At 74.4% G+C, this 56621-nt stretch carries 51 protein-coding genes (1 of these 51 running past the window's edge); 19 read left to right on the forward strand and 32 right to left on the reverse strand.

All coding sequences use genetic code 11. From position 1 onward, the window contains the following. From GA0070213_RS25630 to lysS, 3 genes are all read right to left on the reverse strand, one after another. The coding region (locus GA0070213_RS25630; protein ID WP_139128723.1) for a Clp protease N-terminal domain-containing protein at window positions 1-1469 on the reverse strand (1469 nt) is incomplete at its 3' end. A gap of 508 nt (window positions 1470-1977) precedes the next feature. Further along, window positions 1978-2328 (reverse strand): histone-like nucleoid-structuring protein Lsr2, encoded by a 351-nt coding sequence (locus GA0070213_RS25635; protein ID WP_091070408.1) that lies wholly within the window; start codon window positions 2326-2328, stop codon window positions 1978-1980. A 114-nt stretch (window positions 2329-2442) separates the two neighbouring features. Further along, on the reverse strand, window positions 2443-3951 hold the full coding sequence (gene lysS, locus GA0070213_RS25640) for a lysine--tRNA ligase (protein ID WP_091070103.1): 1509 nt from the start codon (window positions 3949-3951) through the stop codon (window positions 2443-2445). A gap of 93 nt (window positions 3952-4044) precedes the next feature. On the opposite strand from lysS, the gene GA0070213_RS25645 reads away from it, so the two are divergent. Continuing rightward, on the forward strand, window positions 4045-4785 hold the full coding sequence (locus GA0070213_RS25645; RefSeq protein WP_091070106.1) for a class I SAM-dependent methyltransferase: 741 nt from the start codon (window positions 4045-4047) through the stop codon (window positions 4783-4785). A 2-nt stretch (window positions 4786-4787) separates the two neighbouring features. Here the strand turns inward: GA0070213_RS25645 and GA0070213_RS25650 are convergent, their stop codons facing one another. The 7 genes from GA0070213_RS25650 to GA0070213_RS25680 all read right to left on the reverse strand — a co-directional run bounded on the left by GA0070213_RS25650 (window position 4788) and on the right by GA0070213_RS25680 (window position 11432). Next, window positions 4788-5546: a type III pantothenate kinase gene (locus GA0070213_RS25650; protein WP_091070108.1), complete on the reverse strand. Its 759-nt coding sequence runs from the start codon at window positions 5544-5546 to the stop codon at window positions 4788-4790. 17 nt (window positions 5547-5563) lie between these two features. Continuing rightward, the gene (gene nadC / locus GA0070213_RS25655) at window positions 5564-6460 is read right to left on the reverse strand and encodes a carboxylating nicotinate-nucleotide diphosphorylase (protein WP_091070111.1); all 897 of its coding nucleotides are present in this window, start codon (window positions 6458-6460) and stop codon (window positions 5564-5566) included. Further along, window positions 6457-8145, reverse strand: coding sequence for an L-aspartate oxidase (locus tag GA0070213_RS25660; protein ID WP_091070113.1), 1689 nt, complete (start codon window positions 8143-8145; stop codon window positions 6457-6459). The genes nadC and GA0070213_RS25660 overlap by 4 nt, the downstream gene beginning before the upstream one ends. A gap of 61 nt (window positions 8146-8206) precedes the next feature. Beyond that, a complete protein-coding gene (locus GA0070213_RS25665) occupies window positions 8207-9100 on the reverse strand; it encodes a septum formation family protein (protein ID WP_091070116.1) in 894 nt (297 codons plus the stop codon). Between the two features lie 90 nt (window positions 9101-9190). Further along, window positions 9191-9619 carry an aspartate 1-decarboxylase gene (gene panD / locus GA0070213_RS25670; protein WP_091070118.1) on the reverse strand — a complete coding sequence of 143 codons (429 nt, stop codon included), beginning with the start codon at window positions 9617-9619 and terminating at the stop codon, window positions 9191-9193. Window positions 9620-9654: 35 nt separating this feature from the next. Continuing rightward, entirely contained in the window at window positions 9655-10503 is an 849-nt protein-coding gene (gene panC / locus GA0070213_RS25675; protein WP_091070120.1) for a pantoate--beta-alanine ligase, read from the reverse strand. Then, on the reverse strand, window positions 10497-11432 hold the full coding sequence (locus tag GA0070213_RS25680) for a Rossmann-like and DUF2520 domain-containing protein (protein ID WP_091070123.1): 936 nt from the start codon (window positions 11430-11432) through the stop codon (window positions 10497-10499). The genes panC and GA0070213_RS25680 overlap by 7 nt, the downstream gene beginning before the upstream one ends. 186 nt (window positions 11433-11618) lie before the next feature. Here GA0070213_RS25680 and GA0070213_RS25685 point away from each other — a divergent pair, with 186 nt between their 5' ends. Further along, window positions 11619-12698 carry an SAM-dependent methyltransferase gene (locus tag GA0070213_RS25685; protein ID WP_091070126.1) on the forward strand — a complete coding sequence of 360 codons (1080 nt, stop codon included), beginning with the start codon at window positions 11619-11621 and terminating at the stop codon, window positions 12696-12698. Then, entirely contained in the window at window positions 12695-13864 is a 1170-nt protein-coding gene (locus GA0070213_RS25690) for an NADH-quinone oxidoreductase subunit D (RefSeq protein WP_175441494.1), read from the forward strand. Before GA0070213_RS25685 ends, GA0070213_RS25690 begins: the two co-directional genes overlap by 4 nt. A gap of 41 nt (window positions 13865-13905) precedes the next feature. Here the strand turns inward: GA0070213_RS25690 and GA0070213_RS25695 are convergent, their stop codons facing one another. From GA0070213_RS25695 to GA0070213_RS25710, 4 genes are all read right to left on the reverse strand, one after another. After that, complete coding sequence (locus GA0070213_RS25695) at window positions 13906-15900, reverse strand: hypothetical protein (protein ID WP_091070130.1); 1995 nt, start codon at window positions 15898-15900, stop codon at window positions 13906-13908. 133 nt (window positions 15901-16033) lie between these two features. Next, window positions 16034-17038 (reverse strand): glycine betaine ABC transporter substrate-binding protein, encoded by a 1005-nt coding sequence (locus tag GA0070213_RS25700; RefSeq protein ID WP_091070411.1) that lies wholly within the window; start codon window positions 17036-17038, stop codon window positions 16034-16036. A gap of 201 nt (window positions 17039-17239) precedes the next feature. Further along, window positions 17240-17962, reverse strand: a complete 723-nt coding sequence (locus GA0070213_RS25705; RefSeq protein WP_091070133.1) for an ABC transporter permease — start codon at window positions 17960-17962, stop codon at window positions 17240-17242. Continuing rightward, complete coding sequence (locus GA0070213_RS25710; protein WP_091070134.1) at window positions 17959-18645, reverse strand: ABC transporter permease; 687 nt, start codon at window positions 18643-18645, stop codon at window positions 17959-17961. Before GA0070213_RS25710 ends, GA0070213_RS25705 begins: the two co-directional genes overlap by 4 nt. A gap of 2 nt (window positions 18646-18647) precedes the next feature. Here GA0070213_RS25710 and GA0070213_RS25715 point away from each other — a divergent pair, with 2 nt between their 5' ends. Continuing rightward, window positions 18648-19640 carry an ABC transporter ATP-binding protein gene (locus tag GA0070213_RS25715; protein ID WP_091070137.1) on the forward strand — a complete coding sequence of 331 codons (993 nt, stop codon included), beginning with the start codon at window positions 18648-18650 and terminating at the stop codon, window positions 19638-19640. 43 nt (window positions 19641-19683) lie between these two features. On the opposite strand, the gene GA0070213_RS25720 is transcribed toward GA0070213_RS25715, so the two are convergent. The 7 genes from GA0070213_RS25720 to folP form a co-directional block, all read right to left on the reverse strand. Then, window positions 19684-20175 carry a hypothetical protein gene (locus GA0070213_RS25720; RefSeq protein WP_091070139.1) on the reverse strand — a complete coding sequence of 164 codons (492 nt, stop codon included), beginning with the start codon at window positions 20173-20175 and terminating at the stop codon, window positions 19684-19686. Window positions 20176-20257: 82 nt separating this feature from the next. Further along, entirely contained in the window at window positions 20258-20560 is a 303-nt protein-coding gene (locus GA0070213_RS25725; RefSeq protein ID WP_091070141.1) for a hypothetical protein, read from the reverse strand. 62 nt (window positions 20561-20622) lie between these two features. Beyond that, complete coding sequence (locus tag GA0070213_RS25730; RefSeq protein ID WP_091070143.1) at window positions 20623-21858, reverse strand: ABC transporter permease; 1236 nt, start codon at window positions 21856-21858, stop codon at window positions 20623-20625. A 118-nt stretch (window positions 21859-21976) separates the two neighbouring features. Next, window positions 21977-22465: a DUF3180 domain-containing protein gene (locus GA0070213_RS25735; RefSeq protein WP_175441506.1), complete on the reverse strand. Its 489-nt coding sequence runs from the start codon at window positions 22463-22465 to the stop codon at window positions 21977-21979. 38 nt (window positions 22466-22503) lie between these two features. Beyond that, a complete protein-coding gene (gene folK, locus GA0070213_RS25740) occupies window positions 22504-23031 on the reverse strand; it encodes a 2-amino-4-hydroxy-6-hydroxymethyldihydropteridine diphosphokinase (RefSeq protein ID WP_091070148.1) in 528 nt (175 codons plus the stop codon). Then, window positions 23028-23387, reverse strand: coding sequence for a dihydroneopterin aldolase (gene folB / locus GA0070213_RS25745; RefSeq protein ID WP_091070150.1), 360 nt, complete (start codon window positions 23385-23387; stop codon window positions 23028-23030). The genes folK and folB overlap by 4 nt, the downstream gene beginning before the upstream one ends. Next, window positions 23384-24271, reverse strand: a complete 888-nt coding sequence (folP, locus tag GA0070213_RS25750) for a dihydropteroate synthase (RefSeq protein ID WP_175441495.1) — start codon at window positions 24269-24271, stop codon at window positions 23384-23386. The genes folB and folP overlap by 4 nt, the downstream gene beginning before the upstream one ends. 359 nt (window positions 24272-24630) lie before the next feature. Here folP and GA0070213_RS25755 point away from each other — a divergent pair, with 359 nt between their 5' ends. The 7 genes from GA0070213_RS25755 to GA0070213_RS25785 are packed head-to-tail and all read left to right on the forward strand — an operon-like array spanning window position 24631 to window position 33013. Continuing rightward, window positions 24631-24945, forward strand: coding sequence for a hypothetical protein (locus GA0070213_RS25755; RefSeq protein ID WP_091070155.1), 315 nt, complete (start codon window positions 24631-24633; stop codon window positions 24943-24945). Window positions 24946-24959: 14 nt separating this feature from the next. Continuing rightward, the gene (locus tag GA0070213_RS25760) at window positions 24960-25322 is read left to right on the forward strand and encodes a hypothetical protein (RefSeq protein ID WP_089157613.1); all 363 of its coding nucleotides are present in this window, start codon (window positions 24960-24962) and stop codon (window positions 25320-25322) included. Between the two features lie 49 nt (window positions 25323-25371). Then, window positions 25372-28734 (forward strand): ATP-binding protein, encoded by a 3363-nt coding sequence (locus GA0070213_RS25765; RefSeq protein ID WP_091070157.1) that lies wholly within the window; start codon window positions 25372-25374, stop codon window positions 28732-28734. A gap of 1 nt (window position 28735) precedes the next feature. Continuing rightward, the gene (locus GA0070213_RS25770) at window positions 28736-30676 is read left to right on the forward strand and encodes a hypothetical protein (RefSeq protein ID WP_091070160.1); all 1941 of its coding nucleotides are present in this window, start codon (window positions 28736-28738) and stop codon (window positions 30674-30676) included. 3 nt (window positions 30677-30679) lie between these two features. Then, window positions 30680-31231 carry a hypothetical protein gene (locus GA0070213_RS25775; protein WP_091070162.1) on the forward strand — a complete coding sequence of 184 codons (552 nt, stop codon included), beginning with the start codon at window positions 30680-30682 and terminating at the stop codon, window positions 31229-31231. Continuing rightward, complete coding sequence (locus GA0070213_RS25780; RefSeq protein WP_091070165.1) at window positions 31228-32403, forward strand: M23 family metallopeptidase; 1176 nt, start codon at window positions 31228-31230, stop codon at window positions 32401-32403. Before GA0070213_RS25775 ends, GA0070213_RS25780 begins: the two co-directional genes overlap by 4 nt. A gap of 10 nt (window positions 32404-32413) precedes the next feature. Then, entirely contained in the window at window positions 32414-33013 is a 600-nt protein-coding gene (locus tag GA0070213_RS25785; protein ID WP_091070167.1) for a hypothetical protein, read from the forward strand. A gap of 7 nt (window positions 33014-33020) precedes the next feature. On the opposite strand, the gene GA0070213_RS25790 is transcribed toward GA0070213_RS25785, so the two are convergent. Next, complete coding sequence (locus GA0070213_RS25790) at window positions 33021-33578, reverse strand: hypothetical protein (RefSeq protein ID WP_091070170.1); 558 nt, start codon at window positions 33576-33578, stop codon at window positions 33021-33023. 214 nt (window positions 33579-33792) lie between these two features. Between GA0070213_RS25790 and GA0070213_RS25795 the strand changes: the two genes are divergently transcribed. Beyond that, window positions 33793-36318, forward strand: a complete 2526-nt coding sequence (locus GA0070213_RS25795) for an FtsK/SpoIIIE domain-containing protein (RefSeq protein ID WP_175441496.1) — start codon at window positions 33793-33795, stop codon at window positions 36316-36318. Continuing rightward, a complete protein-coding gene (locus tag GA0070213_RS25800) occupies window positions 36318-37019 on the forward strand; it encodes a hypothetical protein (RefSeq protein WP_091070175.1) in 702 nt (233 codons plus the stop codon). Before GA0070213_RS25795 ends, GA0070213_RS25800 begins: the two co-directional genes overlap by 1 nt. A 65-nt stretch (window positions 37020-37084) precedes the next feature. On the opposite strand, the gene folE is transcribed toward GA0070213_RS25800, so the two are convergent. The 4 genes from folE to GA0070213_RS31690 all read right to left on the reverse strand — a co-directional run bounded on the left by folE (window position 37085) and on the right by GA0070213_RS31690 (window position 40983). Further along, window positions 37085-37702, reverse strand: a complete 618-nt coding sequence (gene folE, locus GA0070213_RS25805; protein WP_091070177.1) for a GTP cyclohydrolase I FolE — start codon at window positions 37700-37702, stop codon at window positions 37085-37087. Between the two features lie 83 nt (window positions 37703-37785). Beyond that, on the reverse strand, window positions 37786-39792 hold the full coding sequence (gene ftsH, locus GA0070213_RS25810) for an ATP-dependent zinc metalloprotease FtsH (protein WP_091070180.1): 2007 nt from the start codon (window positions 39790-39792) through the stop codon (window positions 37786-37788). A gap of 378 nt (window positions 39793-40170) precedes the next feature. Next, window positions 40171-40746, reverse strand: a complete 576-nt coding sequence (gene hpt / locus GA0070213_RS25815) for a hypoxanthine phosphoribosyltransferase (RefSeq protein ID WP_091070183.1) — start codon at window positions 40744-40746, stop codon at window positions 40171-40173. A 99-nt stretch (window positions 40747-40845) separates the two neighbouring features. Next, window positions 40846-40983 carry a hypothetical protein gene (locus tag GA0070213_RS31690; RefSeq protein ID WP_172967895.1) on the reverse strand — a complete coding sequence of 46 codons (138 nt, stop codon included), beginning with the start codon at window positions 40981-40983 and terminating at the stop codon, window positions 40846-40848. A gap of 150 nt (window positions 40984-41133) precedes the next feature. Between GA0070213_RS31690 and GA0070213_RS25820 the strand changes: the two genes are divergently transcribed. Beyond that, complete coding sequence (locus GA0070213_RS25820) at window positions 41134-42117, forward strand: GlxA family transcriptional regulator (RefSeq protein WP_091070185.1); 984 nt, start codon at window positions 41134-41136, stop codon at window positions 42115-42117. A gap of 27 nt (window positions 42118-42144) precedes the next feature. Here GA0070213_RS25820 and tilS read toward each other — a convergent pair whose 3' ends face one another. The 3 genes from tilS to dacB form a co-directional block, all read right to left on the reverse strand. Further along, window positions 42145-43110, reverse strand: coding sequence for a tRNA lysidine(34) synthetase TilS (tilS, locus tag GA0070213_RS25825; protein ID WP_091070188.1), 966 nt, complete (start codon window positions 43108-43110; stop codon window positions 42145-42147). A gap of 79 nt (window positions 43111-43189) precedes the next feature. Further along, the gene (locus GA0070213_RS25830; protein WP_091070416.1) at window positions 43190-44257 is read right to left on the reverse strand and encodes a zinc-dependent metalloprotease; all 1068 of its coding nucleotides are present in this window, start codon (window positions 44255-44257) and stop codon (window positions 43190-43192) included. A 69-nt stretch (window positions 44258-44326) separates the two neighbouring features. Then, window positions 44327-45817, reverse strand: coding sequence for a D-alanyl-D-alanine carboxypeptidase/D-alanyl-D-alanine endopeptidase (gene dacB / locus GA0070213_RS25835; RefSeq protein ID WP_425412863.1), 1491 nt, complete (start codon window positions 45815-45817; stop codon window positions 44327-44329). A gap of 362 nt (window positions 45818-46179) precedes the next feature. Between dacB and GA0070213_RS25840 the strand changes: the two genes are divergently transcribed. Beyond that, window positions 46180-46686 carry an inorganic diphosphatase gene (locus tag GA0070213_RS25840; protein ID WP_091070192.1) on the forward strand — a complete coding sequence of 169 codons (507 nt, stop codon included), beginning with the start codon at window positions 46180-46182 and terminating at the stop codon, window positions 46684-46686. Between the two features lie 52 nt (window positions 46687-46738). Here GA0070213_RS25840 and eccD read toward each other — a convergent pair whose 3' ends face one another. After that, a complete protein-coding gene (gene eccD / locus GA0070213_RS25845; RefSeq protein WP_091070194.1) occupies window positions 46739-48121 on the reverse strand; it encodes a type VII secretion integral membrane protein EccD in 1383 nt (460 codons plus the stop codon). A gap of 101 nt (window positions 48122-48222) precedes the next feature. Between eccD and eccCa the strand changes: the two genes are divergently transcribed. From eccCa to GA0070213_RS25865, 4 genes are all read left to right on the forward strand, one after another. Then, window positions 48223-52179, forward strand: coding sequence for a type VII secretion protein EccCa (gene eccCa, locus GA0070213_RS25850; protein ID WP_091070197.1), 3957 nt, complete (start codon window positions 48223-48225; stop codon window positions 52177-52179). A gap of 88 nt (window positions 52180-52267) precedes the next feature. Beyond that, the gene (gene mycP, locus GA0070213_RS25855) at window positions 52268-53560 is read left to right on the forward strand and encodes a type VII secretion-associated serine protease mycosin (protein WP_175441497.1); all 1293 of its coding nucleotides are present in this window, start codon (window positions 52268-52270) and stop codon (window positions 53558-53560) included. Window positions 53561-53599: 39 nt separating this feature from the next. Next, window positions 53600-54394, forward strand: coding sequence for a phosphatase PAP2 family protein (locus tag GA0070213_RS25860; protein WP_091070201.1), 795 nt, complete (start codon window positions 53600-53602; stop codon window positions 54392-54394). A 30-nt stretch (window positions 54395-54424) separates the two neighbouring features. Beyond that, window positions 54425-55150 (forward strand): phosphatase PAP2 family protein, encoded by a 726-nt coding sequence (locus tag GA0070213_RS25865; RefSeq protein ID WP_091070203.1) that lies wholly within the window; start codon window positions 54425-54427, stop codon window positions 55148-55150. A 32-nt stretch (window positions 55151-55182) separates the two neighbouring features. Here the strand turns inward: GA0070213_RS25865 and GA0070213_RS25870 are convergent, their stop codons facing one another. Both GA0070213_RS25870 and GA0070213_RS25875 read right to left on the reverse strand, forming a co-directional pair. After that, a complete protein-coding gene (locus GA0070213_RS25870) occupies window positions 55183-56361 on the reverse strand; it encodes a MarP family serine protease (protein ID WP_091070205.1) in 1179 nt (392 codons plus the stop codon). Window positions 56362-56437: 76 nt separating this feature from the next. Next, window positions 56438-56621 carry the 3' end of an NUDIX hydrolase gene (locus GA0070213_RS25875; RefSeq protein ID WP_091070208.1) on the reverse strand. The gene runs 506 nt beyond the window's last position, so the window shows 184 of its 690 coding nt (coding positions 507-690); its start codon lies off the right edge, out of view; it ends in the stop codon at window positions 56438-56440.

Genomic DNA, 56621 nt, shown 5'->3' on the forward strand with positions numbered 1-56621 from the left:
CCGGTCCAGTTACCGAGCACCTCGGCGATCTGCTCGTCGTCGACCTCACTGACGACGTCCAGATCCCCGGCCTTCCACTCCTTCTCCCGCTGCGCCTTCTGACCCAGCAGCTGCTTCTCCTTGTCACGCAACTGCGCCGCCCGCTCGAAGTCCTGCGCGTCGATCGCCGACTCCTTGTCCCGACGCACCTGCGCGATGCGCTCGTCGAAGTCCCGCAGGTCCGGCGGCGCCGTCATCCGACGGATCCGCATCCGCGCACCCGCCTCGTCGATCAGATCGATCGCCTTGTCCGGCAGGAAGCGATCCGAGATGTAACGGTCGGCCAGAGTCGCGGCAGCAACGAGCGCACCGTCGGTGATCGAGACCCGGTGGTGCGCCTCGTAGCGGTCCCGCAGGCCCTTGAGAATCTGAATCGTCATGTCGAGGCTCGGCTCCTCGACGCGTACCGGCTGGAACCGCCGTTCCAGGGCCGCGTCCTTCTCGACGTATTTCCGGTATTCATCGCTCGTGGTGGCGCCGATGGTCTGCAGCTCGCCACGGGCCAGCATCGGCTTGAGGATGCTCGCCGCGTCGATCGCGCCCTCCGCCGCCCCCGCACCCACCAGGGTGTGGATCTCGTCGATGAACAGGATGATGTCGCCCCGGGTGCGGATCTCCTTGAGCACCTTCTTCAGACGCTCCTCGAAGTCACCGCGGTAGCGGGAGCCGGCGACCAGGGCACCGAGGTCGAGCGTGTAGAGCTGCTTGTCCTTCAGCGTCTCCGGCACCTCACCCTTGATGATCTTCTGGGACAGCCCCTCCACCACCGCGGTCTTACCCACGCCGGGCTCACCGATCAACACCGGGTTGTTCTTCGTACGGCGGGACAGCACCTGCATGACCCGCTCGATCTCCTTCTCGCGCCCGATGACCGGGTCGAGCTTGCCCTCGCGGGCGGCCTGGGTCAGGTTCCGGCCGAACTGGTCCAGCACCAGGCTGGTCGACGGCGCGGCCTCACCCGGCGCGGCGCCCGCGGCGGCCGGCTCCTTGCCCTGGTAGCCCGACAGCAACTGGATCACCTGCTGGCGGACCCGGTTGAGGTCGGCGCCGAGCTTGACCAGCACCTGGGCGGCCACGCCCTCGCCCTCGCGGATCAGGCCGAGCAGGATGTGCTCGGTGCCGATGTAGTTGTGGCCGAGCTGCAACGCCTCGCGCAGCGACAGCTCCAGCACCTTCTTCGCCCGCGGCGTGAACGGGATGTGCCCACTCGGCGCCTGCTGGCCCTGGCCGATGATCTCCTCGACCTGCTGACGCACACCCTCCAGGGAGATGCCGAGGCTCTCCAGGGCCTTCGCCGCCACGCCCTCGCCCTCGTGGATCAGGCCCAGCAGGATGTGCTCCGTGCCGATGTAGTTGTGGTTGAGCATCCGGGCCTCTTCTTGGGCCAGGACGACAACCCGTCGCGCTCGGTCGGTGAACCGCTCGAACATGCCCTCGTGCTCCTCACATGCCGTGCGCCTTGATGGTCAGATCTCGGCGGGGCCGGTGCGCGAACGTCCGGGACGGACGTCCGTGCCTCCTTACTCTATCGCCGCGGACCGTCTCCGCTGAGGTCGTGTGACCCCCTGGATGACCGTTCCGACGTCGTTTCTGCCAACCGTCCACGCTCAGGAGGTGTTCCGGGACCCCCGCCTGTACGCGCAGAGCGAAATTCGACCGCCGGTGGAAGGCCCGGTCGAGGGGCTCCGAGCGGGGGTTCAGGCACCCACCGCGCTTGTCCACAGCCTGTGGACGGAGTCTCCACCGCCTGTGGACAACTCCACCGGGCACCGCTTTCTTCCCTGCCGGGAGACCTGACCGCCCGGCCGGGGTGGGACCGGACATCGGGCCCGCACGGGCGGAAACCAGCGCTCGGTGACAACGCGGGCGGGAAACGACGGACGCCGGCCCGGAGTCGTCCTCCGGACCGGCGTCGGATCGCCCGTCGCCTACTCGGGGTCAGTGCCCCGCCTTCGCGTGGTACTCGTCCACGATCTCCTGCGGGATCCGGCCCCGGTCGGAGATGTCCTTGCCGGCCTTCTTGGCCCACTCGCGGATGGCCCGGTTCTGCTCGCGGTCGGCGGTCGCCCCGCCCCGGCCGCGCGCGGCCCGGCCGCCCACCACCACTCCACCGCGACCGACCTTCGTGCCGTGCGCGATGTACTGCGCGAATTCGCCGCGCAATTTCTCAGCGTTGGAGGCCGACAGGTCGATCTCGTACTGCACGCCGTCGAGCGCGAACTTGACAGTCTCGTCAGCGTCCCCGCCGTCCAGGTCATCGACCAGCTTGTGAATGATCTGCTTGGCCACGTCCCACATTCCTTTCGAGCAGGGTTGTGCTCCTGCAATACAAGAGCACAATAACCTGCCCGATGCTCGCCCCGTCAATAGGATGGCGTAACGAGGCGGCCAAGCTTTGCCCGCCTACTCGGGGCGGACCAACGGGAAGAGGATGGTTTCCCGAATTCCCAGGCCGGTCAACGCCATCAGGAGCCGGTCGATTCCCATTCCCATACCACCGGCGGGCGGCATTCCATACTCCATCGCCCGGAGAAAGTCCTCGTCGAGACGCATCGCCTCGTCGTCGCCACGCGCCGCGAGCTGCGCCTGAGCCACCAGCCGCTCGCGCTGCACGACCGGGTCGACCAGCTCGGAGTACGCCGTGCCCAGCTCGAATCCCAGCACGTAGAGGTCCCACTTCTCGGCCAGCCCCGGCTCGCTCCGGTGCGCCCGGGTCAACGGGCTGGTCTCCTCCGGGTAGTCGCGGACGAACGTGGGCGCCTGCAACGACGGCACCACCAGCTCCTCGAACAACTCCTCGGCCAGCTTGCCCGGCCCCCACTTCGGGTCCACCGAGAGGCCGACCTTGTCCGCGTACTCGACCAGGCGTGACCTTTCGGTGCGGACGGTGACCTCCTCACCGAGCGCTTCGGAAAGAACACCGAACAGCGTCACCGAGCGCCACTCGCCGCCCAGGTCGAACTCCCGGCCGTCGGCATGCGTCACCGTCGTCGAGCCGGCGACCGCGATGGCGGCCTGCTGCACGAGATTTCGGGTCAGCTCGGCCATCGTGTCGTAGTCGCCGTACGCCTCGTAGGTCTCCAGCATCGCGAACTCCGGCGAGTGCGAGGAGTCGATGCCCTCATTACGGAAGTTGCGGTTGATCTCGAAGACCCGATCGACGCCGCCCACGACCGCGCGCTTGAGAAACAGTTCCGGCGCGATTCGCAGATACAGATCGGTGTCCAGCGCATTGCTGTGGGTCACGAATGGGCGGGCCGTCGCACCGCCGTGCAGCAACTGCAGCATCGGCGTCTCGACCTCGATGAAGTCCCGCCCGTGCAGGGTGTCGCGCAGGCTGCGGACCGCCGCGGCCCGGGTGCGGACCATCTGCCGGGCCTGCGGGCGGACCACCAGGTCCACGTAGCGCTGGCGGACCCGGGACTCCTCGCTCAGCGGCTTGTGCGCCACCGGCAGCGGGCGCAGCGCCTTGGCGGTGACCGTCCACTCGTCGGCCAGCACCGACAGCTCGCCCCGCCGGCTGGTGATCACCTCGCCGGTCACGCCGACGTGGTCACCGAGGTCGACCAGGCGCTTCCAGTCGGCCAGCCGCTCCGGCCCGACCCGGTCCAGCGAGAGCATCGCCTGGAGTTCGGTGCCGTCGCCGTCGCGCAGGGTCGCGAAGCAGAGCTTCCCGGTGTTGCGGATGAAGATCACCCGACCGGTGACCGCGGCCCGGTCGCCGGTCGCGGTGTCGGTCGGCAGATCGGCGTAGCGCTCGCGGAGCTTCGCGAGCGTGCTGGTCCGCGGGAAACCGACCGGGTACGGCTCGACGCCCTCGGCGAGCATTCGGTCCCGCTTCTCCCGGCGGACCTTCATCTGCTCGGGAAGGTCGTCGGCGGGGTCGGTGGGCAGGGCGTTCTGCTCGGTCACGGCACGCTTCCTCAGGCCTGGGGAACATCGGCGGGGTCAGCCCATGAGCGTACTCAAGCGTCGTGCCGGCCGTTACGGGATAACCTGCCCGCCATGACCGACCCCACTGCGGCGCTCTCGTTCGGCGCCGCCGCCGCCGAGTACGACCGGTTCCGGCCCCGCTATCCCGAGGCGGCGCTGCGCTGGGCGCTGGACGGGCTGCCCGCCCCGGCCCGGGTGGTGGACCTCGGCGCCGGCACCGGCATCCTCACCCGCGGCCTGACCGCGCTCGGGCACCACGTCGTACCCGTCGAGCCGGATCCGGGGATGCGGGCGCAACTGGCCGCCGCCACCCCGGGCACGACGGCGCTGGCCGGCAGCGCCGAGTCGGTGCCGCTGCCGGACGGGGACGCGGACGCGGTGCTGGCGGGCCAGGCCTACCACTGGTTCGACCGGGAGCGGGCCCACGCGGAGGTGGCCCGGGTGCTGCGCCCCGGCGGGACGTTCGCGCCGGTGTGGAACGTCCGCGACGAGCGGGTCGGCTGGGTGGCGGAGCTGACCCGGATCGCCCACCTCGACCACAAGGCCGGTGACGTGGTCGACAGGTACGCCGACTTCGGTCCCGCCTTCATCCCGGTCCAGGTGGGCGAATTCGACCACGCCACCACGCTCACGCCGGGCGAGTTGGTGGCGATGCTGCACACCCGCTCCTACTGGCTGACCGCCACCCCGGCCGAGCGGGCGCGGGTCGACGGTGGGCTGGCCGACCTGTTCGCCACCCACCCGGAGCTGGCCGGCCGGGACACCGTGGAGCTGCCGTACCGCACGATCGTGCTGCGCGCGCGGCGGTACTGACATCAGGTGTTGCGGTCGTAGACCATCCGCAGGCCGATCAGGGTGATCATCGGCTCGTGGTGGGTGATGGTGCGGCACTCCCCCAGCACCAGCGAGGCCAGGCCGCCGGTGGCGATGACCGCCTTCACCTCGCCCAACTCGTCGGACATCCGCTCGACGATCCGGTCCACCTGCCCGGCGAAGCCGAAGTAGAGGCCGGACTGGAGGCACTCGACGGTGTTCTTGCCGATCACCGAGCGCGGCCGGGTGGCCTCCACCTTGCGCAACTGCGCGGCGCGGGCGGCCAGCGCGTCGAACGAGATCTCGATGCCGGGCGCGAACGCCCCGCCGAGGAACTCGCCCCGGTCGCTGATCACGTCGAAGTTGGTGGTGGTGCCGAAGTCCACCACGATCGACGGCCCGCCGTAGAGCGTGTACGCGGCCAGCGTGTTCACCACCCGGTCCGCGCCCACCTCCTTCGGGTTGTCGATGGCGAGCTGCACCCCGGTGCGGACGCCCGGCTCGACGATCACGCTCGGCAGGTCGGCGTAGTAGCGGGACAGCATGGTGCGCAGCGAGCGCAACGCGGCCGGCACGGTCGAGCAGGCCGCCACCCCGGTGATCTCCACGGCGTCACCGGCCAGCAGCCCCCGGAACATCAGGCCCAGCTCGTCCGCGGTGGAACGGGCGTCGGTCTTGATCCGCCAGGAGTGCACCAGCTTGTCGCCGTCGAAGGTCGCCAGCACGGTGTTGGTGTTTCCGATGTCGATGCAGAGCAGCACAGCGGCAGCCTAGACGGTTACTTCTGGCGCAGGTCGAGGGCGATGTCGAGGATCGGCGAGGAGTGGGTGAGCGCGCCGACGGAGAGAAAGTCGACGCCGGTGGCCCCGTACTCGGCCGCCACCGGCAGGGTCAGCCCACCCGTCGCCTCCAGCTCCGCCCGGTCACCCACCACGGCCACCACCTCGCGCAGCTGCGCCGGGGTCATGTTGTCCAGCAGCAGGAAGTCCGCCCCGGCCTCGACCGCCTCCACCGCCTCGGCCGGCGTGTCCACCTCGACCTGCACCGGCACGTCCGGGAACGCCTCCCGGACCCGCTGGAACGCCGGCGCGATCCCGCCGGCCGCCACCTTGTGGTTGTCTTTGATCATGGCGACGTCGTGCAGGCCCATCCGCTTGTTGGTGCCACCGCCGGCCCGGACCGCGTACTTCTCCAGCGCGCGCAGCCCCGGCGTGGTCTTGCGGGTGTCCAGCACCATCGCCTTCGTGCCGGCCAGCGCGTCGGCCCAGGCCCGGGTGTGGGTCGCCACCCCGGACATCCGGGAGAGCAGGTTGAGCGCCGTCCGCTCGGCGGTGAGCAGCAGCCGGGTCGGCCCGGTCACCGTGGCCAGCACGTCGCCGCGGGCCACCCGCCGACCGTCGTGGGCCGCCAGCGACACCGCGACCGTACGCCCGGCGCCGGTCACCTCACCCACCAGCTCGAACACGGCGGCGGCCACCGGCAGCCCGGCGACCACGCCGTCCTCGCGCGCCACCAGGTCGGCGGTGTCCCGCTGATCCTCCGGGACGGTCGCCACGCTCGTGACGTCGAGGAAGTCCGGGCCCAGGTCCTCGGCCAGCGCGTCGACCACGACCTGCCGGACCCGGTCCGGATCCAGGCCGGCGTCCCGCAGCGCCCGCACCGTCGACTCGATCATGAATTGCGCTCCCAACTTTCCGACAGCAGCCCGTCCGGGCCCACCTCGGCCACCAGGTGCCCCCGCCACCGGTCGTCGGCCGAGGGGAAGTCCTCCCGCCAGTGGCAGCCGCGCGTCTCCGCGCGGGCGTACGCGGCGGCGACGAGCGTCGACGCCACGGTGAGCAGGTTCGTCGCCTCCCAGTCGGCGGTACGCGGCACACCCCGCCCCTCGCCCAGGGCGGTCAGCGCCCCCGCGGTGGCGGTCAGCGTCTCCGCCGAGCGGAGCACGCCCGCCCCCCGGGTCATCGCCCGTTGCAGCTCCGGCGTGCCCGCCGCCGGCACCAGCCGGCCCTCGCCGCCCACCCAGGCGCCGGTCTCCGCCGGCCGGAACTGCTCGGGCAGCCCGGCGGCGATGTCCTCGGCGATCCGGCGGGAGAAGACCAGCCCCTCCAGCAGCGAGTTGCTGGCCAGCCGGTTCGCGCCGTGCACGCCGGTGCAGGCCACCTCGCCGCAGGCGTACAGCCCGGGAATCGAGGTGCGGCCGTGCAGGTCGGTGCGGACACCACCGGAGGCGTAGTGCGCGGCCGGCGCGACCGGGATCAGGTCGGTCGCCGGGTCCACGCCGACGGCCAGACAGGACGCCACGATGGTGGGGAACCGCCGGGCCAGGAAGTCGCCGCCCAGGTGCCGCGCGTCCAGGAAGACGTGATCCGCCCCGGTGGCGAGGAGGACCCGGTGGATGCCCTTGGCCACCACGTCCCGGGGCGCCAGCTCGGCCAGCTCGTGCTGGCCCACCATGAACCGCTTGCCGTCACCGTCGACCAGGTGGGCGCCCTCGCCCCGCAGCGCCTCCGAGACCAGCGGCTGCTGCGCCAGGCCGGCGCCCGACCCACCGGCCGGCACGATCAACGCGGTCGGGTGGAACTGGACGAACTCCAGGTCGGTGACGGCGGCGCCGGCACGCAGCGCCAGGGCCACCCCGTCGCCGGTGGAGACCGACGGGTTGGTGGTGGCCGCGAACACCTGCCCCATCCCACCCGTGGCCAGCACCACCGCGCGGCCGAGGATCGCGCCGACGCCGTCCTCGCTGCCCTCACCGAGCACGTGCAGGGTGATCCCGCAGGCCGGGCCGAGCCCACCCGGACCGTCACCCGGCGCGCGCAACAGGTCCAGCACCAGGGCGTGCTCGACGAGCCGGATCCAGGGGTCGCGGCGCACCGCCGCGTGCAACGCCCGCTGCACCTCCGCGCCGGTGGCGTCGCCGCCGGCGTGCACGATCCGGTCGGCCCGGTGCCCGCCCTCCCGGCCGAGCATCAGCGAGCCGTCCGGGTTGCGGTCGAACTCCGCCCCGATCCGCATCAGCTCGCGCAGCCGGACCGGGCCCTCCTCGACCAGCACCCGGACCGCCGCCGGGTCGCAGAGGCCGACGCCGGCCACCTCGGTGTCGTACGCGTGCGCGTCCGAGCTGTCCGCCGGGTCGAGCACCGCGGCGATGCCGCCCTGCGCCCAGCGGGTGGAGCCCTCGTCCATGTCCACCTTGGTGACGACCGTGACGTGCAGGCCGGCCTCGCGCAGGTGCAGCGCGGCGGTCAGCCCGGCGACCCCGGACCCGACGACGATCACGTCGGTGGTCTCCACCCAGCCGGGCGCGGGCGCGGCGAGCAGCCGGGGCAGCGCGGGCAGGTCGACGGTGGGTAGGTCCATGGGCACAGTCAACCCGAAGCGTCCTCGTCCCGGGCGACGGGGGCGGGACGAGTGGTTTCGGCTACCTCGTCCGGACCGGCAGGCGGGCCGGGCCGGCGGCCTTCAGCGACCCGGTCACGGTGCGGTTGCTGAGCCACAGGTAGCAGCGGACACCGCGGTCGCCGACCCCCCAGCGGCCGGCGCCGGGCGGCCGGACCACCACGTCGCTCCGGTAGCGCAGGGACCCGTCGGCGGGCACCCCGGCGAAGCGCGCGACGGCGTCGAAGCAGCCGGCGTAGAGCGGCGCCCAGTCCGCCGGCTTCTTCGGGTACGGGCGGTCCGGCGCCACCCAGACGCCGGCGAACTCGGCGTCGTGCGCCACCGCGCAGTCGACGGGCGTGAGCCTCTGCACCCGGCCGCGGTCCTGCCCGGTGCGCTGACAGCCCAGGCGCAGCGGGGACGGCGGCTTGAGCGCGTCGCGCAGGCTGCCCGTCCGGGTCACCACGACGGCCGCCACCTCGACGGTGTTCAGCTCGGTCAGGTCGCACCGGTACCAGCGGGAGCCGGCCGTCCACCCGGTGCCGGTGGGCACCGCCACGGCCAGCCGGAGCCGCCCGGCGCGCCAGTCGTCGCCCACGTAGCCCCGGGCTCGGGTGTCGCACTCGGTGAACGCGCCACGCATCTCCGGTGAGCCGAGCGCCGGCGGGGCGGCCCGGTCGACGGTGAACGCGCCGACGTGCACCGTCTCCACCCGGTGCGGCAGGTCGCAGCCGACCGGCGCGTACGCCGGCAGGCCCACGGCCGGGGTGAAGTCGGCGACCTGGCAGACACCGGCCACCGGGGTGAACGGACCGGCCGGCGGCATGGCCGCCCAGTCGTCGCCGAGGTCGCCGTCCAGCCCGCCCGTCGAGGCGCACCCGGCCACCAGCACGCCGGCGACCACGGCGGCGACGAGGCTTCGCATCGCACGGCCCATCGCGCCTCCCCCAGCCCGACGACCGTCGATTCCGACGGTGCGACCAGGGTAGCCGAAAATGACCTTCCGGTAACAGACCGCGTCGGTGGATCAGGTCAGGGCGGCGGCGAGGGGGTTCGGGGTGGGATCGCCGGCGGTGCCGGGGGCGGCGGTGCTCGGGTCGGCGGTCAGGTCGACGATGCGGTTGTCGGCGTCGACGTGCACCACGCGGGGCTGCCAGGCGCGCGCCTCGGCGTCGTCCATCTGCCCGTACGAGATGAGGATGACCAGGTCACCGGGGTGGACCAGGTGCGCGGCGGCACCGTTGATGCCGATCACGCCGCTGCCCCGCCGGCCCGGGATCACGTACGTCTCCAGCCGGGCGCCGTTGGTGATGTCCACGATCGCGACCTGCTCGCCGGGGAGCAGGTCCGCCGCGTCGAGCAGATCCTCGTCCACGGTCACCGAGCCGACGTAGTGCAGGTCGGCCTGGGTCACCGTGGCCCGGTGGATCTTCGACTTGAGCATGGTCCGGAGCATCGGGGTGCCTTTCCGCGGTTGGTTCGTGGTGGGGTTCAGGGACGCGGCGCGAGGTGGATCGCCGTGTTGTCGATCAGGCGGGTGGCGCCGACCCAGGCGGCGATCAGCAGCCGGGCCGCGCCGGCGACCGGCCCGGGCTCCAGATCGGTGTCGGTGAGCACCAGGTAGTCGAGGCGGGCGTCCGACGTACCCGGGTCGAACGCCCGGTGCGCGGCGGCCAGCACCGCCCCCGCGTCGTCGCCCCGCTCGGCCGCCGCGACACCGGCCCGCAGCGCGGCGGAGAGGCTCAGCGCGGCCCGCCGCTCCTCGGCGGACAGGTACCGGTTGCGGCTGGACAGCGCCAGCCCGTCCGGCTCGCGGACGGTCGGCACGCCGACGATCTCGGTCGGCACGTCCAGGTCGCGGACCATCCGGCGGACCAGGGTGAGCTGCTGGTAGTCCTTCTCGCCGAAGAAGGCGAGATCCGGGCGGGTGAGCTGGAGCAGCTTCATGACCACGGTGAGCACACCGTGGAAGAAGCCGGGACGGCTCAGGCCCTCCAGGTCCTCGCCGAGCGGACCCGGGTTCAGCCGCACCGTCGGCTGCCCCTGCGGGTACATCTCGTTCACCGGGGGCGCGAAGACCAGGTCCACCCCGGCCCGGCGGCAGATCTCCAGGTCGGCGTCGAGCGTGCGCGGGTAGCGGTCGAAGTCCTCGTTCGGGCCGAACTGGAGCGGGTTCACGAAGACGGTCACCAGCACGTGGTCGGCCCGCTCCCGGGCGGCCCGCAACAGCGTCTCGTGCCCGGCGTGCAGCGCCCCCATGGTCATCACCACCCCGACCGTGCCGGTCAGTCCGTCCCGGGCCGCCGCCAGCTCCTTGCGCGTGTGCACGACGTTCACCACGAGGAGGCCACCTCCATGCCGTCCAGCACCGCCAGCAGCGGCGTCGCGTCCGCCGGGCGCAGCCGGCCCGCCGCGACGGCACGGTCCGCCGTCCGTCGGGCCAACGCCAGGTAGGCGGGTACGGATTCCGGTGCGGTCGCGGCCAGCCGGTCCAGGTGCCGGCGTACGGTGCCCGCGTCGCCTCGGGAGACCGGGCCGGTCAGCGCGTCGTCGCCGAGCGCCAGGGCGTTCTCCAGGGCGGCCCGCAGCAGCGGGGCGAGCACCTTCTCCGGCCGGTCCACGCCGGCGTCGCGCAGCCGGTCGGCCGCGTCGTTGACCAGGGTCACCAGGTGGTTGGCGCCGTGTGCGAGGGCAGCGTGGTAGAGCGGCCGGTCGGCCTCGCCCACCCACTCCGGCACCCCGCCCAGGTCGGCCACCAGCCGGGCCGCGAGCGGGCGCAGCTCGGCCGGGGCGGTCACCCCGTAGGAGCTGCCGGCCAGGCGGGACAGGTCGTCCGGCGTACCGGTGAAGGTCATCGCCGGGTGCAGCGCGAGCGGCAGCGCGCCGGCCGCGGCGGCCGGGGTCAGCACGGCCAGCCCGTGCGCGCCGGAGGTGTGCGCCACCACCTGCCCGGGACGCAGCGCGCCGGTCGCGGCCAGCTCGGCGACCACACCGGCCAGGGCGTCGTCTCCGACCGCGACGATCAGCAGGTCGGTGGCGGCGCGCGCCACGGCGGACGCGGAGCGGTGCGGGGTCTGCGGCAGCAGCAGCGCCAGCCGGGCCCGCGAGGCGCCGGACGAACCGGACGCGGCGACCACCCGGTGACCGGCGGCGGCGAGGGCCGCGCCGAGCACGGCGCCGACCCGGCCGGCGCCGAGCACGCCGACGGTGAGGGTACGGGGGAAGGCGAGCGGGGCGCGGAGGGCCCGCGGGCGCAGCGGTGCGCTCATGGCAGCGATCCAGTCCTCGAAGGGGGTACCGGTCGATGGCAAGTATGCGCCCGGGTGACAGACCGGAAACAAGAAGGTGTGAAAACCTTCACCGATCGCCCGAAGCGCCCGCACCGGTGGCGCGCAGGGGCAGCTTAGGGTCGGCACGTGACCTCCGGTAACCCCTGTCTGCGCTGGCGCGACGCGATGGAGCGGGCGCTCTACGGGCCGGGCGGCTTCTTCGTCGCCGGCACCGGCCCGGCCGCGCACTTCCGCACCAGCGTGCACGCCTCACCGGCCTTCGCCGCCGCCCTGGCCCGGCAGCTCACCGCCCTGGACGAGGCGCTGGGCCGCCCGGCCCGGCTGGACGTGGTGGACGTGGGCGCCGGCCGGGGCGAGCTGCTCCGCGCGCTGCTGACGCACGCCGCTCCGGAGCTGGCCGCCCGGATCCACCCGGTCGCCGTGGAACGCGCCGCCCGCCCGGACGACCTGCCACCGGAGATCGACTGGCGCCCCGAGATCCCGGAGGGGATCACCGGCCTGCTGCTCGCCACCGAGTGGCTGGACAACGTCCCGCTGGACGTCGCCACCCACACCCCCGACGGCTGGCGCCACCTCCTGGTCGCCCCCGCCACCGGCGAGGAGACGCTCGGCCCCGCCCTCTCCCCCACCGACACCGCCTGGCTGACCACGTGGTGGCCCCACCCGCCCCACCCGGCCCCGGTGATCAACGACTTCGCGTCGGGCGCGGCCCCGGAGGACGACGCGAACTCCTTGATCGACGACGGGGGGCACGGGTGGGGCGGCCAAGGAGACAGTCGGTGGGGGCGGGTGGAGATCGGGCGGGCCCGGGACGAGGCGTGGGCCGAAGCGGTGTCGCGGATCGAGCGGGGGGTCGCGCTGGCCGTCGACTACGGGCATCTGCGGGACACCCGGCCGGTGGACGGGACGCTGAGCGGGTACCGGAACGGGCGACAGGTGCCGCCGGTCCCGGACGGGTCGTGCGACGTGACCGCGCACGTCGCCATGGACTCGGTCGCCTCCGCCGGTGAGCGGGTCACGCGGTGCGCGTACACCCTGGTGTCGCAGCGGGAGGCGTTGCGGGCGCTCGGGGCAGACGGCGGGCGACCGCCGCTGAGCCAGGCCGCCCGGGACCCGGCCGGCTACCTGCGGGCGCTGGCCGCCGCGTCGGCGGCGGCCGAGCTGACCGACCCGGCCGGCCTCGGCGGGCACTGGTGGCTGTGGCAGCCGGTCGGCGTCACCCTCGACCCGCTCGTGGCACGATGACGGGCATGACCACGGACGCCGGTGACCTCCGCGAGCTGACCGTCGGCACCGGGGCCGGCGGTGAGCAGCTCGGCACCGACATGGTGCTCAACATCGGGCCGCAGCACCCGTCCACGCACGGCGTGCTCCGGCTGCGCCTGGTGCTCGACGGGGAGCGGGTGGTCGCCGCCGAGCCGATCGTCGGCTACATGCACCGGGGCGCGGAGAAGCTCTTCGAGGTCCGCGACTACCGGCAGATCATCGTGCTGGCCAACCGGCACGACTGGCTGTCCGCGTTCTCCAACGAGCTGGGCGTGGTGCTCGCGGTCGAACGGCTGATGGGCATGGAGGTGCCGGAGCGCGCCACCTGGCTGCGGATGGCGCTGGCCGAGCTGAACCGGGTGCTCAACCACCTGATGTTCCTCGGCTCCTACCCGCTGGAGATCGGCGCGATCACGCCGATGTTCTACGCGTTCCGGGAACGGGAGACCATCCAGGCGGTGATGGAGGAGGTCTCCGGCGGCCGGATCCACTACATGTTCAACCGGGTCGGCGGTCTGAAGGAGGAGGTGCCGGCCGGCTGGACCGGCCGCGCCCGCGCCGCCATCGGCGAGGTACGCCGGCGCATGCCCGACCTGGACAACCTGATCCGGCGCAACGAGATCTTCCTGGCCCGCACCGTCGGCGTCGGTGTGCTCTCCGCCGCCGACGCCGCCGCGTTCGGCGCGTCCGGGCCGGTCGGCCGGGCCTCCGGGCTCGACCTCGACCTGCGCCGGGACGAGCCCTACCTGGCCTACGACCAGCTCGACGTGCCGGTGGTGACGAAGACCGCCGGGGACTGCCACGCCCGGTTCGAGGTGCTGCTCGACCAGGTGTACGCCTCACTCGACCTCGCCGAGCAGTGCCTGGACCGGGTGGACCGGATCGCCGGACCGGTGAACACCCGACTGCCCAAGGTCGTCAAGGCGCCCGAGGGGCACACCTACGCCTGGACCGAGAACCCGCTCGGCATCAACGGCTACTACCTGGTCTCCCGGGGCGAGAAGACGCCGTGGCGGCTCAAGCTGCGCACCGCCTCGTACGCGAACGTGCAGGCACTGTCGACGCTGCTGCCCGGGTGCCTGGTACCGGACCTGATCGCCATCCTCGGCTCGATGTTCTTCGTGGTCGGCGACATCGACAAGTGACGTCCACCGCGGCGTCGGTCCCGTTCGCAGGTCGCGCGCGGTCAGCGCCAGCGGTCGGCGTGGTCCCCGGGCGGTTGCCCGTAGGTGCCCGGCTCCGGCCGGCGCCACTCCGGCTCGGGTTGCCGCCACTGCGGCTCCGGCTGCCGCCACTCCGGCTCCGGCCGGCGCCATTCCGGCTGGCCGCTGCGCTGGGTCGGCGGTCGCCACTCGTCCGGCACCGACACCCCACCGGCCGGCAACGCCGGCGGACTCTCCGGCGACCGGCCGGCGCCGTAGGACGGCTCCGGGTCGTGCCACGGGGACGCCGAGCCGCCGTACGACGGCTCCGGGTCGTGGCGCGGCGAACCGCCGTACTCACCGGGGGCGCCCCGGATCGCGGCCCACCGGTCCTCCACGCGGTACTCGGTGCCGTCGCCGTCCGCGTGCACCGCGGCCCGCCGCTCGCCGACCCGGTACTCCCGACCCTGACCGTCGTCGCGGACCGCCGCCCAACGGCTGCCGGCCCGCAGTTCGGACCAGTCCTCGCCGCCCGGCTCGACGGATGCCACCCGGCCGGAACGCTCCACCGGCACCGCCCGGCCGTACCGCTCGTCCGGCTCCGCCCGGCCGTACCGCTCGTCCGGCTCCGCCCGGCCGTACCGCTCCACCGGCTCCGCCCGGCCGTACCGCTCCACCGGCTCCGCCCGGCCGTCCGCCTCCGCCCGGCCGTACGGCCCGGCCGGCGCCGGTGGCTCGTCCACCGGCCACGCCCGGTCGTCGCCGGCGGACCAGCCGTCGTCCGCCGCCCGCGACGGCCGGCCCCGCTCCTCCGCCACGGCCCTGCCGACACCCGACCAGGGATGTTCGCCACCGGCCCGGCCGGAGCCGTCGCCGCCCCACGAGGAACCGTTCCCGGCCCACCCGGAGCCGTCCCCGGCCCACCCCGAGCCGTCGTCGCCGGCCCGCCCGGAACCGTCGCCGGTCCACCCGCCGCCCGACCCGCCCGCCCGGGAGCCGTCGTCCCGCGAGTGGTCGTCGTGCGCACCACCGGGCCAGGACCGCTCCGCGCCGGAGGCGGCCCGGAGGCTCCCGGGCCAGCCGTCCGGGTCGGCACCGGACCGCACACGATCGTCCCGGCCGGCGTCCCGGTACTCGGCCGGTTCCGCGCCGCGCTGCCGGTCCTCCGCCTGCGGCGACCAGCGTCCGGAGAATCCGCCGTACCGGGAACCGGACGGCTCGCCGCCGCCCACGATGGTGTGCCGCGTGGTGACGTGCACGGTTTCGGTGTGGTGGACCACGCCGACCGGACGCGAAGCCGGCCGCGCCCCCGGCTCGGGGGCCCGGGCCGCCCCGTAGACGCCGGCCGAGGCGCGTCCGGCGGGCCGGGCCGGCTCGGCGGCGTGACCGGCGAAGCCGGGGTGTTCCTCGTCGTGGTCGGCCGACCGGTCGCGCCCCGCGCCCCGCGGCTCGGGGCGTGCCCGGCCCTCGGCGGCGTACCCGTCGGCGCCGGTCCGCTCGACGTCGTGCCGGCCCGCCCGCGCCGGCTCGGCCCGCTGGTCGGCGCCGTAGCGGCCGCCGGGCTCGTGCTCGGCACGGCCGGTCGGATGCGCCGGACCCGCCTCGTACGCCCCGGCCAGCGGCACCCGGGCCCGGCCGCCCGGCCGTTCCTCGGCGGGCGCGGCGGCCAGGCCCGCGGCCGCCGCGTCGAGCCGGTGGCGTACCGCGCCGGCCGCTTCCTCCGCGCGGCGCGCCTGGTCGAGGGCCTGGTTGCCGCGCTGCGCGGCGGCCACGATCTCGGCCCGCAGCTCGCGGCGGAGCTCTTCCAACTCCTCGCGCAGCTCCTCGGCGTCGGCGCCGTTCTCGGCCCGCAGCGCGATGGAGAGGCCGATCAGCACCACGGCGAGGATCGCGAGCACCGCACCGAACCGGAGCGTGCCGTTGCCGTCGGCGATCAGCAGGATGAGCGCGGCCAGAGGCGCCAGACCCACGCCGATCCAGAACAGGACGGTCAGCAGCGTCGGGGTGCGCTTGTCGGCGGGGGCGACCGAGGCGGGCATGGGAGTGCAGAGTACCGAGAGTTCCACCGGAGGGGAACGGGTCGACGCGCTCCGGTGCACGGACCGCTGAGCGTGCTGCCGCCCGGCTGGGACGCCGCCGGCCGGCCGGTGCGACCGGCCGGCGGCGGGTGGGTCAGCTCGTGGCGAGCGCGGCGTCGGAGGAGAACACCAGGCCGACGCTGGCGGAACCGGTCTTGAGCGCGTTCTTGGTCTGCGGGCCGCCCGCGTCCAGCGAGCTGAACGAGCCGGCCTTGAAGTCGTAGACCTCGACGAGGCCGGCCTGGCACTTCGGCCGCTGCGGGCACTCCGGCGGACCGGCCAGGACGGTGGCCTGACCGGAGCACTTCGCGGCCAGGTCGGAGAGGGTGGACACGCCGTACTTGTCGGCGAACGCCTTGGTGACCGCGAAGGCGTTCTGGTCCTGCGCCTGGGACGGCTGGCCGAACACCAGACCGGCCTTGTCGCCCTCGGTCTTGAGCGCCGAAACCGTCTTCTCCAGCTCGGGCGAGGAGACCGGCTGCGCGTCCTTGCCGTTGGCCTTGGTGTTGAGGAACTCGGCCATGGTCGCGGCGTACTCCGGGACGACCTGGACCTGCCCCTTCTCCAGAGCCGGCTCGTAGAGCTCACGGTTGCCGATCGTCTGCACCTTGACCTGGTAGCCGGCCGCGGTGAGGGCGATCTTGTAGAGCTCGGCGACCGTCTGGCTCTCGCTGAAGTTGCCGGCGCCGACCGTCACCTGGCCGCCCGGGCCCTTCTCGATGCCGTCGGTCACGCCGTTGGCGGCGGCGAACTCCTGCGCCGCCACCTGGGGCGTCTTGCGGTCGACGTCGACGGCCCGGTTGAGCTGGATCAGCTTGGGCGTGTCGAGCTTCGCGGAGGCCTTGTCCAACGCGGCGACCAGCTGCGGGGTGGCCGCCTTCGCGTTGATCGCGGGAAGGACGTTGTCGGTGTTCTGGAGCTTCTTGTCGTCGGTGAGGACGACCAGCTGGTCACCCGCCACCGGGGCGCAACCGGCGCCCGAGGCGCCCGCCTCGGGGGCGTCGGTGCCGGACGAGCCGGCGTCGCCGCAGCCGGTGAGAAGGCTCGCCGCGACGAGGGCGCCGAAGGCACCCGCGGCCAGCCGTGAACGTGCGCGCATCAGGTGCCCGCCTTCCGTGTCCCGGCGCGACCCCTTCGGGCCGGCCGCGTGTCCGACGGGCGATCCGAACGCCGCCCGCGACTCCACCCAACATCCTCACGGACCCCACCGACAAATTCGGAGCGAATTTCGTCATCCGATCGTCACCGGGCGGCCGCGCGGCGGTGACCGCCGTCTCAGCGCCTCCCCTGGGCGGGTGCGTCAGCCCCCCGCCGTGGCCGCGGCGGCGCGGCGGTTCGCCCGCCGCCGGGCCCGGCGCAGCGGACGCGGCGTGACCATCCGCTCCACCACCGCGAGTACGCCCTCGACCAGCATCGCCAGACCGGCCACCAGGACGCCCCCGGCGATGATCTGGCCGCCGCCGGCCGCGATGTCGAGGCCGAAGCCGGCCCGGATGATCTGGCCCAGCCCGCCGCCGTTGACGAAGGACGCAAGCGCGGCGGTGGCCACCACCTGCACGGCCGCGGTCCGGAAACCGGCCGCCAGGTAGGGCACCGCGAGCGGCAGTTCCACCCGGCGCAGCACCTGCCCGCCGGAGAGCCCCATCCCGCGCGCGGCGTCCCGGGCCTCCGGGTCGGCCTGGCGGACCCCGGTGTACGCGTTCGCCAGCAGCGGCGGCACCGCGAACACCGCGAGCGCCACCACCACGGACGCGCGGCCGAACCCGAGGAAGGTCAGCGGCAGGATGGTGAGCAGGGCCAGGGTCGGGATCGCCAGGGTGACGTTGGAGACCAGCAGCACCAGCCCGCCGCCCCGGCCGCTGTGTCCCAGCCAGAGGCCGACCGGCCAGGCCACCAGGCAACCGAGCAGCACCGCCAGGGCGGACATGCTCAGGTGCTCGCCGAGGCGGTCCAGCACCCCGCCGGGATTGGTCCAGTTCAGCGGATCGTTCAGCCAGGTCACGGCCGCCTGCACCGGGTTCATGAGATTCTCCCGCGCAGCCACGGGGTCAGCAGCCGACCGACCCCGGCCAGGATCAGGTCGAGCACCAACGCCAACAGCACGCAGAGCACGGTGCCGGTCATGATCTGCGCCTTGTAGAAGTTGTTCTGGAAACCGGCGAAGATGAGCTGCCCGAGCCCGCCCCGACCGACCACCACGCCCACCGTGACCAGCGCGACCGTCGACACCGTGGCCAGCCGTACGCCGGTGAGGATGCCGGGCAGCGCCAGCGGCAGCTCGATCCGGAACAACCGGCCCCACCGGCCGTAGCCCATGCCCTCGGCGGCCTCCCGCACCTCGGGTGGCACCTGGTTCAGGCCGGCCAGCGTGTTACGCACGATGACCAGCAGCGCGTACAGCGCCACCACGGTGAGCACGGTCGCCGCGCCGATGCCGAGGTAGGGCGCGAGGAAGGCGAACAGCGCCAGCGACGGGATGGTGTAGAGCACCCCGGTCAGCGCCAGGATGGACGCGGCCAGCGACCGGAACCAGTACGCTGCCACCGCGAGCGGCAGCGCCACCAGCGCGGCGATCACCACGGCCCGGGCGGTCAACCAGGTGTGCTCGCGCAACGCGGCGAGGATGCTGTCAGAGTTGTCCCGCACGTACTGCCAGGAGAACCACGGATTACCCGGGGCGGCCCGGTAGCTCAGGTGGAGGAACACACGTGGACGTTACCCCGGGGAGCGACACCGGTCACGGCGCCGCCTCGATCACGCTGGAGCGCATCCGCAAGCGCTACCCGGACGGCACCGAGGCGGTCCGCGAGCTGAGCCTCGAGGTCAAGGCCGGCGAGCTGGTGGTGCTGATCGGCCCGTCCGGCTGCGGCAAGTCCACCGTGCTGCGGATGATCAACCGGCTGATCGAGCCGACCGACGGGCGGATCCTGCTCGGCGACGACGACGTCACAAGGGTCGACCCGGTGACGTTGCGGCGCCGGATCGGCTACGTGATCCAGAACGTCGGCCTGTTCCCGCATCAGACCGTGGCCGCGAACGTGGCGACCGTGCCGGGGCTGCTGGGCTGGTCCCGGGACCGGACCCGGACCCGGGTCGACGAGCTGCTGGAGCTGGTCGGCCTCGACCCGGCGCAGTTCGGCAGGCGCTACCCGCACGAGCTCTCCGGCGGCCAACGGCAGCGGGTGGGTGTCGCCCGGGCGCTCGCCGCCGACCCGGTGGTGCTGCTGATGGACGAGCCGTTCTCGGCCGTCGACCCGATCGTCCGGACCCGGCTGCAGGAGGAGTTCCTCCGGCTGCAGGCCGAGGTCCGCAAGACCATCGTGCTGGTCACCCACGACCTCGACGAGGCGGTGCGGCTGGGCGACCGGATCGCGGTGCTGTCCGAGGGCGGCGTCCTGGAGCAGTACGACACCCCCGCCGCGCTGCTCGGCTCGCCCGCCTCGGCGTTCGTCCGCGAGTTCGTCGGCGCCGACCGGGGCATCCGACGGCTGGCGGTCACCCCGGTGACCCACGCCGCGCTCGACCCGATCCCGGCCGGCGACCGGGCCGGCCTGCCCACCGTGTCGCTGGGTAGCTCGGCCTACGACGCGCTGGGCGCGCTGCTCACCTCCGGCGCCGACCGGGCGGTGGTCACCGAGGACGGCCGACCGGTCGGCCTGCTCACCCGCGCCCGGGTGCTCGCCATGGGGGCGGTGGACTGATCCCGGCCCGCCCGACCTGGCCGGGCTGACGATCCGGCCGGGATCAGGCTCGGCCGCCGAGGCTGGCCAGGCCGACGATCCAGCCGGCGAAGAAGCCGTACGTGACGCCGGCGCTGGCGGCCTGGAAGGCGGCGTAGAGCGTGCCGCCCGGCCCGAGGAGCGTGGCGAGCAGCGCGGCGACGCCGGCCGCCAGGGCGTACGCGCCCCAGCCGGAGAGGAACTGGCTGCCCGAGGCGGCCACCCGGTCCACCTGCGGACCGGGCAGCAGATAGAGCAGCGCCGCGGCCGCCACGATCAGCAGGATCGCCCGCAGGTTGGCGGTGAGCAGCCCTTCGTCCGCGTGCCACCGCCAGGCCGGCCAGGCCAGCAGCCGCAGGAACCAGCCGCCGGCGCCGGTCGGGTCGGTGTGGCCCTGCGCCCAGCCCACGTACATCGGGCTGCCGCCGACCGCGACGAGCAGGAACGCGGCGAGCGTGCCGGTGCCGGCGGCCGTGCCGTACCGGCCGACGGTGCGGGGGCGGTTGGTGAGGGCCATGGAACGGTCAGTTCCCGAGCCGCCGCGCCGGGCAAACCTGCCCCACCGCGCGACCGCCGCCGGCCGCCGGACGGCCACCGGATCAGTGCTTCATCAGGTAGTCGATGAAGGCGGCGCGCAGCAGCGGCGCGGACTCGTCGTAGCCGTGCCCGGTCAACTCGCGCCACAGCGCGTTGGCCTCGTCGATGGTCGGCCCCACCGAGTTCGGCGCCCCGTCCAGGGCGGCGGCCTCGTCGGCGTTCGGCAGGTGCCGCAGCACGGACCAGAAGAACCCCACGTCGCGACGCTCCCGGGCCAGGTGGAACGCCTGCTCGCGCAGCTCCTCGGTGGAGAGCTTGTCGAGCTCGTCGAAGGTACGGCCGCCGGGGGCAGGAGTCTCCGTCATGCCGCCGAGCCTAACCGGCGAGATCAGCTCCGGCCCGCCGGACGCGACGCCCCCGGCCGGCGTCAGCGGTCGTCGGCGTCCCAGCGTCGCGGCTCGCTCTCCCAGCGCGGCGCCTCCCACGCGTCGACGGGCGTGTCGGTGTCGGTGCGCATCGGCAGCACCGACGGCCAGGTGTCGGCCGGCTCGGGCGCCGGCGTCATCGCCCAGCCGCTGCTGAGCGTGCCGTCGCCGGTGGGCCGCTGCGGCCCGGACGCGCGCGGGCCCGGCGGCGCCGGGCGGGGTCGGCCGAACGCCTCCACCAGGCGGGTGACCAGCAGCCCGACGCCGAGGGCCGCGCCGCCCACCGCCCACCGGCTGACCGTCCAGTCGTGCGCCACCGTCCAGGCCAGGAACACCACCACCAGGCAGACCGAGAGCAGGGCGCCGAAGATGCCGCCACGCCGGCCGTACGCGCTGGTGCCGCCGAGCAGCACCGTGCCGACCGCCAGCACCGACCAGTCCAGGCCGGTGCCCGGAGCGACAGTGCCGTCGCCGTTCGCGGCGATCAGCATCCCACCGAGCATGGCCAGCACCGTGGAGCCGACGAGCGCCAGCGCGGTCACCGAGGCGGCCACCGCGCCCCGTCGGCGGGCCGGGTCGGCGACCGGACGGAACCGGCCGATCAGCCGGCGCACCGGTTTGATCGCGCCGAAGAGGCCACCGAGGACGGCCACCGCGGCGAAGCCGACGAAGAGGTAGAGCGCGGCGCGGCGCGGGTCGTAGTCGCCCTGGACGGTGACCGGGGCGGTCCGCCGCTCCAGCCAGACGATCACGCCGGCCGCGCCGGCCAGGCTCGCCGCCCAGCCGGGCACGTGCAGCACCACCACGGCCAGGGCGAGCGCCAGCCCGGCGACCGCCGCCACCGCTAGTGCAGGGAGCAGCACCTCGCGGGCGCCCCGGTCGCCCTGCTCGGCGTAGTGCAGCGCGGCAGCGAGCGCGACCGGGCCGATCGCCAGGTTCACCGCGGCCGCCCGCAGGCTCAGACCGGCGGCCAGGGTGAGCAGGCCGAGCCCGGCCACGTCGACCAGCAGCGTCTTCAGCGCCCCGCCGCGCAACGCGTCCGAGTCTTCCCGCCAGAGCAGCCAGGTCACCGCCGCCAGCCCGGCGAGCAGCGCGAACTCCCAGACCACGTGCACCGCGATCCGGTCCCGGCCGGGCTCGCCGTGGGTCGGGTCGTCGAAGACGTTCTCCAGTACCGCGGCGGGCACGCCGGACGACGTCTCCGGTGGGACCGTCCGGCCCGACTGGTCGTACCCCATTGGCCCGCGCCTCCCAGGTGGCCGCGTCCGGCCCACTCCTCGGGCGGACCGGCGGCGGCCGTCGCTCTCCGGTCGCCAGGGACGGTACCTGCGGGCGCGAGGTGGCGGAACCCTCGGATCAGCGGCGCCCGCGCGGCGTCTCCCGGTCGCCCGGCTCCCGGTCCTCGTCGTCCTCCTGCTCGGGCACCCGGCACGAGCGCTCCAACCAGAGTGCGGCCACGACCAGGGCCAGCGAGGCGACCAGCCCGGCCACCGCGGCCGGGCGGTCGCCGACGGCGGCGTTGGTCCGCTCCACGAACAGCCAGCCGGTGAGCCCGGCGTAGAAGCCGGTGAAGATGGCTCCGGCCAGCGCGGACGCCTTGGCGAGCACGACGAACCGGGCGACCAGCAGCGGGTTCACCGGTTCCCGGCCGGGCCGCCGCTCGATCCGGCTGCGGGTGTTGGCCGCCGCGTAGCCCTCCAGCACGGCCAGCCCGGCCAGCGTGATCACCGGCAGCCAGGGCAGGTCCGGCGCGAAGTCGTAGTAGAAGCCGCTGATCAGCAGCCAGGCCACCGCGGCGGCGGCCAGACCGGCCACCACCAGCGTGGAGACCCGGGTCGGACCCATCCGGAAGCGGTCGGGGTCCTGCGGGTTCCGGGCCGTACTCATGCGTCCGACTCTAGCGTCAGATCGGGTCGGGGGCTCAGTTCCAGGGCGTCGCCGGCCAGCGGCTCGGCGTTGAGCAGGTCGGTCAGCCAGCCGTGCCCGGGCAGCCGGCCGTGCGGCTCGATGTCGATCCACGGCCGCAGCACGAAGGCCCGCAGGTGGGCGCGCGGGTGCGGCAGGGTCAGCTCGGGGTCGTCGACGAGCACCGGCTGCCCGGCGTCGTCCCAGACCGCGATCACGTCCACGTCCAGCGTGCGCGGCCCGTACCGGCGGGCCGGGTCGCGGGTCCGCCCGGCCGCCGCCTCGGCGGCCCGGGCCCGGGCCAGCCAGTCGCCCGGCGCGGCCGCCGGGTCCGCGACCATCACCGCCGCGTTCAGGTACGCGGGCTGCTCCGCGTCCCCCCACGGTGGAGTCTCGTAGACGCCGGAGACCAGCAGCACCTCGTCGCCGAGCGCGGCCACCGCGGTTCGCAGGTGGTCGAGGCGGTCGCCGAGGTTGCTGCCGATCGACAGCACGGCCCGGGTCACCGGGTACGCCGCATGGTGACGGCCACGTCCCGGAAGGCGTGCGGGATCGGGGCCTCCGGCTTGTGCACGGTCACCGTCGCGGCGACGACCCGCGGCTCGGCCAGGCAGATCGCGAGCAGCCGGTCGGCCAGCGTCTCGATCAGGTTCACCGGTTCGCCGGTGACCACCGCGACCAGCCGTTCGGCCAGCTCGCCGTAGTGCACGGTGTCGGTCACGTCGTCGGAGCGGGCGGCCGGGCCCAGGTCGAGTTCGAGCACCGCGTCGACCACGAACTCCTGCCCCTGGGCGCGCTCGAAGTCGTAGACGCCGTGCCGGCCGTGCGCCCGCAGGCCGGTCAGCTCGATCCGGTCGGTCATCGGTGCCCTCCGGTGCCGGCGCCGGCCGCCCCGGTCCGCGTCGTGGTCGCCAGCCGCGGGCGGCCGGTGGCGCGCCAGACGGCGAGCGCGTCGGCGGTGCCGCGCACGTCGTGCACGCGTACCCCCCAGGCGCCGGCCGCCACGGCCAGCACGCTGGTCGCGACCGTCGCGGCCTCCCGCCCGGCGGTCGGGCGCGGATCGCCGGCCGGGCCGGCGAGCAGCCGGCCCAGGTAGGACTTGCGGCTGGAGCCGAACAGCACCGGGAAGCCGAGGTCGACCAGCTCGGGCAGGCGGGCGCTGAGTTCCCAGTTGTGCGCGGCGGTCTTGGCGAAGCCGAGCCCCGGGTCGACGATGATCCGGTCGGCGGCGACCCCGGCGGCGAGCGCCGCGTCGACCCGCCGGCCCAGCTCGGCCCGGACGTCGGCCACCACGTCGGTGTAGGTGGCCAGGTCCCGCATCTCACGGGAGTGCCCCCGCCAGTGCATGAGGACCCAGGGGCAGCCGGCGTCGCGGACCACCCGGGCCATGTCCGGGTCGGCGAGGCCGCCGGACACGTCGTTCACCACGTCCGCCCCGGCGGCGAGCGCGGCCTCGGCGACCCGGGCCCGGCTGGTGTCGATGCTGACCGGGATGCCGGCGGCGCTCAGCTCGCGGACCACCGGCGACACCCGGGCGGTCTCGGTCTCCGCGTCGATCCGGTCGGCGCCGGGCCGGGTGGACTCGCCGCCGACGTCGACGAGGTCCGCGCCGGCCGCGCGGAGTCGCACCCCGTGTGCGACGGCGGCGTCCAGATCGGCGTATCTGCCGCCGTCGGAGAAGGAGTCGGGGGTGACGTTGAGGACGCCCATCACCACCGGGGCATCCGCTCGTACCAGATCGGTCACGGACCCGACAGTACCGTTCGCCGGCAGGGCTTCCGGCCACCGGGCGAGCCCCGGATCCGGCAGCCCTGACGTGCGCATTGGAACAGGTGTACGATGGGACGTCCGGGTCGTTCCGGGTCCACTCTTCGCGGCTTGTCGCAAAGGTGGCCGGCCCGTACGCTTTGGAATTGCCCAGCATCGAGATGGCGAAGCCTGGAGGGAGGGCCGAAGCGGGACGAATCCGCCCAGGACTCACCACCCTGTGTGGCGAGTGACGGACTCAGCGTCGAGTGCGCTGTTCCCGACGAGCACCATCCCGCCAGGCTTGCCTAACTGCACCACCGCGGCACCGCCGGCCGCGACCTTTGGGGAGGTTTCCAGTGATCGCCATCGAGCTCATGGCAACGGCGTCGACCGCCGTCGACCACGCGCTCCACACCCTGGCGTCGACTCCACTCGCCGAGCCGGCCCCGAAGGGCATCGACACCGACAACGTCGTCACCTTCTTCGCCAGCAAGGTCGCGCCGATCCTGCTCGCCGTGCTCGGCGTGATCTTCATCGGCCGAGCCAGCCGGGGTGAGATCTCCAAGGTGCTGACCAGCTCGGCCATCGCCATCATCGGGTTGGCCTTCATCGCCGGCGCGGCCACACTCTTCTTCGTCGGCGACTACCTGATCAACCTCATCTTCGAGTAGGGCGTTGGGCGACGATGCGGCTGCGCACCGACGACGACATCTACCGGGCACGCCTGGTCTACCTGGGCCCGCCCGGCTACACCCTTCCCGTCCACCTGCCGTACGCCCAGTACGGCCTGTTCATGCTGCTCGTACCCCTCTACGTGTTCATCCACTGGTTGTTCACGCTCCAGGTCGAGCTCTTTCCCGCCTGGGAGATCTCGCTCGCCATCGTGACGACCTCGTTCATCTTCCGGTACGTCGACCCGGACCGGCCGGCGCGCATGGTCATCCGGACCGCGCTGACCGACTGGCGACGCACCCGGGAGCCGGCCGCCGAGCTGCGGGACCCGCGCCTCGTCGCGAGCCGGATCAGGATCCGGGAGGAACTGGCATGACCGGGCGTACACCGACGGTGCAGACGAACGACGCGGGTGAGGCGGTCGCATGAGTCGCTCTTCCACGCCGGGTTCCCCGGCCGGGCGCCCGGGCGGGCCGCCCGGTCACCGTGCGCGATCGTTCGACTACCCGGACGTCGAGGAGGTGGACGAGGTCGTCCTGGACCCGGCGCTGGTCACCAGCCCCGGGCACGGTCGGGTCGGCGTCTTCCAGCCACCTCGCCCCCTCGCGGCACGCGGCGCGGAACCGCGCGAGCCGGTACGCCCCGACGGCGACATCGACTCACCCTTCCTCGACCTGTTCGGCGGCGCGTCACCCCGGGTCCGTCGCCCCGCCGTCCCGCCGGTCACGCCTGCGGAGCCGGTGGTGGCACCGCCCCGGCGGGGAGTGGGCCGTGACGCCCTGCCGATCCCGCACCAGCCCGTCGCGCCGGTCGAGCCGGCGCCCCCGGTCGAGCCCGAGCCGCCGGTCCGCGAGCAGACCCCCGGCGTACGCGCGGTCGGGCGGCCCCGGCCGGAGCCCGCGATCGCCGCGCCTCCGACGCCGCCCGCGATCGACCCGCCGCCCGCGACCCGCAGCCGGGTGCCGCTCCAGGCCGGCGACCGGCTGCCGGCGCTCCGGCCCACCGCCGAGCCGGAGCCGGCCACCGAGCCCGTCGCGGCGCCGGCACCCGCCCACCACACCGAGCGGCGGGAGCCGGAACCCGAGCCGGTGGACGCGTACCCGATGCCGGCCGCGCCGTCGCGCGAGGTCGGGCGGCCGGCGCACCGGGAGGTGACACCGCCCCGGCAACGCTCCGCCGACCGCCGCGACAAGCCGGCCAAACCGGTCCGGGTCCGCGCCCCGAAGATCAAGTTCGGTGACCGGGACCCGTCGGTCGAGCTGGCCATCACCGAGATCGCCGGCCACCTCACCTTCACCCCCAACACCGTCACCGCGTGGTATTGGCTGCCCGAGGTGCGCTGGGCGTTCCGCCCGGACGCGGAACGCGAGGCGCTGCTCTCGGCGATCTCCGAGCAGTACGCCGGCCTGGCCGGCTTCCGCCTGCACCTGCGCCGCACCACCCGCCCCTTCCCCGCCGACGAGTGGGCCCGCACCATCGACGGGCTCACCGCCGCCCCGCTGCCCGACGTGCCCGGCACCACCGGCTGGGCCGACCACCTGGTCGCCGCCCAGCGGCACCTGATGTCGGTCAACCATGCCGAGGGCCAGACCTACCTCGGCGTCACGTTCGCCCGCCGGTCCCTCGGCGACTCGCTCACCGAGCGACTGCTGCGCACGTTCGGCCGGGGCACCGCCGACGGTGAGCGGCGCCGGCTGGGCCGCACCGTCGAGCAGTTCGACGAGGTGCTCGGCGCGTTCGGCATGCGCGGTCGGCGGGTCAGCGCGCCCGAGCTGGAGTGGCTGCTCTACCGCTCGGTGGCGCTCTGCATGGCGCCGCCCGGCGTGCTCTCCCCGATCACCAACGGCCGGTGGGAACGCGGCGACCTGCTGGCCCTCACCGAGCAGGTCGAGCGCTACCGCACGCCGTACGGCTCGACGGTCAAGCTGGTCAACCGGATGACCGGCGAGGAACGGCACGTGGCGGTGCTCGCGGTCGGCCGGATGGAGCCGCTGGAGATCCCCGAGCGGCACGAGCCCTGGCTGCACTTCCACGAGCGGCTGCCGTGGCCGATGGAACTGTCCACCCGGGTCGACATCCTCGGCCCCAACGACTCCTTCCGGAACCTCGAACACCGGCTCCGGATGATCCGCTCCCAGCAGCTCGACTACGCCGAGCACGGCATCGACGCGCCGCCCGAGCTGGAGCGGCTGGCCAAGCGGGCGCTGGTGATCGGCGACGAGATGACCACCGGGCTGCCGGTCGACTCGGCCCGCGCGCACGGCTGGCACCGGATCGCGGTCGGCGGTCGCACCCGGGAGGAGTGCCTGGAACGGGCCCGCCGGCTCATCCAGCTCTACTCCCGCGAGCTGCGGATCTCGCTCCAGCATCCGAAGAACCAGGATTGGCTGGCCCGCGAGTTCATCCCCGGTGAGCCGATCGCCAACACCGGCTACGTGCGGCGGATGCCGGTCAACCTGCTCGCCGCCGCGCTGCCCCAGGCCGCCAGCACCGTCGGCGACCGGCGCGGCGACCTGATCGGCCGCACCGCCGGCACCTGCCGCCGCCCGGTCTTCCTCGACCTGCACTTCCCGATGGAGGTCCGCGAGCGATCCGGCCTCGCCGTCTTCGTCGCCGAGCCGGGCGGTGGCAAGTCCACGCTGCTCGGCGCGCTCGGCTACCTGTCCGCGCGGCGCGGCGTGCAGGTGACGCTGCTCGACCCCTCCGGCCCGCTGGCCCGGCTCTGTGCCATGCCCGAGCTGGCGCCCTACTCACGGGTGCTCAACCTGACCGGTTCCGAGCAGGGCACGCTGGCGCCCTACGCGCTGATCCCCACGCCGCTGCGCAGCGAGTTCACCACCGGGCCGGCCGGTGACCGCGAGTTCGAGATCGCCGTCTCCAACGCCCGCGCCGAGCGCCGGATGCTGGTGCAGGACATCTGCATGATGCTGGTGCCGCCGCAGGTGGCCCGGGAGGCGTCCACCGCCACGCTGTTCCGGCACGCGGTGCGCCAGGTGCCGGCCGAGGAGACGTCCACCCTGGACGACGTGGTCACCTGCCTCCAGGGCCTCGACGACGACGCCGGGCGCGAGCTGGCGAACCTGCTGCTCGACACCGCCGAGATGCCGCTGGCCATGCTCTTCTTCGGCCGGCCGCCGGAGGGGCTGCTCGGCGCCGACGCCGCGCTCACCGTGATCACCATGGCCGGGCTCCGGCTCCCCGACCTCAAGATCGAGCGGGAATACTGGTCGGCCGAGGAAGCCCTGGCCCTGCCGATGCTGCACACCGCGCACCGACTCGCGGTCCGCCGCTGCTACGGCGGCTCCATGTCCTCCCGCAAGCTCGTCGGCCTGGACGAGGCCCACTTCATGGAGGGCTGGCGCTCCGGTCGGTCGTTCCTGGTCCGGCTCGCCCGCGACTCCCGCAAGTGGAATCTGGCCGCGCTCGTCGCCTCGCAGAACCCGAAGGACATCCTCGGCCTCGACGTGCAGAACCTCGTCTCCACCGTCTTCGTCGGCCGCATCGCCGAGGACAGCGAGATCGCCTCCGAGGCGCTCCGGCTGCTGCGGGTGCCGGTCGACGACGGCTACGAGGCGACCCTCGCCTCGCTCTCCCAGGCCGACAGCGGCTCGGCGAACCGGCTCGGGTTCCGTGAGTTCGTCATGCGCGACGTCGACGGGCGCGTGCAGAAGGTCCGGGTCGACGTGTCGTACGTCGACGGGCTGCTCAAGCACCTGGACACCACCCCCGCCGCGGTCGCCCAGGCCGCCGGGCAACTCCCGACCGTGCTGGCTGACCTGGAGGCGTGACATGGCGAGGGCCCGGGCACGGATCGCGGCGCTCCTCATCGCTCTCGGCGTACTCGCCGGAGCCACGATCTCCTGGCCGCTGATCGGCGCCACACCCGCGTCCGCGGCCGGCCCGACCAACCAGGCACGGGCCGAGCTGTGCAGCACCAAGGAGTGGCAGACCGACTTCCGGACCTGCGTCGGTCGACTCAAGGCGGTCAGCGAGGACCAGGTCGAGTGCCGCAACGCGCCGGTCCCCGGCGCGCCGGACTCGGGCCTGGCCGGCTGGTTCGCGTCCCGGCCCGACTCGGCCAAGCAGCCCGGCCCCAAGGGCCTCTACAGCGACTACGGGTACGCCGGTTACAGCTACACCACGTACGACGTGGACGGCGGCTGCGCCTCGTCGGTGCTCCATCCGGACTACCGCTTCACCACCATGGTGGCGAACGGCGAGTTCATGTTCGCCAACGCGGTGATCGGCGCGTCGAACGCGCTGCGGGAACGCGCATGGGATCCCCGGACCATGTGGCGCTGGGCGGACCCGCTGGTGGAGCAGGCCACCAAGGCGGTCTACCAGAAGGTGTTCAGCGTCTTCGGGATCATCACCATCTGCGTGGTGGGCCTCTACCTGCTCTGGCGCTCCCGCCAGTCGGACATGAGCAACGCGATGACCACTGCCGGCTGGGCCATTCTGGTGATGGTGGCGGTGACCGCGTTGGCCGCCTGGCCGGTGAAGTCCGCGAACATCGCCGACAGCACGCTGATCACCACGCTCGGCGTCGTGCACGACGCGGTCGGCCCTGCCACCAGAGACATCCCGCCGGACAAGTGCGTCCTGCCCAACCCGAGCGCCTGTGTCGACAAGCGTCCGCCGGCCGTGCGGGCCAGTGACACCGCGACCGAGACCATGCTCTACCGCAACTGGCTGCGGGGCGTGCTCGGCTCGGCGGACAGCGCGACCGCGAAGAAGTACGGCCCGGCCCTCTACGACGCCAAGTCGCTGACCTGGGTGGAGTCGGAGAAGCTCCGCCAGAACCCGGCGACGCGTGAGGCCACTATCAAGGCCAAGCAGCAGCAGTGGGCCCGGGTCGCCGAGCAGATCAAGTCGGAGGACCCGGAGGCGTACGAGTATCTCCAGGGCACCAAGGACATGGACCGGATCGGGGCCGGCTTCATCGCGGTCCTGGCCTCGCTGCTCTTCGCCATGTTCGACCTGACCGCGTCGGTGCTGGTGCTGCTCGGCTTCCTGATCTTCCGGTGGGCGGTGATCGCCGCGCCGATCCTCGGCACCGTCGGCCTGATGCGCCCGGCCAGCGCCGGGCTGCGCCGGCTCGCCAACGCCGTGGTGGCCGCCGTGTTCAACATCGCCATCTTCGGCACCGGCGCGGCCATCTACCTCTTCGCCGTCGATCTGATCATGAACACGGCCACGCTTCCCGGCTGGCTCCAGGTGGTCCTGGTCTGGCTCTGCGGCGTGGTGGGGTGGCTGCTGCTGCGGCCGTACCGGCGGATCACCCAGCTCGGCGGCAAGGACAGCAGCGAGGCGGTCAGCTCGGCCGGCTCCTGGCACCGCCGGTTCTTCCGCGACATGCGGGTCGCCGCACGGCTGGACGTGGCCGAACCCGGCGGCACCAACGAGCCAGCACTCGGCCGGCGGCGTGGCATCGCGGCCGACCAGCGCAGCCTGCGGCCGGAAGCCCGGCACGAGGATCCGGCGCACGCCGCCACGACCGTCGAACGGGAACGCCCGGACGGGCGGGAACGGCCGGAGGAGGCGCCCGCGACCGAGCGCCGGGGTGGGCGTCCCACCGCCGCTCCCCGACCGCGCCGGGCACCGACCACCTGGACCGAGCCGGACGTGCCCGAGGAGGCACCCTCCTACGCCGTCTACCGGCCGGACTCGGCGGACCGCGGCACGCCCGCGGCGCGGCCGGCGCCGCGGATCCGCTCCGAGGCCAGGTGACACGTGCGACGGGCGGTGGAATTCCTCTTCACCCGGGTCCTGCGGTCCCGGCTCGGCGTCGCGCTGGTGATCGCCGTCCTGGTCTTCGGGGTGATCGGCGCGGCCCGGCTCGTCTCCGGGCCCGGCGAGCCGGGCACCGGCGTGGCCGTCCGCCCCACCCAGCCGATCAGCACGGCGGACCCGGAAGCCGGTGAGGACGGGGTGCTGTCCAGCCCGCCGGCCGCGGTCGCCCCGCGGACCCGCCCGGGTGAGCCCACGCCCCAGCAGGTCGCCGCGCGCTTCACCACCGCGTGGCTGACCGGCCCGGGCAGCACCGCCGAGGCCTGGCAGGCTCGACTCCGCCCGCTGTCCAGCCCCGCGCTGGTGGAGAAAATGACCGGGGCCGACCCGGAGACCGTCCCCGCGCAGCGGACCACCGGCCCGCCGACGCTGCGCCCCCGCACCGAGTCCTTCGTGGAGGCGTCCATCCCGCTGGACAGCGGCACGCTCCGGCTCGAACTGGTCGCCCCGGACGGACCGTGGCTGGTGGACGCGGTCGATTGGGAGCGCTCGTGAGCACCGGGCCGGCCGTCGTCGCGCGGGCTCGCCGCAAGCTGCGCCTCGGCGTGCTGGCCACCGCGGTCACCGCCGTGCTCGCGCTGCTCTGCTGCGTCGGCGGCGCCGGCGCGTTCCTCCTCACCGAGCTGGGCGGCGACCCGGAGGACCCGAAGCTCGCCGGCCTGAGCTGCGACCCTGCCTATCAGGTGAACCTGACCGGGGACATGCCGCACTTCGCCGACTACGGCGAGAGCCAGCTGCGCAACGCCGCCGTCATCATCAAGGTCGGTCAGGACATGAAGCTCCCCGCCCGCGGCTGGGTGATCGCGCTGGCCACCGCGATGCAGGAGTCCGCCCTGCGGAACCTGGCCAACAGCACGGTGCCGGCATCGCTGGCCCTGCCGCACGAGGGGGTCGGCGCCGACCACGACTCGGTGGGCCTGTTCCAGCAGCGGCCCGGTTGGGGCAGCGTCGAGCAGCGGATGACGCCCTCGTACGCGGCCCGCAAGTTCTACCAGAAAATGGCGAAGGTGCCGAACTGGCAGCAGCGACCGCTCAGTGTGGTGGCCCAGCGGGTGCAGGTCAGCGCGTTTCCCGACGCGTACGCCAAGCACGAGGGCCTGGCCGGGCGGATCGTCGACGCGCTCGCCGGTGGAGCGGCCCGGACCGTCGAGATCGCCGGTAAGGCCGTCTGCGACGCCGCTGCCGGCACCCGGATCGCCGCCTCCGGCTGGACCGCGCCGCTGCCCGGCGGCGTGGTGTCCGGCTTCCGCACCGAGGCCCGCCCGAGCCACGACGGCGTGGACCTGGCCGCCGGCAAGCGGACCCCGATCCACGCCGCGTCGGCGGGGCGGGTGCTGGTGTCCAAGTGCGACCCCGACCACGCCGGTCGGCGGGACTGCGACCGGGACGGCTGGCCGGACAAGGGCGGCTGCGGCTGGTTCGTGGACATCCTGCACGCCGAGGGGTTCATCACCCGCTACTGCCACATGATCGAACGACCCCGGGTCCGCCCGGGCCAGCAGGTCGCGGCCGGCGAGGTGATCGGGCTCTCCGGCACCAGCGGCAACTCCTCCGGCCCGCACCTGCACTTCGAGGTGCACCACGACAGCGACCGGTCCAGCCGCAGCGCCGAGAACCCGGTGCCGTTCATGCGCGAACGGGGCGCGCCCCTGGGCGAGACCGAGTGAGGTCCCGCCGATGAGCAACCCGCTTCCCGATCCCTTCGCGGACCGGCCCGACTGGGCTCCGCTGCCGCCCCGCCCGATCGACGTCGTGCCCGCCGTCGGCGGGGCGGAGCTACGCGGTCGGCGTGTGCTGGTCGGCCTGCCCGGCCTCGGCTGGCGCGGTGACCTGCGGGCCGACGAGCGGGTGGTCCAGGGCAGCCGCACCTACGTGCCGGTCATCCCGGAGCACGAGTGGTACCGGGCCGAGTCCGAGCAGGTTGAGGTGTTCGCACCGCTCGTGCCGGTGGAACGCGTCTGGGTCGAGACGGTCGGTGAACGCCGGCCGCCCCCGGCTCCCACCGGGTCGAGCATCCGGCTGGTCTCGCTCGACGTGCCGACCCGCCGTCCGCCGACGCCGGTGTTCGAGGCCGACGCGGTGACCGGTCGGCGGGTGGTGCACGTGGACGGCGGCGCGGAGCGACGCGACCTGCGCGCGGTCACCGAGACCTACTCGGGCGCCGACGGCGACATCTGCGTCCGGGTGGCGCCGGAACTGGAGTGGTACCGCTGGGCCTGGCGCGGCCAGGCGCCCACCACCCTGGAAGTGCCGGTCCACCTGCTCTGGCTGGAATAGACGGACCTCAGGCGGCGCGTCGAGCCGCGCATACACCCCAGCTGTCCCCGCGCCTCGTCTCGAACCGCCAGCCCTGCCGGTCGGTCTGCGAGACGCCGTCGACGGAGGCGGAGATGATGAGTTCGACGTCGACCGCCGCCACGTCGCCGGACTCTCGGGCGGTCAGCGGACCCCAACTCACCGAGATTGTCGTTCCGAACCGCTGTTCCCTGGCCACGAGGTCGTCCCGGAGCGCCCGCACACCGTCCAGGTCTGCCCGCCCGCCACAGGTGTACTCCTCCGCTTTGATGTCGTTGCGGTCCATCAGGAAGGCCCGGAGATAGTTGTCCACCACCACGTCCGGGGCGCTGCGGTCCGGGGCGGTCGCCCGGTCGTACAGCACGAAGCCGACCACCGCGCCGCCCGCGCAGAGCAACGCCACCACCCCCGCGACGATCGCGAGCACGGTGCGCAGCGGGCGCTTCGGCCGCACCGGAGCCGGAGCGGGCGCGGGAGGCGCCATCTGCTCCGGCGGGGTCCGCTGCGCCGGTACGCGGGAGACCTGGGAACCGGCGGGGGGCTGCACTGATTCCACCTCCTGAGGCTATCGGCTGCGCGCCGCGTACCCAATGCCTCAGAACTGGCGGATCGTGGCGAACCGCCGGGCGGACGCCGGCCGGCGGTGGGGTGAGGCTGCTCACCGCCGGGCAGCTCACCGCGCCGACCGACATCCCGGTGGACGGCTGCCGGCTGGGTTACCGTCACAGCTCGGGGGGAAGATGTCGGCCTCGGGAAGAGAGGTGGACGCGGTGGCTACTCCGAAGGCGCGTGCCGGCCGGGCCGCCGCGCTGCACCGCAGGGTCGAAGCCGTGGCGACGGCGGCGGCCGGCATCCTCGACGAGATCCGGCCCGCGCCGGCGGACCACCACCGGCAGTACGAGTTGGCCGAGCGCCTGCGTGCGGCGGCCGAGCAGGTGGCACCCGGTTGGGCCGGCGCGCCGCTGGAGACGTTGACGGCGGCCACGCCGCCGGGCGATGGCCCGCCGACATGTGTCCGGGTCGGCGCCGCCGCGCCGCTGGACGACGCCCGGTTCCCCGCGCTGGTGCCCCTGTTCGGCAGCGGTCACCTGAGCGTCGACGTCGACGCCGCGGATCCGCGGGTGGCGGGGCTGCTCCGGGCGCTGCTGCTGCGTCTGTTCGCCGCGACGCCGGCGGGCGCGTTGCTGGCCCGGGTGGTCGACGGGGGCCCGGGTGACACGTTCGCCGGCTTCGCGGCGCTCGCCGACGCGGGCCTGCTGCCGCCGCCGGCCACCGACCTGGCCGGGTGGCACGCGGTGCTGGCCGAGGCGGAGCAGTGGGTGGCCGCGGGCACCGCCCGGCAGCGCGGTCACGATCGCACGCTGCTGCTCGTGGTGGCGTCCCTGCCGGACGGCGCGGCCCCGGCCGACCTGGAGCGGCTCGCCGACCTGGCCGATCGGGGGCCACGTGCCGGGCTGCACCTGGTGGTCGCCGGCTGGCCCGTCGGCGGTGCGCTGCCCCGGGCCACCCCGCTCGCGGTGCGCACCGCGTACGCGCTGGTCGGTGACCCGCCCGCGGCCGGGTTCAGCAGTCCGGGCACCGAGTCGCCGGGCGGGTTGAACTCGCCGGTGTTCGTGGACGAGGATCCGCCGGCCGAGCTGGTGACCGAGGTGTGCCGGCGGCTGGCCCGACAGATCGAGGACGGTTCCCGGCTGGCCCTGGCCGACCTGCTGCCGTCGGACGGGCTGTGGACGGTCGGCTCGGTCGACGGGCTCAGCACCACGGTGGGTGACGCGGCCGGGCGGCCGGTGAGTCTCGGCTTCACCGAGCTGACCCCGCACTGGCTGGTGAGCGGCCGGTCGCAGGCGGGGCGGTCGGCGTTCCTCACCGACGCGTTGTTCGGGCTGGCCGCCCGGTACGGCCCGGACGAGTTGGCGCTCTACCTGACCGACCTGGGCGACGGCGAGTCCTTCGTGGAGTTTCTGCAGACCGAGCGGGACCGGTCCTGGGTGCCCCAGGTGCGCGCCGCCGGGATGGCCGCCGACCGGGAGTACGTCGCGGACCTCTTCGGCGAGCTGGAGGCGGAGGTGCGCCGCCGCGAGGAGGCGTCCCGGCGGGCCGGCGGGCAGCGGTACGCCGAGCTGCGCCAGCACCAGTCGTTGCCCCGGATCGTCTGCGTGATCGACAACTTCCCGCTGGTGCTGCGCGAGCGGGACCGGCTCGCCACCGACCTGCTGGCCCGGCTGGACGCGCTGGCCCGCGCCGCCCGCTCGTACGGGATCCATCTGGTCCTGGCCGGCGAGGGTGACCTGGGCATCGGCGGCCCGCGTGATCCGCTGCTCGGGCAGTTCCCGGTGCGGGTGGCGCTGCCCGGCGGCTCGGCGGTGCTGGAGCCGGCGAACGACTCGGCGGCCGGCCTGCCGGTGGGCAGCGCGGTGGTCAACACGGCCGGTGGGCTGGGCGGTCCGCGCGGCGCGACCCGGGGTCACGAGCGGATGATCCGCTTCCCGGACCCGTACGGGGATCCGCAGGTTCTCACCGAGCTGCGGCGGCGGCTCTGGTCGGCGCGGCCGGAGGGGTCGGTCCCGCCGGTGGTGTTCGCCGGTTACGCCCGCCCGCTGCTCGCCAACGATCCGCGGCACCGGGCCGCGCTGGCCGGTCGGGTCCACGCGCCGGCCGCGCTGCTGGGCCGCGCGGTGGACGTCCGGCGCAGCACGGTGGCGGTGCCGCTCGGGCCGGGCGCCGGGCGGAATCTGGCCGTGCTGGGCCGCGACGAGGAGGCGGAGCGGCTGCTGGTCACCGCGGTGCGCAGCGCGGCGGCGGCGCAGCCGGAGCCGGGGCGGTTCGTGCTGGCACCGCTGGCGAACGGGTCGGCCGAGCCGGCCGGTGTGCTCGCCGCCGAGCTGGCCGGGCGGCACCGGGTGGAGACGGTCGACGCGGCCGGGCTGCGGGCGGCCATCGAGTCGGGAGAGCCGGGTTACCTGGTGGTGTTCGGGTCGGACGTGCCGGACGCCACCGAGCTGCCGCCGGAGTTGCTGCGCTCGCTGCTGCTGGAGGGGCCGCCGGCCGGCCGGCACCTGCTCGGCTGGTGGCGCACGCCGGCGCCGCTGGCCGGGTTGCTCGGTCCGGACGGCGCGGTGGACAAGCTCACCGCCGTGGCGGTCACCGACGTGCCGGGGGGCCGGCTGGAGCGGCTCTTCGACCGTCCGGTGTGGTGGGAGCCGCGCCCGGGACGCGCGGCGCTCTGGGACGGTCCGGAGGAGCAGGGGACGGTCTTCGTGCCGTTCGGCACCGGGGAGGCGGCCTGATGACCGAGACTCCGACGGCGGTGCCGGGGCCCCGGGTCGGTGACCCGACCGTGGCGGTGGACCCCGCCGAGTCGGCCTGGGCGGAATATGTCGCGGCCGCGCGGCAGCTCGACGGGGTACGCCGGTCGGCGGCGACCGCCGCCGGGGAGCAGGCCCGGTCGGTGGCGGCGGCCCGTGCGGAGCTGACCGGGGTACGCGAGCGGTTGGCGTCCCAGCAGTCGCGGCTACGCGATCTGGGGGTGCCGGCGATCTCCCTGGTCCCGACCCCGCCGGAGGTGACCGAGGCGGCCCGGTCGATGGCGGGTGGGCCGTCCGCCGTGCTGGCGGCGTTGCGCTCGGCCGGCGGCTGGGCGGACGCGGCGGACGACACGCTGTCCGCGCGCGGACTGCCCCGCCTGGCCCGCTGGCCGTCCCGTCCGCGCAACCTGCTGGTGTACGGGCCGGTGGCGCTTGTGGTGCCACTGCTGCAGCTCATCCTCCACGCGGTCGCCGGCCCGGGCCCGGTGACCGTGCTGGCGCTGCTGGTGGGGCTGCCGCTGCCGGCGGTCTCGTTCATGCTGGGCTGGCTCGCGGTGGGGCGGGTCTTCCGTCCGCGTCCGACCGACCGGGTGGACCGGACACCCCGGTTCGGCGCCCTGGTCTGCCTGGTCCCGGCGGTGCTCACGGCCGCCGGCCTGCTGCTGGCCGTGCTGCCGGGCTGACCGTCCGAGAATGGCGACGGCCGCGCCTCCGCCGGTGGGAGCGCGCGGCCGTGGGAGCCGTCGGGTCAGCGGTGCATGATCAGGGCCATCGCCTCGGCACGCGACTTGGCGTCGTTCTGCAGCCCGCCGCGGACCGCGGAGGTGATGGTCTTGGCGCCGGACTTCTGGATGCCCCGCATGGCCATGCACATGTGCTCGCACTCGAGCACCACGATGACGCCGCGCGGGGCGAGGCTGGACATCAGCAGGTCGGCGATCTGCGAGGTGAGCCGTTCCTGCACCTGGGGTCGGCGGGCGAACACCTCGACCAGCCGGGCCAGCTTGGACAGGCCGGTGATCCGGCCGTCCGGCCCGGGAATGTAGCCGATGTGCGCGCTGCCCCGGAACGGCAGCAGGTGGTGCTCGCAGAGGCTCATCACGTCGATGTCCCGGACGAGCACCAACTCCTCGTGGTTGGCCTCGAACGTGGTGCGGAGCACCTGCGTCGGGTCGACGCGCAGGCCGGCGAAGAGTTCGGCGTACGCGCGGGCGACCCGGGCGGGTGTCTGCTGGAGGCCGTCGCGGTCGGGGTCCTCGCCGACCGCGATGAGGATCTCCCGGACGGCTTTCTCGATCCGGGGCAGGTCGACGCTCTCCTCGACCGGGCCACCGGTCAGCTTGCCGCTGATCAGGCGCGCGGCCACGTAGTCGAGCGCGTCGTCCCCGTCGGGCTCGGTCGCGGAAACGGCCGGCTCCCGGTGAGGGGAGCCGGCCGTCGGGTCGCTGCTCAGTGCGTACCGTCCGAGTTGTTGCTGGATCCGCCGACCGAGATGCCGTCGGCGGTGGCCTGCTTCTGCAGCGCGTCCTTCTCGGCCGGGGTGAGAACCGGCGGCTCGGTGGAGGGCTGGCGCTTGCCGAAGCCGTGGTAGGGCGCCATCGGCGGGCGCTTGACCACCCGGGCGGCGATCCGGGCCATGTCGGCGGTGGAGAGGGTTTCCTTCTCCATCAGCTCCAGGACCATGTTGTCCAGCACGTCCCGGTATTCCACCAGGATTTCCCAGGCCTCGTCGTGGGCCAGTTCGATCAGCGCGCGCATCTCGCTGTCGATCTCGGCGGCCACCGAGTCGGAGTAGTCCCGCTCGTGGCCCATGTTGCGGCCGAGGAACGGCTCGTCGCCGCTGGTGCCGTACTTGATCGCACCGAGCTTGGAGCTCATGCCGTACTGGGTGATCATCGCGCGGGCCAGCTGGGTGGCCTTCTCGATGTCGTTGCCGGCGCCGGTGGTCGGCTCGTGGAACACCAGTTCCTCGGCCGCCCGGCCGCCCAGCGCGTACGCCAGGGTGTCGATCATCTCGGCCCGGGTCTGGGTGTACTTGTCCTCGGTGGGGAGGACCAGCGTGTGACCCAGCGACCGGCCGCGGGACAGGATCGTCACCTTGTGCACCGGTGCGGCGTGCGGCAGCGCCCAGGCGACCAGCGCGTGCCCACCCTCGTGGTACGCGGTGATCTTCTTTTCCTGGTCGCTCATCACCCGGGTGCGGCGCTGCGGACCGGCGATCACCCGGTCGATCGACTCCTCGAGCGAGTCGTTGGTGATCGCCCGCTGCTCCTTACGCGCGGTGAGCAGCGCGGACTCGTTGATCACGTTGGCCAGGTCGGCGCCGGAGAAGCCCGGGGTACGCCGGGCGACCGCGTCGAGGTCGACGTCGGGCGTGAACGGCTTGCCCTTGGCGTGCACCCGGAGGATGGCCTTGCGGCCCTCCATGTCGGGGGCGTCGACCGGGATCTGCCGGTCGAACCGGCCCGGGCGCAGCAGCGCCGGGTCGAGGATGTCCGGCCGGTTGGTGGCGGCGATCAGGATGACGCCGCCCTTGGTGTCGAAGCCGTCCATCTCGACCAGGAGCTGGTTGAGGGTCTGCTCCCGCTCGTCGTGGCCGCCGCCCATGCCGGCGCCACGGTGCCGGCCGACCGCGTCGATCTCGTCGACGAAGACGATCGCCGGGGCGTTCGACTTGGCCTGCTCGAACAGGTCACGGACCCGGCTGGCGCCGACACCGACGAACATCTCGACGAAGTCGGAGCCGGAGATGGAGTAGAACGGCACCCCGGCCTCGCCGGCCACGGCGCGGGCGAGCAGCGTCTTACCGGTGCCGGGCGGACCGAAGAGCAGCACGCCCTTCGGGATCTTGGCGCCCAGGGCCTGGTATTTCGCCGGGTTCTGCAGGAAGTCCTTGATCTCGTGCAGTTCCTCGACGGCCTCTTCCGCCCCGGCCACGTCCGCGAAGGTGGTCTTCGGGGTGTCCTTGGTGATCATCTTCGCCTTGGACTTGCCGAAGTTGAGCACCCGCGAGCCGCCGCCCTGCATCTGCGACATGAAGAACAGCAGCAGGAGCACGAGCAGCGCGATGGGGAGGAGATTGACCAGCAGGCTGACCCAGATGCTGTCCGACGACACCTTGGTGTCGACCGCACCGGTGATCCGGTCCGCCGCCTCGGCCTCGCGGACCTGGTTCCAGACCTGGCCGCCGACCTCGTACGGGAACTGCGCCTCGATCTTGTCGGTGTTGGTGTCGCCGAACTTGGCCTTGTCCTTCAGGTCGAGCTGGAGCGTCTGCTCCTTGTCCTGGAAGACGACCTTCTCGATGCCACCCTTATTGAGCTGGTCGAGCGCAACGGATGTGTCCACCCGGTGGTAGCTGGGACCAGCGGTGAACAGTTGACTGAGCACAACGGCGCCGAGGATGACCAGGATGATCCAGACCACCGGTCGGCGGAAGAAACGCGTACGTTCCATGCTGTCGTCGGGCGCCGAGGCGCCCGCATCCTCCTGATCGACGTCCTGACCGTCTGAATGGTGTCGCCGCCTCGGGCGGCGGCCGGAGCCGCCGTGCGGGCCGGCCCGACCCCCGGGGCACGCGAACTGCCGCACCACGGTCATTCGACGGTACACCGTACGGGCGAGGTGTGAGCTTGTGAGCCCGGCACTTACGCGTAGGGCGAACCAGGGTTTGAGCCGGCGTGGCGGGGAGCTCCGCACCCGACCCGCCCATGCCGCACGGTCTTGCGGCTCGAGGGGTCGGGCGTGGAGGGTGCCTCCACGTCACCGGCCCCTACCGTAGACCGAAAGACTGAGAGCCCGCTGAACGTCCGCTGACGAGCGGCCCGCCGGCGCTCAGGCGCGGGCGTAGACCTCGGGCTTGAGCACCCCGACGTACGGCAGCTCGCGGTAGCGCTCGCCGAAGTCGAGGCCGTAGCCGACGACGAACTCGGTGGGGATGTCGAAGCCGACGTACTTCACCGGGACCTGCACCTTGACCGCGTCCGGCTTGCGGAACAGGGCGACCACCTCGACGCTGGCCGCGGAGCGGGACTCGAGGTAGCGCAGCAGCCAGGAGAGGGTCAGGCCGGAGTCGACGATGTCCTCGACGACCACCACGTGCCGGCCGGCGATGTCGCGGTCCAGGTCCTTGAGGATGCGCACCACGCCGGACGAGGTGGTGCCCTGGCCGTACGAGGAGACGGCCATGAACTCCAGCTCGGCGGGCGGGCCCTGGCGGCCCAGCGCGCGGGCGAAGTCGGCCATGAACATGACCGCGCCCTTGAGCACGCAGACGAGCAGGAGACCGTCCTCGACGTGCGCGTAGTCCGCCGAGACCTGCTTGGCCAGCTCCGCCGTCTTCTCGCGGATCTGCGCCTCGGAGATGATCACGTGGTCGATGTCGGCGTCGTACCAGGAGCCGTCAGCCATGCTCCTAGCCTGCCGTACGCCGGATGGCCTCCGTCGGCGGGGCCGCCCCTTTTGGCGCGGTCCCGCCGGGGATTTTCGGCGCGAACGAAACAAATCACCTCAGCAGGTGCGGGAGCGCCAGCGCCGCCCGTCGTCGGTCGGCTTCCAGTCGGCCGAGTCGCGGGTGTCGGCGGTGAGCCCGAGGGCGCTGGCCCCGACGAGCAGGAGCAGGAAGAGCAGGAGCAGCAGAACGGTCATGGCGGCGCTCGCTTTCACATGGTTGAGACTGTTTTCGCCGCCGGTGCGCACCGGACACCACCAAGTCTGCGGCCCGCCGTCCGGTGCGGACAGTGGCAGAAATGCCAGCGGGCATCGATTTCCTGCCACTGCCCGGGTTACCCTCGTCACATGCTCCGCTCCGTAGCCGTCATCGCCCTGGACGACGTCGCCGCGTTCGAACTCGGCGTGGTGGCGGAGGTGTTCGGCACCGACCGCACCGTCGACGGGTTCCCCGGCTACCGCTTCGACGTCTGCACCGCCGACGGCGGCCCGGTCCGCAGCCGCTCCGGCTTCCTGCTCACCCCGACCGCCGACCTCGCCCCGGTCGACGACGCCGACCTGGTGGCGGTGCCGGCGCACTCGGGCGACACCGCCGTGCCCGAGCCCGTGCTGGCCGCGCTGCGCCGCGCCGCCGACCGGGGCGCCTGGCTGCTCAGCGTCTGCTCCGGCGCGTTCGTGCTGGGCCGGGCCGGGCTGCTCGACGGGCGTGACTGCACCACCCACTGGCGACACGTCGACGAACTCCAGGAGCAGTTCCCGACCGCCCGGGTCCACTGCAACTCGCTCTACGTGCAGGACGGCCGACTGCTGACCAGTGCCGGCACCGCCGCCGGGATCGACGCCTGCCTGCACCTGGTCCGCCAGGAGCACGGCTCGGCCGTGGCCACCCGGCTGGCCCGACGGATGGTGGTCCCGCCGCACCGCGACGGCGGCCAGGCCCAGTACGTCGAGGCGCCCATCCCGGCCGCGCCGGAGGCGCCCACCCTGGAACCGGTGCTGGAGTGGCTGATGGGGCACCTGGACCGCGCCGTGACAGTGGACGAGCTGGCCGCCCGGGCTCAGATGGCCCCGCGCACCTTCGCCCGCCGGTTCCGCGCCGAGACCGGCACCACGCCGCACGACTGGCTGACCAACCAGCGCGTGCTGCTGGCCCGCCGGCTGCTGGAGGACACCACGCTCAGCGTGGAGAACGTCGCGGACCGGGCCGGCTTCGGCGACGCGGCGACGCTGCGGCACCACTTCACCCGCCGGGTCGGCACCACACCGCAGGCCTACCGGACCACGTTCCGCGAGCGTGTCGACGCCCGACCGGCGCCCGTGCGAAGACGTTGAGCGGGGCCCCCGCCTCCACCGGAGGCGTCAGGCGGGGGCCCCGCCGTGCACCAGGCGGCCGGCGTGGCGGCGCACCGGCAGGCCGCCGGGCAGGTGCGCCGGGCCCTGCCCGCGCCAGTCGGTGACCAGGGCGTCGAGCGCCGCCACGTGCCGGTGGGACAGGTCGGCCGGCGCGGCGCCCAACTCCCGCGCCCAGGCGTGCAGCACCCGGGTACGGACCGCCGCCGGCAACGCGGCCAGCGCGGCCACCGAGAGCCCACCGCCGGCGTCCCGGACGTCGTCGAGCGCGGCGGCGGACAGCGTGTCCAGCGCCGCCACGTCGGCGGCGAGCAGGCGGGCGGTCCGGGCCAGGTTCGCCACCACGCCCGGCCCGAGCGCGTCGACCAGCGCCGGCAGCGCCTCGGCCCGGACCCGGGCCCGGGCGTACGCCGGGTCGGTGTTGTGCGGATCGGTCCACGCCGCCAGGCCGAGCGCGGCGCAGGCCGCCCGGGTGTCGCACCGCGCCACGTCGAGCAGCGGGCGCAGCAGCGGCACCCCGTCCAACTCCCGCCGCTCCGGCATCCCGGACAACCCGCGCGGGCCGGAACCGCGCGCCAGCGCGAGCAGTACCGTCTCCGCCTGGTCGTCCCGGGTGTGCCCGAGCAGCACCCCGGCCGCGTCGTGGCGCCGGGCGGCCGCGACCAGCGCCTCGTAGCGGGCCGTCCGCGCGGCCGCCTCCGGCCCCCCGGGCCGGCCGGCCACCCGTACCGCGACCACCTCGACCGGGTCGAACCCGGCCGCGCGCGCCCAGTCGGCGACCGCGGCGGCCCGGTCGGCGGAACCCGGTTGCAGGCCGTGGTCGACGGTCACCAGGCCGGCCGGACGGCCGAGCCGCGGCGCCACGAACACGGTGGCCGCGGCCAGGGCCAGCGAATCGGGGCCGCCGGAGCAGGCCACCAGCACAGGCCCGGCCCCGGGCAGCCCGGCCAGCAGCCGGCGTACGGCGAGCCGCACGGCGGCGACCGCCGGCGCCGGCGACGGCGTGGCCGGCGACCGCCCAGCCGGCGCGCCCGGTGGAGCCGACGCGCCGGGTTCAGCCGGCGGTCGGGGTGGCACCGGCCGGCCCGTGCACCCGGGACACCCAGGCCTCCGGGTCACCCAGCTCGTCGAGCCGGGGCAGGGTGAGCGGGGACGAGAAGATCTTGTTGAAGCCGGCCATGCCGACCCGCTCCACCACGCCGTGCACGAACTTGCGGCCCTCGGCGTACTGGCGCATCTTGACCTCGACGCCGAGCAGCCGCCGGATCGCCTTCTCCAGCGGGTTGCCGGACTCGCGCCGGCGGTTGAACGCCGCCCGGATCGACTCGACGCTGGGGATGACCGCCGGGCCGACGCCGTCCATCACGAACTCGGCGTGCCCCTCCAGCAGCGTCATCAGCGCGGTCAGCCGGTCCAGCACCGCGCGCTGCGCCGGGGTCTGCACGATGTCGAGCACGCTGGCGCGGCTGTCCGGGTCCTTGACCGCGTCGGAGAGCGTGGCCACCCCGCGGCGCAGGCGCTCCAACAGGTGCTCACCGCCCTGCGAGGCGTCCACGAAGGCCTGGACCTCGCCGAGGAAGTAGGCGCGCATCCACGGCACGGCGGTGAACTGGGTGCGGTGGGTGACCTCGTGCAGGCACACCCACAGCCGGAAGTCACGCGGGTCGGCGCCGAGCTTCCGCTCGACCTCGACGATGTTCGGGGCCACCAGCAGCAGTTGGCCGGGGTCGCCGGCGAAGACCTCGTACTGGCCGAGCACCCGGCCGGACAGGTAGGCCAGCACGGTGCCGGCCTGCACGCCGGTGAGCCGGGAGCCGATCGCCTCGGTGAACGCGCCCGGCCGCTTGTCCCCGGAGAGCCGCTCGACCAGCGGGGTGACCACCTCGCGCAGCCCGGCGATGTTCGCCGCCGCCCAGTCGCGGCGGTCGACCACGCGCACCGGCGGGTGGGCCACCTGGGCCCGCAGGCCGGTGTAGTCGGCCACGTGACCGGCGGCCTCCTCGGTCAGCCGGCGCAGGTCGCCGACCACGTCGGTGGCCTCGGTGTACGACACCCGAGGGCCCGACTTGCTCAGCGCCCCCGCGGTGGCGGCGGCCAGATCCCAGTCCACGAACTGCGCCATGAACCCACCGTACCCGCGCCGCGACACCCCCACCCGGGCTCGCGCCGGTCGATCGACGCCGGTCGGTGGTCAGCGGCAGCCGCAGCCGGCCAGCGCGGACGTGATCCGGTCGAGCGCCTGCCGGGTCTCGTCGAGCGAACCCTTCGTCCGGTCGGTCAGCACCGCGAACGTGAGCAGCCGGCCGTCGGCGGTGGTCACCGTGCCGGCGATGGCGTTCACCCCGCTCAGCGTGCCGGTCTTGGCCCGCACCACGCCGGCGCCCGTCCGGGTGGTGGCCGCCCGGTAACGCTCGTCGAGCGTGCCGGACCATCCGCCCACCGGCAGGCCGCCGAAGATCGCGGCCAGCTCGGGGTGACTCCCGTTCCCGGCGAGCGTGATCAGGTCGGTGAGCAGCGACGGGCTGATCCGGTTGGTGCGCGACAGCCCGCTGCCGTCGGCCAGACCGATCTCGCCGGCCGGCAGCCCCAGCGCGCCGAGCACCTCGTCGGTGGCGGCCGCGCCGCCGGCGAACGAGCCCGGCTTGCCCTTGGCCAGCGCCACCTGGCGGGCCATCGCCTCGGCGATCACGTTGTCACTGTCGCTGATCATGATGTCGACCAGCCGGATCACCGGCAGCGACTCGACAGTGCCCAGCTCGGCGCCGGGCGCACCCGCCGCCCCGGCCGCCGGTGCGGTCCCGCGCGTCACCTGGGCGGCGCTCCCAGCCAGCCCGAGCAGCTTCGCGAACTGCCGGCCGGCGGTCAGGTCCGGCTGGGGGACCCGGTCCGCGGCGTGGTTGGTCTCCTCGGCGGTGCGCCGGGCCCGCGCCGGGTCCTTCCGGGCGCCGTCGGTCATCAGGGCGGTGATCGCCGCGCCGAACCCGCCGGTGGGGATGTCCGCGTCCCACCCGGGCTCGAACACCGGACCGCTGAACAGCGACGAGTCGACGACCACCTTCGTCGGGGCGGTGCCGCCGAGCGCGGCACGCACCTGGGCGGCGAGGTCGTCCAGCCGGGCCGCCCCCGGGTAGAAGGCGTTCTTCCGGTCCACCGCCAGGGTGGGGTCACCGCCGCCGACCAGGACCACCTCGCCCGGGTTGGCGCCGGCCACCGCCCGGGTGGGGATCCGGTAGGCCGGGCCGCGCGCGGAGAGCACCGCGACGCCGGTGGCCAGCTTGGTCACCGAGGCGGGCACGGTCGGCGTGTCCGGCCCGCTGCCGTAGAGCGCCTGGCCGGTGGTCACGTCCGCCACCGACACGTTCACCCGGTCACCGAGCGCGGGAGCGCGCACCAACGGATCCAGGGCGGCGCGGATGCCGGCACCGGTGGGCAGCGGCGCATTGGTGTCCGGGCCGGCGAGCACCGCCGGCGGGGCGGGCTCGGGCGGGGCGGCGGCCGCGCCGGACGGGGTGCCCTCGCTGCCGAGCCAGCCCGCGACCGGGCCGGGACGGAGCACGGCCAACCCGGCCACGGCGAGGACCAGCACCAGCACCCCGGCGAGCGCCACGACCAGCCGGCCCCGGCGGCGCGGGCCGGCGGGCGGCGGCGGGACCGGCCCCGCCGGCGGGACCGGTGGGCTCACCGGGATCGGGGCCGGCCAGTTGCCGACGGTCGCCCGGCCGTCCGTACGGCCGACCCGGGCCGAACCGGCGGCGGGGGCACCGCGGTGGGTCAGGTTGGCGCCGGGAACGGACACCCGGCCGGCGGCGCCGGCGGAGCCGGAACCGGATCCGACGGACCGTCGCCCGTCAACCCCCTCGGGGCGGTAGTGTGAATCTTCCCTCCCCACGGCCCCCTCCTCCCCCGCTCGAATTCGCCTTGGGTGACACTACTTCGGTCCGAACACTATGCGGCGGCCGGAGCCGGCGGGGGGCGTTCCTCCCGCGCGGGTGGCCAGCCGCTGGGTTCCGTTAGCCAGCGTGGGCAGACGAGGGAGCGTGGAAGATGGATTTCGACGTCACGGTTGAGATCCCCAAGGGTCACCGCAACAAGTACGAGGTGGACCACGCGACCGGCCGGATCCGGCTGGACCGCACCCTCTTCACCTCCACGCAGTACCCCGCCGACTACGGCTTCATCGAGGGCACCTTGGGCGAGGACGGCGACCCGCTGGACGCGCTGGTGCTGGTGCCCGAGCCGACCTTCCCGGGCTGCCTGATCCGCTGCCGCACCATCGGCATGTTCCGGATGACCGACGAGAAGGGCGGCGACGACAAGGTCCTCTGCGTGCCCTACGAGGACCCGCGCCAGGAGCACCTGCGCGACATCCACCACCTCGGCGAGTTCGACCGGCTGGAGATCCAGCACTTCTTCGAGGTCTACAAGGACCTGGAGCCGGGCAAGTCGGTCGAGGGCGCGACCTGGGTGGGTCGGGTCGAGGCGGAGGCGGAGATCGTCAACTCGTACCGTCGGGCCAAGGAGGCCGCGGAGCGCGGCGAGACGCTGCACTGACGGTGGAACTTCCGGGCCCGGGTCGCACGTCGCGGCCCGGGCCTCGCCGTGTTCAGGCGAGCAGGCCACGCGCCCGGGCGTAGAGGTCGAGCACCGCGCAGGCCACCGGCACCACCGCGACCACCAGCGCGGTGTCGGTCAGGTCGGCCAGCCGGCCGAGGTACGGCGAGACCGGGCGGCGGGCGTACGTGGTGCCGGCGGTGACCGCCACCAGGGCCAGCGCCAGCCCGCCGACGACCAGCGCGAGCCGGCCGCCCGGCCCGGCCCGGCCCGCGAGCACGGCGCCGAGCAGGGCGTAACCGGCGAGCCCGGCGGTGATCGCCGGCACCCGGTGCCGGACCGCCACGAAGAGTCGGGAGCGCAGCAGCAGCACCGCACAGCCGACGGCGACCAGCAGCCGCCCGGCCGTCCCGCCGGTGGCGACGAGCACCGCGGCGGCGCCCACCGCCAGCACCGCGTGCCCGAGCAGCATCCCGGTCAGCACCTCCTCGGCCCGGGCCACCGCCGCGTGCACCCGCCCCCGATCGGGCAGGTCACGGGTGCCGGCCGGGGTGGGCAGGGTGAGCGGCGGCAGCGGCAGCTTGCCCACCCGGATGGCCAGCAGCGGCAGCCCGCCGAGGGCGAAGACCAGGACACCGAGCAGCACGGCGGCCGCGCCGGCCGGGTCGAGCGGCAACGCACCGAGGGCGGTCGCCGCGCCGGCGGCGCCGACCGTCACACCGGCCACCGGCACCCGGGACCGGTGCGCCACGCCGAGCAGGGCGAGCACCGCCGCCAGCAGCAGTGCGACCGAGCCGACGAGCAGCTCGGGGGCGCCGACCCAGCGCAGGCCGGGGATCGGGCCGACCGGGTCACCGGAGCCGACCGCGAGCGCGCCGGCCGCCGCCGCCCAGGGCAGCGCGTATCCGCCGAGGGTGGCGCCGGCCGGGCCGTCGGAGTAGGCGCGTGAGGCCGCGGTGGCGGCGAGCAGCAGGATCAGGGCGACCGCCGCGGCGACCGGCCAGCCACGCTCGCCGGGGCCGACCGAGAGCACCGCGACCAGCCCGACGGCCGACGGCACGCCGGCGCCGGCCAGCGCCGCTGTCCGGGTCGCTCCGGCCGACCAGGCGGCGCCCCGGCGGCGGGCCCCGTCGACGATCGCCTCGACCACGTCGTCGTACTCCAGCTCGGGCCACTCGGCGCGGGCCGGCACGAGGTGCAGCACCTCACCGTCGCGGACGCCCTGCGGCAGCAGCGCCTGGGCGGTGGCCAGCACCGCGCCGTCGGTGCGCCGCAGCACCCACCCGCCGTGCCGCTCACCGTCGTCGGCGAGCCCCTCCCCGGCGTGCCGGAGCACCTCCGGGAGCAGCTCGGCGAGGGGAACCTGCTCCGGCAGGGCCACGTCGACGCGGCGGCGGGGCGCGCTGATCGTGACCCGGGCGAGCCCGCTTGTCATCGACGTATCTCCATCATCGGGCCGGATCGGTGGGCTGACGGACGAGAGGACTTTACCTACTATGAGCCAGGCTCGGGTTACCGAGAGCCATGGGAGGCTCCGTGTCCACTGTCGTCATCAAGCGGCCGCCGCGCCGACCGGCCCCGGAGATCCCGGTCGGCGAGCTGCCCGTCGAGGCGCCGCCGGAGATCCCCGCGGCGGCCGGCGGGCGCTGGCAGCAGGCGCTGCTGGTGCTGCCGATGCTCGGCGGCACGGTGGCGATGGCGATGATGTTCGGCCGGGGCGGCGGTGCCTACTCGTACGTGGTGGGCGGAATGTTCGGGCTCTCCTCGCTGGCGATGCTGGTGACCACCTGGGGCAACGCCGGCCCGAAGAAGTCCGAGCTGATGGCCGCCCGCCGGGAGTACCTGCGGCACCTGGCCACGCTGCGCCGGAGGGTGCGGGAGACCGCCGGCGCCCAACGGGCCGGCCTGGCCTACCGCCACCCCGAGCCGGGGCGGCTCTGGTCCACGGTCGACAGCCACCGGGTGTGGGAGCGCCGGCCCGGCGACCCGGACTTCGCCGTGGTCCGGGTCGGCGTCGGCCCGCAGACGCTGGCCACCCCGCTGGTTCCGCCGGTGACCCGGCCGCTGGAGGAGCTGGAGCCGATGACCGCCGGGGCGCTGCGGCGCTTCCTGGACGCGTACTCGGTGGTGCCGGACCTGCCGGTGGCGCTGTCGCTGCGCAGCTTCGCCCGGGTCTTCGTGCGCGGCCCGGCCGGCACGGTGCGCGGGTCCGGCTCGCCGGCCGCGCAGGCGCTGGCCCGGGCGGTGCTCACCCAGCTCGCCGTCTTCCACGCCCCGGACGAGCTGCTGGTCGCGGTCTGCGCCGGGCCGGAGCGCCGGGACCGGTGGGAGTGGGTGAAGTGGCTGCCGCACGCCCACCATCCGACCCGCACCGACGCGCTCGGCCCGGTGCGGCTGGTCACCAGCTCCGCCGCCGACCTGGAACGGCTCCTCGGCGACGTGCTCGGCAGCCGGTCCCGGTTCAGCCCGCACGGCCCGGCGACCGACGGGCCGCACGTCGTGGTGGTGCTCGACGGCGGCGATCTGACCGGGGCGGCCGACCTGGCCGGCGACGGCGGCATCGACGCGGTCACCGTGCTCGACCTGGACACCCCGCCGCCCCGGCTGCTCGACCGCTACGCCCTGCTGCTCGACCTGGTCGACGGCCGGCTGCACTCGCACTCGTCGGAGGGGCACGCCGAGGTGGGCGCCGCGGACGCGCTGGCGCCGGCCGACGCGGAGGCGGTCGCCCGGCGGCTCGCGCCGCTGCGGCTCGCCGGCACGGTACGCGGACCGGACGCGCCGGCCGGCGCCGAACCGGGCCTGCCGGAGCTGCTCGGCCTCGGCGACCCGGACGGCTTCACCGCCGAGCAGGGCTGGGCGCCCCGCGCCGCCCGGGACCGGCTCCGAGTGCCGATCGGGGTGGGCGCCGACGGCGGGGCGATCGACCTCGACCTGAAGGAGTCGGCGCTGGACGGCATGGGCCCGCACGGGCTGCTGATCGGCGCCACCGGCTCGGGCAAGTCGGAGCTGCTCCGCACGCTGGTGCTCGGGCTGGCCGCCACGCACAGCTCGGAGCAGCTCAACTTCGTGCTCGTCGACTTCAAGGGCGGCGCCACCTTCGCGCCGTTCGAGCGGTTGCCGCACACCGCCGCCGTGATCACCAACCTGGCCGACGCGCTGCCCCTGGTCGACCGGATGGTCGACGCGATCAACGGCGAGCTGATGCGCCGGCAGGAGCTGCTGCGCCGGGCGGGCACCTTCGCGAGCGTCCGCGACTACGAGCGGGCCCGCGCGGCCGGCAGCCCGCTCGCCCCGCTGCCGTCGCTGCTGCTGATCTGCGACGAGTTCTCCGAGCTGCTCTCCGCCAAGCCCGACTTCATCGACCTCTTCGTGCAGATCGGCCGGCTGGGCCGGTCGCTCGGGGTGCACCTGCTGCTGGCCAGCCAGCGGCTGGAGGAGGGGCGGCTGCGCGGGCTGGACACCCACCTGTCGTACCGGATCGGGTTGCGCACGTTCTCGGCGCTGGAGTCCCGGACGGTGCTCGGCGTGCCGGACGCGCACGAGCTGCCCCGCAGCCCGGGGCACGGCTACCTGCGCTCCGGCACCGACCCGCTGGTCCGCTTCAAGGCCGCGTACGTCTCCGGGGCGGTCCGTCGCCGCACCGGCCCGGCGGGCGCCGCCGGTGGCGGCGCGGCGCGGGTGCTCGCGTTCTCCACCCACCTGGCCCCGGTGCCCCGGCCGACCACGCCGGCCGCCCTCCCGGTCGAGGAGGAGACCGGCGAGACGCTGCTCGACCTGGTGGTCGACCGCCTCGCCGGGCAGGGCCCGCCGGCGCACCGGGTGTGGCTGCCCCCGCTGGACGCCTCACCCACGCTCGACGAACTGCTCGGCCCGGTCGGCGCCGACCCGGTCCGTGGGCTCACCGTGGCCAATCCCGAGCTGCACGGCGCGTTGCAGGTGCCGGTGGCCGTGGTGGACAAGCCGTTCGAGCAGCGGCGGGACCTGCTGTGGCTGGCCCTGGACGGCGCGGCCGGGCACGTGGCGGTGGTCGGCACCACCCGCAGCGGTCGGTCCGGGCTGCTGCGCGCGCTGATCTGCGCGCTGGCGCTCACCCACACGCCGGCCGAGGTGCAGGTCTACTGCCTCGACCTCGGTGGCGGGACGCTCGGGGCGCTGCGCGACCTGCCGCACGTCGGCGGCGTCAGCGGGCGGACCGACGGCACCGCGGTCCGCCGTACCGTCGGCGAGGTCGCCGGCCTGCTCGCCGAGCGGGAGCGGCGATTCACCGAGGCCGGGGTGGAGTCGATGGCGGCGTGGCGCCGGCGGCGGGCCGCGACCCCGGCGGGCGGCGCGGCCGGGGCCGACCCGTTCGGCGACGTGTTCCTGGTCGTCGACGGCTGGAACACGCTGCGCGGCGAGTACGAGGATCTGGAACCGCTGGTCACCGAGCTGGCCACCCGGGGCCTGGCGTACGGGGTGCACGTGGTGGCGAGCGCGCTGCGCTGGTCGGACTTCCGGCCGGCGATCCGCGACCTGTTCGGCTCCCGGCTGGAGCTGCGCCTCGGTGACCCGTCCGACTCGGTGGTGGTCAAGCGCGCGCTGGCGGCAACGGTCCCGGAGGAGCGGCCGGGGCGCGGGATCACCGCCGGCGGGCTGCACTTCCTCACCGCGCAGTCCCGGGTGGCCGCCCTGGGCGGCGAGACCGCCGACCTGGTCAAGGCGGTGGCCGGCGGGTGGACCGGCCCGGTGGCGCCCCGGGTGCGGCTGCTCCCGCCGGTGCTGCCCTACGCCGAGCTGGACCAGACCGCGACCACAGGGCTGGCGTTCCCGGTCGGGGTGGCGGAGGCGGACCTGTCCCCGGTGGTGCTCGACTTCGCCACCGAGCCGAACTTCGTGGTCTTCGGCGACGCCGAGTGCGGCAAGTCGTCGTTCCTGCGCGCGCTGGCCACCTCGATCGTCGGTCGGTTCACCCCGGAGCAGGCCCGGGTGATCCTGGTCGACTACCGGCGCAGCCTGATGGGCACGATCGAGACCCCGCACCTGATCGGCTACGGCACGGCCGCGCCGCACACCACCGAGCTGGTCGAGTCGGCGGCCGGCTACCTGCAGGGGCGACAGCCCGGCCCCGAGGTGACCCCGGCCGAGCTGCGGACCCGCTCCTGGTGGACCGGGCCGGAGCTGTTCGTGCTGGTGGACGACTACGACCTGGTGGCCGGCGGGCCGACGAACCCGTTGCGCGCGCTGGAGGAGCACCTCCCGCACGCCCGGGACGTCGGCCTGCACCTGGTGCTGGCGCGGCGCTCGGGCGGTGCCGGCCGGACCGCGTACGAGCCGATCATCCAGCGGTTGCGGGAGTTGTCCACGGCCGGGCTGGTGATGTCGGGTGGCCCGGAGGAGGGGCCGCTCGTCGGTCAGGTGAAGGCCGGGCCGCTGCCCCCGGGCCGGGCGCGTCTGGTCACCCGCCGTGAGGGCGTACGTCTGGTGCAGTTGGCTCATCTCCCGCCCGGATGACCGGGTACGCGGAGTTGCCCCGTGACGGCCGGGACAACCGGTAATCTCCGAGCAGCATGTGTCGGAAGCGACGGAGTGGCTGGGGAATGTGACCAGGGATCGGCAGGGACTTCCCGGCGTGCCGCCCCGGCGTCTCGCCGGGCGGGCGCTGCTCGCCGCCGTGGCGGCGCTGGCCGTCACGGCCGGTCCGCTGGCGCCCCCGGCGCACGCCGCGCCGGCCGCCCCCGTCGCCGCGTTCCGCACCGACCAGGTCCGCGACGAGCAGTGGCAGTTGAAGGAGTTGCGGGCGAAGACCGCCTGGCGGACCTCCACCGGGCGCGGCGTGGTGGTCGCGGTGATCGACTCCGGGGTGGACGGCTCCCATCCCGACCTGGCCGGTCAGGTCCTGCCCGGTCTCGACCTGGTCGATCCGGCCGGCGGCGGGGAGGAGCCGGACCCGGTCGGGCACGGCACCACGGTGGCCGGCCTGATCGCCGGGCGGGCCGACGACGACCGGGGCGTGGTGGGCCTGGCGCCGGACGCGAAGATCCTGCCGATCCGGGTGCTGGACGCGGAGAACCGTTACGACGACGCCCTGGTCATCGCGAAGGCGGTGCGCTGGGCGGTCGACAACGGCGCCCGGGTGATCAACCTGTCGCTCGGCGGCAGTGGTGACAGCCCGGCCCTGGCCGCCGCGCTCGACTACGCCTTCGCCCGCGACGTGGTGGTGGTCGCCTGCACCGGCAACCTGGCCACCTCGACCACCACGAAGGTCTGGTACCCGGCCCGTGAGCCGGGCGTGCTGGCGGTCACCGGCCTGGACCGCGACAGCGAGAACCTCTGGTCGGGTTCGATCACCGGCCACGAGACGGTGCTGAGCGCCCCGGCCACCGCCCTCTACGGCGCCCGCTCGCGGGGCGGCTACTGGCGGGTGCAGGGGACGAGCTTCGCCGCGCCGCTGGTCGCCGCGACGGCCGCCCTGGTCCGGGCCAGATATCCGAAGATGACCGCCGGTGACGTGGTGAACCGGCTGGTCAGCACCGCCCGGGATCTCGGCCCGACGGGCCGGGACGACCGCTTCGGCTACGGCATGGTCGACCCGGTGGCCGCGCTCACCGCCGACGTGCCCGTGGTGGGGCAGAACCCGCTGGACGACAACGCCTCCCCCGGCGTGGTGGGCTTCGGGCCGGCCCCGGGCGAGGGCCCCGACACCCGGGCCGCGGTGGCGGGGCAGGGCGGCGACCCGTTCGGCGGTCCGAAACAGACCGGGTGGTCGGCCCGCCCGGCCGGCCAGGCCGAGGTCTCCGCGCCGGAGCGGATCTGGACCGGCCTGGCCCTGTTCGTCGCCCTGCTCACCGGCGCCGCGCTGATGGTGCGCCGGTTCCGGCGGGCCCGTCGCTGACCGGTCTGACCGGGACCTGCCCGGGGTAGTGAACGGCGCATGAACACCACCGGTCCGACGTCCACCCGTGACCGGTCCTGGCGGAGCCGCCGCCTGGACCCCGACCGCTCGCTGGGCCTGCGGCTCACCCTGGCCGCCGTCGCGGCGGTCCTGGTGCTGGTGCCGTTCGCCCTGCTCGCGCTGCTGGTCCTGGGCGCGTGGCCGCCGCTGCTCCGGCTGGACGCGTCGGTCACCGACGCGTTCCACGGCTACGCGCTGGCGCATCCGGCCTGGGTGCGGGCGATGACCGTGTGGACGCACGTGTTCGGGCCGGGCCCGCTGCGGGTGGCCGCCGCGGTGGTGGTGGTCTGGCTGCTGCGCCGCCGATCCCCCCGACTGGCCGTCTGGGTGGTCACCACGATGCTCGTCGGTGGGTTGCTCGGCGCGTTGCTCAAGCTGCTGGTCGGCCGGAACCGGCCGGACCTGCTGGAGCCGGTGGCCCGGGCGGCCGGCTACTCGTTCCCGTCCGGGCACGCGTTGAACGCGGCGCTGGCCGCCGGGGTGCTGCTGCTGGTCTTCCTGCCGTTCGCCAGGCACAGCCGGGCGGGTCGGGTCGCGCTCTGGACCGCCGCGGTGCTGCTGACGGTGGTGACCGGGCTCAGCCGGATCGCGCTGGGCGTGCACTGGACCAGCGACGTGGTGGGCGGTTGGGTGCTGGGGGTGGCGGTGGTGGCGGCCACCGCGGCCGGGTTCGCCACCTGGCGGACCGGGGCCGGTCACCGGCCGGCGCGCCCGCTGCGCGAGGGCGTCGAGCCGGAGCTGGCCGATCCGGGGCCGGAAAACGGGCGCGCGTAGCGGCGCGTCCGTCGGGGTAAAGGGCGGCTCATGTCCGATGTCGCGGTCCAGATCGCCCGGCGCGTGCTGCTGCCGGTGTCCCTGCTCTTCGCCGTCATGGTGGGGTTGGGTCTCCTGGTCACCCGGGTGCTCACGCACACCTGGCCGTTCACCGTGGAGGACGGGGTGAACCGCGAGTTCGCGGGCGACCGGACGCCCGTCTGGAACGACGTGTCGCTGGTCTTCAGCACGCTGGCCAGCACCCAGATGATCGTCGTGGTGACGGTGCTCGCCGCGCTGGTACTGCGGCTGGTGCTGCACCGCTGGCGGGAGCCGATCTTCCTGTGCGCGGCGGTGACCGCCCAGGCCCTGGTCTTCTTCTTCACCACCATGGTCATCGACCGGAACCGTCCGACGGTGGAGCACATGGACGCGTCCCCGCCGACCTCCAGCTTCCCCTCCGGCCACACCTCGGCGGCGACCGCGCTCTACGTCGGTCTGGCGGTGCTGCTGGCGCTGCGGGCTCGCAGCACCCCGGCCAAGGTCGCCTGGTGGTCGCTGCTGGTGCTGGTGCCGGTCGGGGTGGCGCTCACCCGGATGTACCGGGGCATGCACCACCCCAGTGACGTGGTGGCCTCGTTCCTCAACGGCGGCACCTGCGTGGCGATCATGGCGCGGGCGGTGCTCGACAAGACGCTCACCTGGGGTCGCGCCAAGGTGTCGCCGCTCCGGCCGGGCGACGACGTGGCGCCCGCCGCGGCACCGGCGGGCGGCTGACCGCCACGCCGGTCGGCCGGGCGCCGGCCGGTTCAGGTGCAGTCGCCGGTGCCCACTCCACGGGTACGCTCCGCGCCGGTCAGCGCCACCGACCGCGCCTCGGCCGCGGTCACCGCGAAGCCGGTGTTCGGGTCGTCCGCCGCCGCCGCGAAGATCACGCCGAGCACCAGGCCGTTCGAGGAGACCAGCGGGCCGCCGGAGTTGCCGCTGCGCACCAGTGCCCGGATCGTGTAGATCTCCCGCGTCACGTCACCGGACGAGTAGATGTCCGGGCCGGTGATCCGGTCGACGTCGCGGACCCGGGCCGGCCGGGCGTCGTACGGGCCGTCGAGGGGGAAGCCGAGCACGATCGCGTCCGCGCCGCTGGCGGCGGCCCCGGCGGCGAAGCGCAGCGACGGCCCGGGCAGCCCCGGCACGTAGAGCACGGCCAGGTCCCGCTCCGGGTCGTAGACCACCACCTCGCCGTCGTAGCGCTCGCCGCGCAGCTCCACCGCCACCGAGCGGGTGCCGGCCACCACGTGCGCGTTGGTCATCACCCGGTCGTCGGCGTAGACGAAGCCGGAGCCCTCGATCCGGCGGGAGCAGCTCGGCGCGGAGCCGAGCACCTTCACCACGGACCGCTTGCTGTTCTGCACCACCTGGGAGTTGGCCAGCGCCGGGTCGGGCGGCGAGACCTGGCGCGCGTCGGTGCTGCCCAGGCCGTTGAACACGTCGGGGAAGCCGTTGGTGTCGACGGTGTCCCGCAGGGCGGTGGAGAGGTCCTGGGCCCGGTCGGGCAGCACCCGGTCCACCACGGTGAGCAGCGCGCTGTCCTTCACCGAGGCGGCCAGCCAGGGCACCGAGGACGAGCCCAGCGGCACCGCGACCAGCCAGGCCACCAGCATGACCGCGATGACCGAGATGAACGCGCCGCCGACGTCGTCGACCTTCTTCCCGGTCGGCCCGGTGATGGCCGCGCGCAGGTTGGAGCCGAGCCAGCCGGCCAGCGCCTGGCCCAGCACGGCGAGCCCGAAGATGGCCACCAGGGAGATCAGCACCCGGGTGCCGCTGGACGCGAACTGCTGGGCGATCAGCGGGCCGATCTGGAGGCCGAGCAACGCGCCCAGGAAGAACCCGGAGAACGACAGGGCACCGATGACGAAGCCCTGACGGTATCCGCTGATCGCGAACACGAGCATGAGCAGGAGCAGGACGAGATCCACGGCGGACACGCCCCAAGGGTACGGGCACCGGGCTCACGGCCGGCTCAGCGCTCGCTGAACGTGACCTGAGGATCCGTGCGGGTGATCAGCGCACCGGGCTCTCGTCGGCGGCGTCGGTGCCGGCCGACGGCGCGGGGGCGGCGACGGGCGGCAGCTCCACCACCCGCGAGCGCGGCCAGGGGCGGGCCCAACCGCCCATCTCCAGCAGCGTGTCGATGACGCCGGCGGTGAACCCCCAGACCAGCATGCCGCGCGCCGAGAAGGCCGGC

It is taken from the genome of Micromonospora humi (assembly GCF_900090105.1).
GTDB lineage: Bacteria > Actinomycetota > Actinomycetes > Mycobacteriales > Micromonosporaceae > Micromonospora > Micromonospora humi.

Bases quoted from the DNA above. Each gene is read 5' to 3' on its own strand.
- GA0070213_RS25645 (WP_091070106.1), top strand. From the start codon at position 4,045: ATGACCGACCCCACTGCGGCGCTCTCGTTCGGCGCCGCCGCCGCCGAG.
- nadC (WP_091070111.1), bottom strand. From the start codon at position 6,460: ATGATCGAGTCGACGGTGCGGGCGCTGCGGGACGCCGGCCTGGATCCG.
- GA0070213_RS25660 (WP_091070113.1), bottom strand. From the start codon at position 8,145: ATGGACCTACCCACCGTCGACCTGCCCGCGCTGCCCCGGCTGCTCGCC.
- GA0070213_RS25665 (WP_091070116.1), bottom strand. From the start codon at position 9,100: ATGGGCCGTGCGATGCGAAGCCTCGTCGCCGCCGTGGTCGCCGGCGTG.
- panD (WP_091070118.1), bottom strand. From the start codon at position 9,619: ATGCTCCGGACCATGCTCAAGTCGAAGATCCACCGGGCCACGGTGACC.
- GA0070213_RS25680 (WP_091070123.1), bottom strand. From the start codon at position 11,432: ATGAGCGCACCGCTGCGCCCGCGGGCCCTCCGCGCCCCGCTCGCCTTC.
- GA0070213_RS25685 (WP_091070126.1), top strand. From the start codon at position 11,619: ATGGAGCGGGCGCTCTACGGGCCGGGCGGCTTCTTCGTCGCCGGCACC.
- GA0070213_RS25690 (WP_175441494.1), top strand. From the start codon at position 12,695: ATGACGGGCATGACCACGGACGCCGGTGACCTCCGCGAGCTGACCGTC.
- GA0070213_RS25695 (WP_091070130.1), bottom strand. From the start codon at position 15,900: ATGCCCGCCTCGGTCGCCCCCGCCGACAAGCGCACCCCGACGCTGCTG.
- GA0070213_RS25700 (WP_091070411.1), bottom strand. From the start codon at position 17,038: ATGCGCGCACGTTCACGGCTGGCCGCGGGTGCCTTCGGCGCCCTCGTC.
- GA0070213_RS25705 (WP_091070133.1), bottom strand. From the start codon at position 17,962: ATGAACCCGGTGCAGGCGGCCGTGACCTGGCTGAACGATCCGCTGAAC.
- GA0070213_RS25720 (WP_091070139.1), bottom strand. From the start codon at position 20,175: ATGGCCCTCACCAACCGCCCCCGCACCGTCGGCCGGTACGGCACGGCC.
- GA0070213_RS25725 (WP_091070141.1), bottom strand. From the start codon at position 20,560: ATGACGGAGACTCCTGCCCCCGGCGGCCGTACCTTCGACGAGCTCGAC.
- GA0070213_RS25730 (WP_091070143.1), bottom strand. From the start codon at position 21,858: ATGGGGTACGACCAGTCGGGCCGGACGGTCCCACCGGAGACGTCGTCC.
- GA0070213_RS25735 (WP_175441506.1), bottom strand. From the start codon at position 22,465: ATGGGTCCGACCCGGGTCTCCACGCTGGTGGTGGCCGGTCTGGCCGCC.
- folB (WP_091070150.1), bottom strand. From the start codon at position 23,387: ATGACCGACCGGATCGAGCTGACCGGCCTGCGGGCGCACGGCCGGCAC.
- GA0070213_RS25760 (WP_089157613.1), top strand. From the start codon at position 24,960: ATGCGGCTGCGCACCGACGACGACATCTACCGGGCACGCCTGGTCTAC.
- GA0070213_RS25765 (WP_091070157.1), top strand. From the start codon at position 25,372: ATGAGTCGCTCTTCCACGCCGGGTTCCCCGGCCGGGCGCCCGGGCGGG.
- GA0070213_RS25770 (WP_091070160.1), top strand. From the start codon at position 28,736: ATGGCGAGGGCCCGGGCACGGATCGCGGCGCTCCTCATCGCTCTCGGC.
- GA0070213_RS25785 (WP_091070167.1), top strand. From the start codon at position 32,414: ATGAGCAACCCGCTTCCCGATCCCTTCGCGGACCGGCCCGACTGGGCT.
- GA0070213_RS25800 (WP_091070175.1), top strand. From the start codon at position 36,318: ATGACCGAGACTCCGACGGCGGTGCCGGGGCCCCGGGTCGGTGACCCG.
- ftsH (WP_091070180.1), bottom strand. From the start codon at position 39,792: ATGGAACGTACGCGTTTCTTCCGCCGACCGGTGGTCTGGATCATCCTG.
- hpt (WP_091070183.1), bottom strand. From the start codon at position 40,746: ATGGCTGACGGCTCCTGGTACGACGCCGACATCGACCACGTGATCATC.
- GA0070213_RS31690 (WP_172967895.1), bottom strand. From the start codon at position 40,983: ATGACCGTTCTGCTGCTCCTGCTCTTCCTGCTCCTGCTCGTCGGGGCC.
- GA0070213_RS25820 (WP_091070185.1), top strand. From the start codon at position 41,134: ATGCTCCGCTCCGTAGCCGTCATCGCCCTGGACGACGTCGCCGCGTTC.
- GA0070213_RS25830 (WP_091070416.1), bottom strand. From the start codon at position 44,257: ATGGCGCAGTTCGTGGACTGGGATCTGGCCGCCGCCACCGCGGGGGCG.
- GA0070213_RS25840 (WP_091070192.1), top strand. From the start codon at position 46,180: ATGGATTTCGACGTCACGGTTGAGATCCCCAAGGGTCACCGCAACAAG.
- eccD (WP_091070194.1), bottom strand. From the start codon at position 48,121: ATGACAAGCGGGCTCGCCCGGGTCACGATCAGCGCGCCCCGCCGCCGC.
- GA0070213_RS25860 (WP_091070201.1), top strand. From the start codon at position 53,600: ATGAACACCACCGGTCCGACGTCCACCCGTGACCGGTCCTGGCGGAGC.
- GA0070213_RS25865 (WP_091070203.1), top strand. From the start codon at position 54,425: ATGTCCGATGTCGCGGTCCAGATCGCCCGGCGCGTGCTGCTGCCGGTG.